Source organism: Rhizobium sp. 10N414, from assembly GCF_056394785.1.
Genome location: NZ_JBFTIN010000038.1, coordinates 1 through 56,007, shown reverse-complemented (window position 1 = coordinate 56,007; position 56,007 = coordinate 1). Strand labels below are relative to the sequence as shown.

54 protein-coding genes, 1 tRNA gene and 2 pseudogenes are annotated in these 56,007 nt (G+C 60.7%); 19 read left to right on the top strand and 38 right to left on the bottom strand.

From position 1 onward, the window contains the following. Nucleotides 1-472: 472 nt before the first annotated feature. The 11 genes and pseudogenes from AC1DE4_RS25705 to AC1DE4_RS25655 form a co-directional block, all read right to left on the bottom strand. Entirely contained in the window at nucleotides 473-1,069 is a 597-nt protein-coding gene (locus tag AC1DE4_RS25705; protein WP_018858634.1) for a BA14K family protein, read from the bottom strand. 392 nt (nucleotides 1,070-1,461) lie between these two features. Further along, nucleotides 1,462-1,706, bottom strand: a pseudogene (locus tag AC1DE4_RS25700) (DUF1236 domain-containing protein); the annotation flags it as partial. A 141-nt stretch (nucleotides 1,707-1,847) separates the two neighbouring features. Then, nucleotides 1,848-2,030: a hypothetical protein gene (locus tag AC1DE4_RS25695; protein WP_082728602.1), complete on the bottom strand. Its 183-nt coding sequence runs from the start codon at nucleotides 2,028-2,030 to the stop codon at nucleotides 1,848-1,850. A 487-nt stretch (nucleotides 2,031-2,517) separates the two neighbouring features. Next, nucleotides 2,518-2,796 (bottom strand): hypothetical protein, encoded by a 279-nt coding sequence (locus AC1DE4_RS25690; protein WP_210258390.1) that lies wholly within the window; start codon nucleotides 2,794-2,796, stop codon nucleotides 2,518-2,520. 191 nt (nucleotides 2,797-2,987) lie between these two features. Further along, a tRNA-Lys gene (locus AC1DE4_RS25685) sits at nucleotides 2,988-3,063 on the bottom strand. 124 nt (nucleotides 3,064-3,187) lie between these two features. Further along, nucleotides 3,188-4,099 carry a PhzF family phenazine biosynthesis protein gene (locus tag AC1DE4_RS25680; protein WP_477883655.1) on the bottom strand — a complete coding sequence of 304 codons (912 nt, stop codon included), beginning with the start codon at nucleotides 4,097-4,099 and terminating at the stop codon, nucleotides 3,188-3,190. 68 nt (nucleotides 4,100-4,167) lie between these two features. Further along, nucleotides 4,168-4,914 (bottom strand): NUDIX hydrolase, encoded by a 747-nt coding sequence (locus AC1DE4_RS25675; RefSeq protein ID WP_018858637.1) that lies wholly within the window; start codon nucleotides 4,912-4,914, stop codon nucleotides 4,168-4,170. Next, nucleotides 4,911-6,020, bottom strand: coding sequence for an endonuclease/exonuclease/phosphatase family protein (locus AC1DE4_RS25670; RefSeq protein WP_018858638.1), 1,110 nt, complete (start codon nucleotides 6,018-6,020; stop codon nucleotides 4,911-4,913). The genes AC1DE4_RS25675 and AC1DE4_RS25670 overlap by 4 nt, the downstream gene beginning before the upstream one ends. 68 nt (nucleotides 6,021-6,088) lie before the next feature. Then, a complete protein-coding gene (locus AC1DE4_RS25665) occupies nucleotides 6,089-7,117 on the bottom strand; it encodes an ABC transporter ATP-binding protein (RefSeq protein WP_477883653.1) in 1,029 nt (342 codons plus the stop codon). Then, entirely contained in the window at nucleotides 7,105-8,799 is a 1,695-nt protein-coding gene (locus AC1DE4_RS25660) for an ABC transporter permease (RefSeq protein WP_477883651.1), read from the bottom strand. Before AC1DE4_RS25660 ends, AC1DE4_RS25665 begins: the two co-directional genes overlap by 13 nt. Before the next feature lie 17 nt (nucleotides 8,800-8,816). After that, nucleotides 8,817-9,794, bottom strand: coding sequence for an ABC transporter substrate-binding protein (locus tag AC1DE4_RS25655; protein WP_477883649.1), 978 nt, complete (start codon nucleotides 9,792-9,794; stop codon nucleotides 8,817-8,819). 163 nt (nucleotides 9,795-9,957) lie between these two features. Here AC1DE4_RS25655 and AC1DE4_RS25650 point away from each other — a divergent pair, with 163 nt between their 5' ends. After that, nucleotides 9,958-11,016: an aldo/keto reductase gene (locus AC1DE4_RS25650; RefSeq protein ID WP_018858642.1), complete on the top strand. Its 1,059-nt coding sequence runs from the start codon at nucleotides 9,958-9,960 to the stop codon at nucleotides 11,014-11,016. 26 nt (nucleotides 11,017-11,042) lie between these two features. Here AC1DE4_RS25650 and AC1DE4_RS25645 read toward each other — a convergent pair whose 3' ends face one another. Continuing rightward, a complete protein-coding gene (locus tag AC1DE4_RS25645) occupies nucleotides 11,043-12,263 on the bottom strand; it encodes an aminotransferase-like domain-containing protein (protein WP_018858643.1) in 1,221 nt (406 codons plus the stop codon). 219 nt (nucleotides 12,264-12,482) lie between these two features. On the opposite strand from AC1DE4_RS25645, the gene AC1DE4_RS25640 reads away from it, so the two are divergent. Then, on the top strand, nucleotides 12,483-13,583 hold the full coding sequence (locus AC1DE4_RS25640; protein ID WP_018858644.1) for a branched-chain amino acid aminotransferase: 1,101 nt from the start codon (nucleotides 12,483-12,485) through the stop codon (nucleotides 13,581-13,583). A 235-nt stretch (nucleotides 13,584-13,818) separates the two neighbouring features. Here the strand turns inward: AC1DE4_RS25640 and AC1DE4_RS25635 are convergent, their stop codons facing one another. Then, entirely contained in the window at nucleotides 13,819-14,268 is a 450-nt protein-coding gene (locus tag AC1DE4_RS25635; protein ID WP_018858645.1) for a YidB family protein, read from the bottom strand. Nucleotides 14,269-14,420: 152 nt separating this feature from the next. On the opposite strand from AC1DE4_RS25635, the gene AC1DE4_RS25630 reads away from it, so the two are divergent. Together AC1DE4_RS25630 and AC1DE4_RS25625 are read left to right on the top strand one after the other, a co-directional pair. Continuing rightward, entirely contained in the window at nucleotides 14,421-14,678 is a 258-nt protein-coding gene (locus AC1DE4_RS25630) for a GlsB/YeaQ/YmgE family stress response membrane protein (protein WP_007534948.1), read from the top strand. Between the two features lie 91 nt (nucleotides 14,679-14,769). Then, on the top strand, nucleotides 14,770-15,357 hold the full coding sequence (locus AC1DE4_RS25625) for a class I SAM-dependent methyltransferase (protein ID WP_018858646.1): 588 nt from the start codon (nucleotides 14,770-14,772) through the stop codon (nucleotides 15,355-15,357). 48 nt (nucleotides 15,358-15,405) lie between these two features. Here AC1DE4_RS25625 and ilvC read toward each other — a convergent pair whose 3' ends face one another. From ilvC to AC1DE4_RS25610, 3 genes are all read right to left on the bottom strand, one after another. Beyond that, a complete protein-coding gene (gene ilvC / locus AC1DE4_RS25620) occupies nucleotides 15,406-16,425 on the bottom strand; it encodes a ketol-acid reductoisomerase (protein WP_169683752.1) in 1,020 nt (339 codons plus the stop codon). A 45-nt stretch (nucleotides 16,426-16,470) separates the two neighbouring features. After that, nucleotides 16,471-17,136: a TetR/AcrR family transcriptional regulator gene (locus tag AC1DE4_RS25615; protein ID WP_026371979.1), complete on the bottom strand. Its 666-nt coding sequence runs from the start codon at nucleotides 17,134-17,136 to the stop codon at nucleotides 16,471-16,473. A 143-nt stretch (nucleotides 17,137-17,279) separates the two neighbouring features. After that, the gene (locus AC1DE4_RS25610; RefSeq protein WP_169683751.1) at nucleotides 17,280-18,185 is read right to left on the bottom strand and encodes an AraC family transcriptional regulator; all 906 of its coding nucleotides are present in this window, start codon (nucleotides 18,183-18,185) and stop codon (nucleotides 17,280-17,282) included. A 189-nt stretch (nucleotides 18,186-18,374) separates the two neighbouring features. Between AC1DE4_RS25610 and AC1DE4_RS25605 the strand changes: the two genes are divergently transcribed. Beyond that, the gene (locus AC1DE4_RS25605) at nucleotides 18,375-19,421 is read left to right on the top strand and encodes an NAD(P)-dependent alcohol dehydrogenase (RefSeq protein WP_169683750.1); all 1,047 of its coding nucleotides are present in this window, start codon (nucleotides 18,375-18,377) and stop codon (nucleotides 19,419-19,421) included. Nucleotides 19,422-19,467: 46 nt separating this feature from the next. On the opposite strand, the gene AC1DE4_RS25600 is transcribed toward AC1DE4_RS25605, so the two are convergent. Both AC1DE4_RS25600 and AC1DE4_RS25595 read right to left on the bottom strand, forming a co-directional pair. Then, nucleotides 19,468-20,739: an NAD(P)/FAD-dependent oxidoreductase gene (locus AC1DE4_RS25600; protein ID WP_169683749.1), complete on the bottom strand. Its 1,272-nt coding sequence runs from the start codon at nucleotides 20,737-20,739 to the stop codon at nucleotides 19,468-19,470. A gap of 129 nt (nucleotides 20,740-20,868) precedes the next feature. Next, nucleotides 20,869-21,333, bottom strand: coding sequence for an Lrp/AsnC family transcriptional regulator (locus tag AC1DE4_RS25595; protein WP_018858652.1), 465 nt, complete (start codon nucleotides 21,331-21,333; stop codon nucleotides 20,869-20,871). Between the two features lie 160 nt (nucleotides 21,334-21,493). Between AC1DE4_RS25595 and AC1DE4_RS25590 the strand changes: the two genes are divergently transcribed. The 4 genes from AC1DE4_RS25590 (at nucleotide 21,494) to AC1DE4_RS25575 (ending at nucleotide 25,172) form a co-directional block, all read left to right on the top strand. After that, nucleotides 21,494-22,213: an aspartate/glutamate racemase family protein gene (locus AC1DE4_RS25590; RefSeq protein ID WP_169683748.1), complete on the top strand. Its 720-nt coding sequence runs from the start codon at nucleotides 21,494-21,496 to the stop codon at nucleotides 22,211-22,213. Between the two features lie 66 nt (nucleotides 22,214-22,279). Further along, a complete protein-coding gene (locus AC1DE4_RS25585) occupies nucleotides 22,280-23,197 on the top strand; it encodes a bifunctional helix-turn-helix transcriptional regulator/GNAT family N-acetyltransferase (protein WP_018858654.1) in 918 nt (305 codons plus the stop codon). Between the two features lie 61 nt (nucleotides 23,198-23,258). Continuing rightward, entirely contained in the window at nucleotides 23,259-23,876 is a 618-nt protein-coding gene (locus AC1DE4_RS25580) for a TetR/AcrR family transcriptional regulator (RefSeq protein ID WP_018858655.1), read from the top strand. 66 nt (nucleotides 23,877-23,942) lie between these two features. After that, on the top strand, nucleotides 23,943-25,172 hold the full coding sequence (locus AC1DE4_RS25575; protein ID WP_477883644.1) for an MFS transporter: 1,230 nt from the start codon (nucleotides 23,943-23,945) through the stop codon (nucleotides 25,170-25,172). Here the strand turns inward: AC1DE4_RS25575 and AC1DE4_RS25570 are convergent. Next, entirely contained in the window at nucleotides 25,158-25,574 is a 417-nt protein-coding gene (locus AC1DE4_RS25570; RefSeq protein ID WP_018858657.1) for a winged helix-turn-helix transcriptional regulator, read from the bottom strand. The two genes, AC1DE4_RS25575 and AC1DE4_RS25570, sit on opposite strands and share 15 nt — an antisense overlap. Before the next feature lie 119 nt (nucleotides 25,575-25,693). Between AC1DE4_RS25570 and AC1DE4_RS25565 the strand changes: the two genes are divergently transcribed. Further along, a complete protein-coding gene (locus tag AC1DE4_RS25565) occupies nucleotides 25,694-26,581 on the top strand; it encodes an SDR family oxidoreductase (RefSeq protein WP_169683747.1) in 888 nt (295 codons plus the stop codon). 54 nt (nucleotides 26,582-26,635) lie between these two features. Here AC1DE4_RS25565 and AC1DE4_RS25560 read toward each other — a convergent pair whose 3' ends face one another. Further along, nucleotides 26,636-27,388 (bottom strand): pyridoxine 5'-phosphate synthase, encoded by a 753-nt coding sequence (locus AC1DE4_RS25560; protein WP_113471416.1) that lies wholly within the window; start codon nucleotides 27,386-27,388, stop codon nucleotides 26,636-26,638. Nucleotides 27,389-27,814: 426 nt separating this feature from the next. Here AC1DE4_RS25560 and AC1DE4_RS25555 point away from each other — a divergent pair, with 426 nt between their 5' ends. Continuing rightward, nucleotides 27,815-28,504 carry a MerR family transcriptional regulator gene (locus tag AC1DE4_RS25555; RefSeq protein ID WP_018858660.1) on the top strand — a complete coding sequence of 230 codons (690 nt, stop codon included), beginning with the start codon at nucleotides 27,815-27,817 and terminating at the stop codon, nucleotides 28,502-28,504. Between the two features lie 17 nt (nucleotides 28,505-28,521). On the opposite strand, the gene AC1DE4_RS25550 is transcribed toward AC1DE4_RS25555, so the two are convergent. Beyond that, the gene (locus AC1DE4_RS25550) at nucleotides 28,522-29,649 is read right to left on the bottom strand and encodes an ATP-dependent DNA helicase (RefSeq protein ID WP_018858661.1); all 1,128 of its coding nucleotides are present in this window, start codon (nucleotides 29,647-29,649) and stop codon (nucleotides 28,522-28,524) included. Between the two features lie 146 nt (nucleotides 29,650-29,795). On the opposite strand from AC1DE4_RS25550, the gene AC1DE4_RS25545 reads away from it, so the two are divergent. Genes AC1DE4_RS25545 through AC1DE4_RS25535 form a run of 3 tightly spaced genes read left to right on the top strand, consistent with a single transcriptional unit; the run spans nucleotide 29,796 to nucleotide 31,481 of the window. Next, on the top strand, nucleotides 29,796-30,176 hold the full coding sequence (locus AC1DE4_RS25545; protein ID WP_018858662.1) for a COG4315 family predicted lipoprotein: 381 nt from the start codon (nucleotides 29,796-29,798) through the stop codon (nucleotides 30,174-30,176). A 10-nt stretch (nucleotides 30,177-30,186) separates the two neighbouring features. After that, nucleotides 30,187-30,702, top strand: a complete 516-nt coding sequence (locus AC1DE4_RS25540) for an RNA polymerase sigma factor (protein WP_113471414.1) — start codon at nucleotides 30,187-30,189, stop codon at nucleotides 30,700-30,702. Then, entirely contained in the window at nucleotides 30,699-31,481 is a 783-nt protein-coding gene (locus tag AC1DE4_RS25535; protein ID WP_018858664.1) for an anti-sigma factor family protein, read from the top strand. Before AC1DE4_RS25540 ends, AC1DE4_RS25535 begins: the two co-directional genes overlap by 4 nt. A gap of 3 nt (nucleotides 31,482-31,484) precedes the next feature. Here the strand turns inward: AC1DE4_RS25535 and AC1DE4_RS25530 are convergent, their stop codons facing one another. From AC1DE4_RS25530 to AC1DE4_RS25515, 4 genes are all read right to left on the bottom strand, one after another. Then, complete coding sequence (locus AC1DE4_RS25530) at nucleotides 31,485-31,856, bottom strand: nitrile hydratase accessory protein (protein ID WP_169683746.1); 372 nt, start codon at nucleotides 31,854-31,856, stop codon at nucleotides 31,485-31,487. After that, a complete protein-coding gene (gene nthB / locus AC1DE4_RS25525; RefSeq protein ID WP_018858666.1) occupies nucleotides 31,843-32,502 on the bottom strand; it encodes a nitrile hydratase subunit beta in 660 nt (219 codons plus the stop codon). Before nthB ends, AC1DE4_RS25530 begins: the two co-directional genes overlap by 14 nt. Further along, on the bottom strand, nucleotides 32,499-33,134 hold the full coding sequence (gene nthA, locus AC1DE4_RS25520; protein WP_026371980.1) for a nitrile hydratase subunit alpha: 636 nt from the start codon (nucleotides 33,132-33,134) through the stop codon (nucleotides 32,499-32,501). Before nthA ends, nthB begins: the two co-directional genes overlap by 4 nt. A 95-nt stretch (nucleotides 33,135-33,229) precedes the next feature. Further along, on the bottom strand, nucleotides 33,230-33,823 hold the full coding sequence (locus tag AC1DE4_RS25515; RefSeq protein WP_018858668.1) for a LysE family translocator: 594 nt from the start codon (nucleotides 33,821-33,823) through the stop codon (nucleotides 33,230-33,232). Nucleotides 33,824-33,984: 161 nt separating this feature from the next. Between AC1DE4_RS25515 and AC1DE4_RS25510 the strand changes: the two genes are divergently transcribed. Next, nucleotides 33,985-34,833 (top strand): aldo/keto reductase, encoded by an 849-nt coding sequence (locus tag AC1DE4_RS25510; protein WP_018858669.1) that lies wholly within the window; start codon nucleotides 33,985-33,987, stop codon nucleotides 34,831-34,833. Between the two features lie 54 nt (nucleotides 34,834-34,887). Here the strand turns inward: AC1DE4_RS25510 and AC1DE4_RS25505 are convergent, their stop codons facing one another. Next, the gene (locus tag AC1DE4_RS25505; protein WP_018858670.1) at nucleotides 34,888-36,012 is read right to left on the bottom strand and encodes an alkene reductase; all 1,125 of its coding nucleotides are present in this window, start codon (nucleotides 36,010-36,012) and stop codon (nucleotides 34,888-34,890) included. A gap of 73 nt (nucleotides 36,013-36,085) precedes the next feature. Between AC1DE4_RS25505 and AC1DE4_RS25500 the strand changes: the two genes are divergently transcribed. Next, nucleotides 36,086-37,075 carry a LysR family transcriptional regulator gene (locus AC1DE4_RS25500; RefSeq protein ID WP_246734702.1) on the top strand — a complete coding sequence of 330 codons (990 nt, stop codon included), beginning with the start codon at nucleotides 36,086-36,088 and terminating at the stop codon, nucleotides 37,073-37,075. Between the two features lie 74 nt (nucleotides 37,076-37,149). Here AC1DE4_RS25500 and ilvN read toward each other — a convergent pair whose 3' ends face one another. Further along, the gene (ilvN, locus tag AC1DE4_RS25495; protein ID WP_018858672.1) at nucleotides 37,150-37,722 is read right to left on the bottom strand and encodes an acetolactate synthase small subunit; all 573 of its coding nucleotides are present in this window, start codon (nucleotides 37,720-37,722) and stop codon (nucleotides 37,150-37,152) included. A 26-nt stretch (nucleotides 37,723-37,748) separates the two neighbouring features. After that, nucleotides 37,749-39,542: an acetolactate synthase 3 large subunit gene (locus tag AC1DE4_RS25490; protein ID WP_477883640.1), complete on the bottom strand. Its 1,794-nt coding sequence runs from the start codon at nucleotides 39,540-39,542 to the stop codon at nucleotides 37,749-37,751. Nucleotides 39,543-39,887: 345 nt separating this feature from the next. On the opposite strand from AC1DE4_RS25490, the gene AC1DE4_RS25485 reads away from it, so the two are divergent. Next, entirely contained in the window at nucleotides 39,888-41,969 is a 2,082-nt protein-coding gene (locus AC1DE4_RS25485; protein ID WP_477883638.1) for an ATP-binding protein, read from the top strand. A 17-nt stretch (nucleotides 41,970-41,986) separates the two neighbouring features. Here AC1DE4_RS25485 and miaA read toward each other — a convergent pair whose 3' ends face one another. Further along, nucleotides 41,987-42,880 carry a tRNA (adenosine(37)-N6)-dimethylallyltransferase MiaA gene (gene miaA, locus AC1DE4_RS25480; protein ID WP_169683758.1) on the bottom strand — a complete coding sequence of 298 codons (894 nt, stop codon included), beginning with the start codon at nucleotides 42,878-42,880 and terminating at the stop codon, nucleotides 41,987-41,989. Between miaA and serB the strand changes: the two genes are divergently transcribed. Next, entirely contained in the window at nucleotides 42,879-43,769 is an 891-nt protein-coding gene (gene serB / locus AC1DE4_RS25475) for a phosphoserine phosphatase SerB (RefSeq protein WP_169683744.1), read from the top strand. The two genes, miaA and serB, sit on opposite strands and share 2 nt — an antisense overlap. Further along, nucleotides 43,766-44,332, top strand: a complete 567-nt coding sequence (locus AC1DE4_RS25470; RefSeq protein ID WP_018858677.1) for a GNAT family N-acetyltransferase — start codon at nucleotides 43,766-43,768, stop codon at nucleotides 44,330-44,332. Before serB ends, AC1DE4_RS25470 begins: the two co-directional genes overlap by 4 nt. A gap of 109 nt (nucleotides 44,333-44,441) precedes the next feature. On the opposite strand, the gene AC1DE4_RS25465 is transcribed toward AC1DE4_RS25470, so the two are convergent. From AC1DE4_RS25465 to AC1DE4_RS25425, 9 genes and pseudogenes are all read right to left on the bottom strand, one after another. After that, the gene (locus AC1DE4_RS25465; RefSeq protein ID WP_018858678.1) at nucleotides 44,442-46,037 is read right to left on the bottom strand and encodes a DegQ family serine endoprotease; all 1,596 of its coding nucleotides are present in this window, start codon (nucleotides 46,035-46,037) and stop codon (nucleotides 44,442-44,444) included. A gap of 189 nt (nucleotides 46,038-46,226) precedes the next feature. Beyond that, entirely contained in the window at nucleotides 46,227-47,156 is a 930-nt protein-coding gene (hflC, locus tag AC1DE4_RS25460) for a protease modulator HflC (RefSeq protein ID WP_018858679.1), read from the bottom strand. A gap of 3 nt (nucleotides 47,157-47,159) precedes the next feature. Continuing rightward, on the bottom strand, nucleotides 47,160-48,251 hold the full coding sequence (gene hflK / locus AC1DE4_RS25455) for an FtsH protease activity modulator HflK (protein WP_477883636.1): 1,092 nt from the start codon (nucleotides 48,249-48,251) through the stop codon (nucleotides 47,160-47,162). A 153-nt stretch (nucleotides 48,252-48,404) separates the two neighbouring features. Continuing rightward, entirely contained in the window at nucleotides 48,405-48,920 is a 516-nt protein-coding gene (locus AC1DE4_RS25450) for a dihydrofolate reductase (RefSeq protein WP_029792761.1), read from the bottom strand. A 324-nt stretch (nucleotides 48,921-49,244) separates the two neighbouring features. Then, entirely contained in the window at nucleotides 49,245-51,326 is a 2,082-nt protein-coding gene (locus tag AC1DE4_RS25445) for an FAD-dependent oxidoreductase (protein WP_018858682.1), read from the bottom strand. Nucleotides 51,327-51,354: 28 nt separating this feature from the next. Beyond that, nucleotides 51,355-52,524, bottom strand: coding sequence for a Gfo/Idh/MocA family protein (locus AC1DE4_RS25440; protein WP_018858683.1), 1,170 nt, complete (start codon nucleotides 52,522-52,524; stop codon nucleotides 51,355-51,357). Nucleotides 52,525-52,619: 95 nt separating this feature from the next. After that, nucleotides 52,620-54,275: a GMC family oxidoreductase gene (locus tag AC1DE4_RS25435; RefSeq protein WP_169683743.1), complete on the bottom strand. Its 1,656-nt coding sequence runs from the start codon at nucleotides 54,273-54,275 to the stop codon at nucleotides 52,620-52,622. 4 nt (nucleotides 54,276-54,279) lie between these two features. Further along, nucleotides 54,280-55,815 carry an FAD-dependent oxidoreductase gene (locus AC1DE4_RS25430; protein ID WP_029792364.1) on the bottom strand — a complete coding sequence of 512 codons (1,536 nt, stop codon included), beginning with the start codon at nucleotides 55,813-55,815 and terminating at the stop codon, nucleotides 54,280-54,282. Nucleotides 55,816-55,837: 22 nt separating this feature from the next. Then, nucleotides 55,838-56,007: pseudogene (locus AC1DE4_RS25425) on the bottom strand (sugar ABC transporter ATP-binding protein); the annotation flags it as partial.

Here is a 56,007-nt window from a genome sequence, read left to right as displayed (position 1 = left end):
CGCCGGTGGTTCGCTTCTGTTCCCAACCATTGTTCGTTTTGTCCACTAAGATCGATCCGCACACCCGCGCGCCACGTCGATCAGCGTGTGCAACTGTTTCTCGTCACGGACTCCCTGGCGATAAAACTCGATGATGATTGAGGCGATCCGATCGGATTCGTCCAGGACGCTTCGATCCCCTGCTCGTTGCGGATGTGATCGAGCACCCGAAGGCAGACTGACAGATCCATGGAACGTAGCGGCTCGTCGCGACGACTGTAGCGCTTATGTGACATGGTGGCTCCCCTTCCTCGACAAGCAGAAAGGAGCCCCGCAACAAGCGGGGCAGATGACAGGGACTTTTGGAAAGGCCAAGGCGGGTGTGCGGATCGCCTTGGAACTGTGTCTAAAACGCGGCGCCACACTGTTGGTTCCCACAGTCTTTTTTTCCGTGTGAAAGGACCGGCGGTGGCTCAAGTTCGCCAGAACAGCGTCATTGGCTGGCAGTCTCGGCACTGGTGTTGCTGGAGAATGGCGAAACACATTCGCGCCTCGGTCGGCCGTACGGCTGGTATGTATTGTCGTTTGCCCGATAGGACGCATAACGCGCAAAGCACCACGCGAGATGGTCTGGGTTTCCACTCACCGATCCAGTGATCTCCATCGATGGGGCGGCGAAGGGCGACACGCAGATGCGGATTTGACCGCTGTAGGAGCGATAGGTGTCACGGGCACGATCATAGGACCGGTATCGCGACGCGCACCATTGTTGATGCTCGTTACGCAGTGACGCCGAGGCGGCGTCCGTCGATGCGTCCTCGGACGCGGAATTTGCTACCACGTCCGCCTTGGGCTTGGGTGCTGCGGATGTAACGGGATAGGCCGCTGACACAAGGGGCGCAATCCGCTCGAACTTCTGACTACGTGCATCAACCCGCTCGGGAGATGCAGTCCAAAGGTTCGGTGTATCCAGATTCGCGAACTGCCGCCCATCAGGCACGGCGAGGATGTACGTGGCGGCCGCAGCCCCGATGAAACAGGCCCCGACAGCCGAGGCAATGCCGAACAGCATCGTTGCAATCGCTCTCATGACAGCTTCCCTACCCTCATGACTGATGCATGCGCCCTCTGCGCTCGATCTGCGGAGCCGCACGACGCCTTAAAATGGCGCCTTGCGGATGCCCCATGGCGAGGCGGCGCAGGCCTGGTCGAGATAATCGCGATCAGCCAAGAAACCCGTGCGAGGGAACTTTGTTCCGCGTCACTATCGTCTTGCCGGCAATACCCGAGCCAAGCGCCGCCGGCGGCGTCTATCCGATCGCCGCTGCCCAACAATCATGGATAGTTTCTTGTGTTCCATGTCTCTTCTCCGTGGACGACAAGGCGCACGCAACGTACGGCATCGAGCCGCAGCGTATGTCCTTGACGTCAAATTTGATTGGAGTTGGTTGAGCGCAGCATAGCCGCGCTCTCGAACCAGGATCAGTTGAGAACCCGGATAGCCTTGCGCGACGAAGGCTCGACGATCACACGCTCGTCGTTCACGACCGCGTAGCAAAATTCGGATTGTCGGGAACAGGTGTTAGGACAATGGTCTCCGGAAGCGGCTGACCGACGACGATCTTTTCCTCGACGACGACCCGTGCCTGCGGAGCCGGGACCTCGCGGACATTGGTGACAAAAGTCTGCGGCGGCTCAAGCATGGCGCCAACTGCCGCACCCGGAATTGGTGATGGAATGGCAGCGGGCGAAGGTCATCTAACCGATGAGGGCGCGCAAACCATTGCTGGAGAGGCGACGGGAGGATCCCGTGCAACGAGGGCGCGCAGCCGTCGGACGGATCGCCCTTCGGCAGGCGCTACCGCCCGTCAGTAACTGCAGGACCGGCCGTCGCTGGGTCTGAAGCCGTCGGAGCAGGCTCGATTCATTGAATCTCCCGGCTCATAGCCTGACGCATTGCCCATCGAGTTCGGGGGCGTCCCGCAGGCCGACAGAAGCGTGGAAAGACTGATCATCGCTCCAGCTGCTACAAATGCCCGAAATCTGCTCATTCATGCTTCTCCTGGCTGCAGCGGTTTACGAGAAAGAGATGTTAGACGAAAGCGGCCCCGCGCTAAACCGCTGTCCCCTGCTTCCATTCAAGCTTCACACAACCCATGCGCCGATCAATGCCTTCGCCTCGAACCGGTGGCTGCCAATTGACACCGTGTCAAGCTGAAAGCTCGTCATCTCAAAGTCGCTGACGCAATTATCGTCCATTTCATCGCTCGCCGAACCAGTCTCTGGTTTGCAACCCACCGACACGATTACGGATTCTGACATTTGCTGATAATCTGGGAGCCGCCACGGTCAGGCCTAGCCGGCCTCGCCCTATGCAACTATCGCGTTCTTTTCCTCGCGATGGTCTGGCCGAAACGGTCATGTTGGGCGTTTTTCAGGACCGGCATGGGTCAAACAGTGAGGATGATTATGAGTATCGTCACAATAATGCGTGGATCTTCGCTCGTCTCATCAGTGCTCGCCTTGGCAATAGTGGCGTCACCGGTGGCGCTTCCCCGTGAAGCGATTGCCCAAACCGACATCAGCATACACATCGGGATCGGTAGCAGCCTCAATAGAGGTCGAGGGATAACCTGTAGTCAGGGTGAACGACTGCTTCGCAATCGCGGCTTCCGCGATGTTCGTCGGGTCGACTGCCGTGGCAGGTTCTTCATCTATCGTGCGTGGCGAGGCAACACCCGCTTCGAGATCGCAATCCGTCGAACTGACGGCCGCATTGTCGACATGCACCGCATTAGCCGCCGGCGATAGCTGCAAACCTCCACGCTGCTCTAATGAGAACTCGCTGCTTTAACGCCGACGGGATGCACGCGCCTGTGTCCAGGCGCGGGGCTTGGATGACGGAAGCCACTTTCGATTTTGTGACAAAGTTTGTGACAGAATTGGCAGAATGGCCAGAACTCCCGCTTGGGAGTTTTTTTCTAACTGCTTACTTTTCTTGAGGTTTTTGGTGGGTGATGTAGGGCTCGAACCTACGACCCGCTGATTAAGAGTCAGCTGCTCTACCAACTGAGCTAATCACCCGTAACCGCCGTGTTGCGCGGTGTGAGGGGGCGTATAAACAGGATCGTTCGGCTTGTCTAGCGCCTGCCTGAAAATTCTTTGGTTAAATGCGAAGATTTTTGCGCATGGCTGAAATGCAATGAAATCAAAGGTCCAGCGTTCCGCTTGCGATGCGCACAGCCTGCCCGCCGATCCGGGCATTTGAGATCGTTCCGCCTTCAACATCCATGTGCAGATGAATGAAGGATGGCCGGCCCATTTCCACGCCCTGCTCGATCGTCATGCCATGGTGCCCGTCCGTCAGACGGTCGAAATAGTGAATGGTGCCGGAGAGCGCGGCGGCAGCCGACCCGGTCGCAGGGTCCTCCACGATCCCCATGCCGCTCGCAAACATCCGCGCATGGAATTTCACCACATGGTTCACGCCGCCCCGGCAGTAGATATAGGCCGAGGCAAGCGCGCCATCCACGAAGGGAACGGTCTCTTCCCAAAGTTGCGGGTCGAACTCCATGTGCTGCGCGGCGCCGACGTCGTGCACCGGCACCATCAGGTACGGCACGCCGGCGCTCCACAACGACGGTACGTGGTTCTCAAAGCCGATCTCGGTCGTCTTCAACGACAAAGCATTGGCGATTCCAAGCTTGTCGAGCGGCATCGTGATCTGCTGCGACTTCCGCGGCAGGTCGAACTCGGCAAAACTCGCCTCGCCTTCCCGCAGGCGAACGGCGCAACGCACCGGTCCGACATTTTCCTCCAGCACCGAAACGAGATCGATGCTCGAGCCGCCATGCGCCTGCTCGGCGAGAGCGATCGCCGTTCCAACGGTCGGATGCCCTGCAAAGGGAAGCTCCCGCCCGGGCGTGAAGATGCGGATTCTCGCCGTGTAAGCGGGATTACCCGACGGCTGCACGAAGACCGTTTCCGAGAGGCTCATTTCCTTGGCGATCGCCTGCATGGCATCATCGCTCAAATCGTCACCATCGAAGATAACGGCGAGCGGATTTCCGGCGAGCTTGCGGTCGGTGAACACGTCATAGACGCTGTAGCTTCGCCCCACATCGGCCTCCTGATGGTCTCGATCCTCGTTTCGCCAACCTGCCCGACCGGACGACCGAGCGCAAGGCGTTAAGCGCCGCGCCGTTCCCGGAAGTACCAGTCGATGACGGGGAGCATCGCAATATTGTAGGGGTGTGCCTTCGGGTCGGCCGAACGTATAGCAACCGCGCCGGCAATCTCCTTGTCGTCGGCAACCAGCATGTGTGCGTGGATCTTCTCTATCATGTCATCGGCGGTCAGGTCGAAGCGGAAGAGACGCAGCACAGTCACCGTGCGCCTGACATGGCTCGCGTAGTAGCGATCGCCGGCCTTGGCCTCGTTGAGGTCAAGCCCCGTCTCCTCCATCACCTCGCGACGCATATTGCCTTCGACGTCGCAACGACCTTCGCTGACGTCCTCGGGTTCGAGGGAACCGGCAGCGAAATAGACCTGGCCGGGATTGGCCGTATGGCTCCCCATGCGGATAGCCACCAGCGCGCCGTCCGAGGTTTCGAGGACCGGATAGGCGAACAGATGGATGCCGCCTTGCCGGCTCGGTTGGCGACGCCACCACATGAATGTAGAAAACGGGATGACATGGCCCTCGCCTGCTATGCCGGCATCGGTTAGAGCCAGCCGCTCCTGAAAGACCATGCGGCCGTCGAACAGCGCCGGGTTTGCAGCCGTTTCCTTCGCCCAGTTCTCCCGGATCGCCTCGTGCTCCGCGACATAAAAGGAATGGTCCCCGGCGAGAACGCGAAGGTCCAGCCCAGCAATCGGAAATACGGTCTGCTCCGGCGGCCAGCCGGCGAAATCCTCGGAGAAATGCAGGTTCATATCAAATCCAGTGTCATGACAACGGGGCAATGGTCGGAGGCCTTTGGCCGGTCCCAGCCGGTGCGAGGATAACGCTCGACCTCCTGGCCGGGCGGGAAGGCCGTGCGGTAAGGCTGTCCATGTCGAACGATCTCCGGCAGGCGTCCGACATTCGTTCTGGCGAGCGCCTTCGAGAGCCAGATGTAGTCGAGCTGACACAGCCATTGCTCTTCGGGTCCACGGGCATGGTAGAGCGTCCAGCGGTCGAGCGGATCACGGCGGCGCACGACATTCTCCAAAAAGCCGTCGCGACTGAAGACGTCGAGCGCGCTGATGCTCTCGACCTGATGCTCGAAGCGGTAGCCCGTTTGGCGGCGCCCGATGACGTCGACGCGCTCCTGATAATCGTTCATGTCACCACATATAACGAACCTCTTGTCATCGGTATGACCGTGAAAGCGGTCCTCGATGATACGGCGAACCGCCAGCGCCTCGGCCCGCCGGATCGGCATGGTGCCGAGCCTGCTGTCGACGCCATTCGTGCGCGGCCCGTCCATCGACTTGAAATGGACCACGTAGAGCGACAGCGCGACACCACCGATCTCGAGCTCCAGTTCCAGGCAGTCGCGCTTGAAGATCTTGTCGTCGATGCGGTTGGTCAGCGCCAATTGGTCGTTGAAAAGCCCCAGATCGCGATAGGTGAGCATTGCATGGCTCTTGATCTGCTTGAGCTCGATCTTCTGCCCGTCACGTGTCTCTTCCCGCATCAGGACTGCGACGTCGATCCCGCGGCTGTCGTTGCCCTCGACGAGATATTTTTGCCGGTAACCGTTGCCGACCATCCTGAAGAGATAGCCGTATTCGAAGGCTTGCAACGCCTCCATGTTGTCGACTTCCTGCAGGCAGAGAATGTCGGCGTCGGCGTCGGCAATCGCGAGCGCCGTCATCTGTCGGGTATCGTCGGTGGAAGCGATCACCCGCGCCTGCTCGAGCTGCTGGTAGACGCCTTCACTGCGCACTTCGAAAAGCTTGATGACCCGGTCTTGGCGCAACTGGTTGCGGAAGCCGGTAAAGTCGAAACGCGTCATGAGGTTTTCGACGTTGAAGGTGGCAATGCGAAGCGACATCGAACATTTCCAATTGGCGTTATGCCATTAGTAGTGGCTAAGCCCCGCTTCGGAAAGACGTTTCGCGATCAGAGACGCCAGGCGGCGCGCGCAACGACCCACACGCTTTCGCCGACCCGCAATCGCTCACGGTTGAATGCGCGAAGCACCTGTCCGTCACCAAGCAGCAACTTCACGGCGTAGCGTTCGCCTTCGTAGAGGATCGACTCGACGCGTGCTGGAACGCCTTCACCAGCAATCAAGACGTCTTCCTGGCGCACCAACACATCCACTCTCGGCTGGTGCCTCGCCTCGTGAGACAGCATGGACTCGAGAGCGCTCCAATCGAGAAGCCTGATGTCACCAACTGGAGATGAAAGCGAGAGGATCGCACCGCGACCGATCAGCCCACCGACCAGCCGGCCCTCTGGCCGGGCGTAGATCTCCGCAGGCGGCGCAGCCTGCAGAAGGCGGCCCTCGGACATGACCGCAACATCAGTCGCAAGGGCCATCGCCTCGCTCTGATCGTGCGTCACATAAACCATGGTCGCTCCGGAGCGCTGGTGGAATTCGCGGAACGTTTCCTCCATCTCTTGCTTCAGGTGCCGGTCGAGATTGGCGAGCGGCTCGTCGAGCAGCACGACATCAGGTGACGAGACAAGGCAGCGGGCCAATGCCACGCGCTGTCGCTGGCCGCCGGAGAGATCGGCGGGACGCCGCTCGGCATGGTCGGCGAGCCTCACCGTCGCCAGTGCCTCGCGGACCTTCTGTCTGTAGGACTCGCCGGAGATGCCGCGCACTTTCAGAGGATAGCCGACATTGTCTGCGACGCTCATATGCGGCCACAGCGCATAGGATTGGAACACCATTGCCATGTTGCACCGTTCCGGTGGTAGCGACCTCGAGGCGTCTGCAAGCAGCCGCTCGCCAAGATGGATAGAGCCGTCGGTTGGCGCCTCGAAACCGGCGATCATGCGCAGAACAGTTGTCTTGCCGCAGCCAGACGGTCCGAGCAGCGCCAGGAAGCCGCCATGCCGCACTTTCAGGGAGAAGTCGGCGACCGCCGCGCGCCCGGTACCGAAGTCCTTGGCAAGATGGTTGAGGATCAGTTCCGCCACGGTACGACTCCTCTCGGCAGGCGTTTTGCCATCAATTCCAGGAGAAGCATCATGAAGACGACCATAAGAACGACGAGCACGGAGAGCGCCGACGCGAGATCGGAACTACCGCTGTCGTCGAGATTGTAGATGGCGACGCCAAGCGTCTGCGTCCCGGYCGACCACAAAAGCGCGGAAATAGTCAGCTCATTGCAAGCGATCAGGAAGACCAGGATCACCGACGCGCCGGCAGCGGGCGCGATCAAGGGCACGATGATGTCGGCGAGCCGCCGGAAGAAGCCCGCTCCCGAAAGCTTTGCCGCCTCCTCCAGTGCCGGATCGAGCTGATGGAACGCACTGACGACAGGCTTCAGGCTAACGGCAAAGAAACTGGAGAGGTAGGCGATCAGAATGATCCAGATCGTTCCGTAGAGCGTCACATGCAGGATCGGAAGCGGTGCGGCAAACACCAGAATGAAGCACACGGCCATGACGATGCCGGGCAGCGAATAGGGAATCTCGATCAGGCTCGAAACGATCCGGCCCAGCAGGTCCTTCCGCCGGGTCAACGCGTAAGCCGTCAGCACGGTCACCAAGAGGAGACATAGCGCCGTCCCCGCCGCGAGAGAGAGCGAATTGGCGAAAGCCGTGCGCGTGACCGCCTGACGGAAGAGAATTTCGTAGAAGGCGCTTGCCGACAGGGTCTTGAAGGTCAACGGCACGCCATAGGCCGGCACGAGTGCACCGGCGAGGAGAGCGAAGAATGGCGCTACCAGCATGAAGAAGATGCAGAGCCAGAGCAGCGGCTGCAAAAGGAGCTTCCAGCGCCCCAACTCGAAGGCCGCGGTCGCGCCCGAAAGCCCGAGGACGCGGTAGTCGCGTCCGCGCAGGGCGCGATCCTGAATGGCAAGCCCGGCAACGGAAATGATCGCGATCAGTGCCGAAAGCACTGCAACGTCGCCGAAAGTACGGCTCGTAAAGGCGGAGAACTTAGTGAAGATAAGTGTCGGAAGCGTGTAGATCGAGGCGGGTATGCCGAGAATGGCGGGAATGCCGAAGTTGCCTGTACAGGATATGAAAGAGATTGCGGCACCGGCAATGATGCCCGGCAACGAAAGCGGCAGGATGATATCGCGGAAGACCCGAAAGCTGCCCGCCCCAGCAAGACGCGCCGCCTCGACACCATCGCGAGGCAACGCCATCAGGCCTGCACGGAGGGCGAGATAAACGAGCGGCGCGTGCTGTACTCCGTAGAGCAGCGAAATGCCCCCGACCGAATAAAGCGGCTGCGGCGATCCAAGCGGAGGCGCAAGGTGCAACGCCTTCAGCAGTGGGCTTGACGGCCCGGACATCTGCACCCAGGCAAGCGCCGTCACCTGCGGCGGGATCATCATCGGCAGGACGAACAGGAAGCTTAGCGCTCCCTTGCCGCTGATATCCGTCAGCGTCAGCAGGAACGCGAAGGCGCAGCCGATGGCAAGCGAGATCAGTGTGCCAAGAATGGCCGTGGCGAGCGTGTAGTAGGTTGCCGACCAAAGGGCAGGATCGCTGAGCACCGCGCCGACGCCGCCCTTTGCGAGCGCCGCAATGCCTGTCATCGCGAGCCGCGCTAGCGGCAGCACGCTAAGTATCAGGACAATGATAACGACAAAAGGAAACAGCCAAGCAGGCTGGCTGTTTCCAGGACGAACATATCCGCGCATCTGCTTTCCGGCGGCGATCAGTTCGAGCCGTAAATGCCGAAAAAGGTCTTGAGGTCCTGATCGGTAGTCTTCAGCGCCTCCGCGGCATTGACTGGCAGCACCTTGATGCTGTCACGAGCCGGGAAGCCTTCCGGCAGCTTCATGCCGTTGCGGGCGGGGATATAGCCGAGCTTGAGGAAGCCTTCCTGCCCCTTTTCAGAGAGCACGTAATCGACGAATTTCTTCGCCGCATCGGCATTCTTCGAACTTGCGAGAATACCGACCGGCTCCGTGACGGCGGAGACGCCTTCCGTCGGGAAGACGAATGCGACCGGCGCGCCCTTGGCCTTTTCGCGGATCGGCATGTAGTCGACGATCATGCCGAAGGCTTTTTCACCCGAGGCAACCGACTTGAGCACAGCACCGTTTCCACCTGCGGCGGTCGCGCCATTGGCGGCAAGATCCTTGTAGAAATCCCAGCCGAGGCTGCTGACGCCGGCCAGCGTCTGCGCATGAATGAGGGCTGCACCCGACGTCAAGGGGCTCGGCATGGTCACGAGACCCTTGGCTTCGGCCTTCGTCAGGTCCTTCCAGCTGGTCGGCTTGAACGCGGCAGAGGTGTTGTAGACGATGCCTGTCGTGATCAGCTTGGTCGAATAGTAGTAGCCGTCACCGTCGTAGAGTGCCGCGTCGTAGCCGGCAGCTTCCGGCGACCTGTAGGCGAGCAGTTTGCCGGCTTTCTTCAGACGCTCGAGCGTCACCGTGTCGGCGATCAGCAGGACGTCGGCGACGGGATTGTCGGCCTCGATCTCCGCCTGCAGCTTCGCCATGATCTTGGGCGTGCCATCGCGCACCCAGTCTACCTTGACGTCCGGATTGGCTGCCATGAAGCCATCCACGGTTGCCTGCGCGTCCTCGTTCGGCTGGCTCGTATAGAGGACGAGATTGGCGGCGGAGGCTGGGATTGCAAGCAAGCTCGCTGCGAGTAGCGCGGCGGCGGAAACGATCGTCTTCATGATTGGTCCTCGGTGGTGGGAGACCCGTTCCTTAGCCATCGCGGATAACATGATTGTGACAGTCGGCTTCGGTACCAAGACGTCGGACATCTGCCCTTGACCCACCTTCCCCGCCCCTATCTTCTACCGCACGTTTTGACTTGTGCATTTTGGAGGAGCGCAAATGGAATACCGGCTTCTTGGCCGTTCTGGCCTGAAGATTTCGACCTTGACGATGGGCACCATGACATTCGGTGGCCAAGGCTGGGCAAAGATGGTTGGCGATCTCGGCGTTACCGAGGCACGCAGGCTTGTCGACCTGTGCATAGACGCCGGCGTCAACCTGATCGACACTGCCGACGTCTACTCGCAGGGTGTTTGCGAGGAAATCCTCGGCGAGATCATCGGCGGGCCGCGCAAGGACGGCGTTCTCATCGCCACCAAGGCGCGCTTTCGCATGGGAGACGGCCCGAACGACACCGGCCTGTCGCGCTATCACTTGATCGGCGCCTGCGAGGCCAGCCTGCGGCGCATGAAGACTGACGTCATCGACCTCTACCAGCTTCACGAGTGGGACGGGCAGACGCCACTGGAGGAAACCATGGAGGCGCTCGATACACTCGTGCGCCAGGGCAAGGTCCGCTATGTCGGCTGCTCCAATTTCTCCGGTTGGCATATCATGAAGGCGCTCGGCGTCAGCGCGAGGGAAAAGCGGGAGCGGTTCGTCAGCCAGCAGATCCACTACACGCTCGAAGCACGCGATGCGGAATATGAACTCCTTCCGATCAGCATCGACCAGGGCCTCGGTGTCCTCGTCTGGAGCCCGCTTGCTGCCGGCCTGCTTTCGGGCAAGCATCGACGCAACCGGGCAGCACCTGAGGGTTCGCGGCAGTTCTCAGGCTGGACCGAGCCGCCGATCCGCGATGAAAACCGCCTCTGGAATATCGTGGAAACGCTGGTGGCGATCGCCGATGAGCGCGGTGTCTCGGCAGCCCAGGTGGCGCTTGCCTGGCTGATCGGCCGCAAGGCGGTCACGTCTGTCATCATCGGAGGGCGCACCGAAGCCCAGTTCAAGGACAATCTCGCCGCGGCCGAGCTGAAGCTGACCGAGCAGGAGCGCAGTCGACTGGACGCGGTCAGCCTGCCGCCCGTGCTCTATCCGTATTGGCACCAGCTGAACACGGCCAGCGACCGGCTGAGTGAGGCGGACCTCGAATTGCTCGGCCCACACCTCAATCGATAGTTGGCTCTGAAGAGGTCGGCGGCTGATCAACCGCCGATTTCACCGGCGATCAACGCACCAAGGCGGCTGATCCCCTCCTCGATCATTTGATCGTTCGCGCAGGAGAAGCTGACGCGGAAGGTGTTCTCACCCGAACCATCGGCGAAGAAGGCCTTACCCGGGACGAAGGCGACGTTGGCCGTTTCCAGCGACTTGGCTAGCAGCTTCGCGCCATCCATGCCATCAGGCAGCGTCACCCAGATGAACATGCCGCCTTCGGGCTTCGTCCAGCTCGTGCCTGCAGGCATGTACTTCTCAAGCGCCGCCAGCATGACATTGCGGCGGTGACTATAAACCGACTTGATCTTGGCGACCTGTGCATCGAAACCGCGTTCCGCGACATGCGCGATCGCCATCTGATTGATCGTCGAGGAGTGCAGGTCAGCCGCCTGTTTCATCAGAACAAGCTTGCGGATAACGGGAGCGTTGGCGACGATGAAGCCAACGCGCAGGCCCGGCGCAAGCGTCTTCGAGAAGCTGCCGCAGTAGATCGTGCGGGTATCGTTGATGTGCCCCTTCTTCGCGATCTCCGTCGCCAGAATCGGCGCGATCGGCGTCCCATCGTAGCGGAGTGATTGATACGCGGCATCTTCGATGACTGCGATATCGAGTTCCTCTGCCAGGGCAAGAACCTTCTCTCGTCCAGCCTGATCGACAGTCTCGCCCGTCGGATTGGCAAAGTCGGCCGAGAGATAGGCGAACTTCACCTTGCCGCCCGCGCTCGCGGCCTGCGCCTTGTAGGAATCAGGCGTGCGGTTGCCGTTCGGCGTCAATTGATCGTAGGCCGGCTCATAGGCATTGAAGGCCTGGAGCGCACCGAGGTAGGTCGGCCAGGTGACCAGCGCCGTGTCATTGGGCGAGAGGAAAAGCTTGCCGAGATAATCCAAGCCCTGCTGCGAGCCAGAAACGATGAAGACGTTATCGAGTTCGCAAGGGATGCCGATGGCGGCCATCTGCTTGACCAGCCATTCGCGGAGCGGCCTATAGCCCTCGCTGACCGAATACTGCAGCGCCGAGTTCACGGCCGAGCTATCGAAGATATCGACGTAGGCCGCCTTGAATTCCTGATCGGGGAAAAGCGCCGGATCCGGAATACCACCGGCAAAGGAAATAATATCTGGGCGGTCAAGAAGCTTCAGAAGCTCGCGAATCTCCGAAGCACGCATACGGGAAGAACGCGTCGCGAATATGCTTTCCCAATTCAGCATGGGCATTTCCTCGTAATTTTTTGTCTTTAGGCGACAGAACCACGCAACAAATAATAAGTCAACATTACTGACCTATTTGTTTGCTACCATGACAATTTTGGGAAGCGAAGGTCACTTCCGTGATCAGAAGCCAGAACTGGCTAAAATCGATCTTTTCAAGACCCACTCCGTGGCAGTAGTGTCGCCGCCACTATCAAATATGCTATGAAGGTGCCAGCAATGCCCGCGTCGTCGAACACTCCTGAAATCAAGATCGAATTCCACACGTCGCCGGTCTCGGACGCCGACCGAATTCAGGCCCTGGAGTCGCCCGGCTTTGGCAAGGTCTTCACGGATCATATGGTTCTGGCTCGGTGGACTCCTGACAAAGGGTGGCACAATGCGAAGGTAACGCCCAGGCGGCCCTTGGAACTCGATCCTGCCAGCGCGGTGTTGCACTACGCGCAGGAAATCTTTGAGGGCATGAAAGCCTACAGGGCGGACGATGGTCGCATTCTGCTCTTCCGGCCTGAAGAGAACGCCCGCCGCTTCGCCCAGTCAGCCATCCGCATGGCGATGCCTCCCGTGCCGGACGAACTTTTCCTGAAGGCGGTGGAAGAACTCGTCCGTGTTGATAAGGACTGGATTCCATCGGGCGACGCCAGCCTGTATCTTCGCCCCTTCATGTTCGCCAACGAGGCATTCCTGGGTGTTCGTCCGGCTCAGGAATATATCTTCTGCATTATCGCTTCTCCGGTCGGCGCCTACTTCAAAGGTGGAGCAAAAGCGGTCTCCCTTTGGGTCGAGACCGAATACACTCGGGCGGCCAACGGCGGCACCGGTGCTGCAAAATGCGGAGGAAACTACGCCGCAAGCCTCATCGCGCAGGCCGAGGCCTCGAAGAGGAATTGCGATCAGGTCGTCTTTCTCGATGCGGCAGAGCACCGCTGGGTCGAGGAACTCGGCGGGATGAACGTATTCTTCGTGATGAACGACGGATCCGTCGTCACGCCACCGCTCGGCGGCACGATCCTGCCGGGCATCACCCGCGCCTCGGTTATCGTTCTCGCCGAAGAAAAGGGCTTGCGCGTCGAGCAGCGCCCCTACTCCTTCGCGGAATGGCAGGCCGATGCCGTCAGTGGCAAGCTCGTGGAAGCCTTCGCTTGCGGCACTGCAGCGGTACTCGCGGGCATCGGCCTGGTGCGACACGCTGGTGGCGAATTCCTGATCGGAGACGGACAGACCGGGAAGCTCACCACCGAGCTGCGCCAGGAGCTGGTCGGCCTGCAGAAGGGCGTGACGAACGATGAGCGTGGCTGGACACGCCGCATCCTGGTCTGAGGTCAGCGGCCGCAAGTAGTCGGCCCAGCAATTCAGAAAACTCGAAAACCGGGCAACGCCCGGGGCAACGCCCGGTTTTTTTGTGGCCGGACCAGAGGAAGAGCGCAGAGAGGCGCGAGGCTTCGGCCGGTCGCAAAATCATCAGGGGCGGCATGGAAAAAACACTCGTTCGCCCCGCTTCCGACCGGGAAACGGGGCGAGTCTTCTGCGATACTGCAGCTCGATCGTACCGCGCTCAGGAACGGAACAAGGAGGCGATCTGCTCTTGTGTCGGCAGTTGGCCTCTGGGTGTCAGCTTGTCGACCACTCCGGGCAGGACTGTCGAAAGTTGATTCAGGAGTTCTTGCTCACTGATTCCCGCCTGGCGTGCGAGATCGCTGATCGTCTTCGACCCAAGCGCATCGTTGAGGCTGCCCGGCGCGATCGGTTTGTTCTGTCCGGGCTGGACCCAGGAATCCACCGTATCGCCCTGCCCGGCCTCCGTCAGCTTGCCGAGAAGACCACCGAGACCGCCGAGCCCACCAAGAAGCCCGCCGTCACCAGCTTGGGGATTAGCCTGCTGAGCGGCTGGATCCGTCTGGCTGCCTCCAGCACCAAGAAGCTTTCCCACTAGTAACGCGCCAAGCGCGACCATGATCGGCTTCGAGATACTTCCGCCCGGAACGGCGTCATCAAAAATACCCATGACATCCTCCTTTTCGGTTGCTTCATTTCATTGAACAACAACTGTAGAATGAAAGAACAAGGTTCTCGCGAACCTTGAATTCCCCGACGAGCTATTTAGCTTAAACGGGAAGATGGTCTGAATATTCAACCAATCAAGGAGGGGAATGGCAGATGTCTGTTATCGGGTGGATTATCCTTGGATTGATCGCAGGATTCATCGGCAGCAAGATTGTGAACAAGTCGGGCGCAGGCATGCTGATGGACATCGTCCTCGGCATCGTCGGAGCGATCGTCGGTGGCGTCATCTTCAGCTTCTTCGGCGCATCCGGCATAACGGGCTTCAATATCTACAGCCTCGTTGTCGCCGTCATCGGCGCGGTCGTGGTTCTTTGGCTGTACCACGCCATCAGCGGGCGCCGTTCCATCTAGCTCGCTCTTTTGTATCGACGGAATGAGCGCTGCCTCAAAGGCGGCGACCTTATGCGTGTAACTCCGGCCTTGGGTCATTGGGCGAACGATCATGGCAGACGAGAGTACATCTTCATTCTATGACGACAACGCGGCCACCTATGCTTCGCGGCAACGCACGCTGCCGGTTCGACGCCTAGACGCTTTTCTGTTGATGCTGCCGCCAGGTGCAGCCATCCTCGATCTGGGATGCGGCGGCGGACAGGACAGCGCCTACATGCTGTCAAAGGGCTTCGATGTCACGCCAACGGACGGATCGCCGGCGATCGCGGAGCAGGCCGAAACCTTTCTTGAGCGTCCCGTCGCGGTGTTGCGCTTCGAGGATCTGGACGAAGAGGAAGCCTTCGACGGCGTCTGGGCCGAGGCCAGCCTGCTGCATGTCCCCCGGGCAGACCTCCCTGATGTGCTGGAACGGATCCGCACGGCGCTGCGGCCCGGCGGCGCCTTTCACGCCACCTTCAAGGCGGGCGAGGCCGAGGGGCACGACGGCTTCGGTCGCTACTACAACTATCCGTCGGCGGAACTGCTTTCGGAAATGCTGAGCAATGGCGGCTGGCACAACATTGTGATCAGCGAAGGCGATGGGACCGGCTACGACGGAAAGCCGACCCGCTGGCTTGCGGTACGGACGCAAAAATAAGGCCGGAGCTTTCGCCCCGGCCCTGCTGACTCAGCAGTGTGAAACCGCTTAGTTGACGGACTTGTCGACCAGCTTGTTCTTGCCGATCCAAGGCATCATGCCGCGCAGCTTCGCGCCGACTTCTTCGATCTGGTGGCTGTCGTTCATGCGGCGGATGCCCTTGAAGCGCGAACCCCCTGCCTTGTACTCCTGCATCCAGTCGGACGTGAACTTGCCGGTCTGGATGTCGTGCAGGACGCGCTTCATTTCAGCCTTGGTTTCAGCCGTGATGATGCGCGGGCCGGTGACGTATTCGCCCCACTCGGCCGTGTTCGAGATCGAGTAGTTCATGTTGGCGATACCGCCTTCATAGATCAGGTCGACGATCAGCTTCACTTCGTGCAGGCACTCGAAGTAGGCCATTTCAGGCGCATAGCCGGCTTCGACCAGCGTTTCGAAACCAGCACGGATCAGTTCGACGAGACCGCCGCAGAGAACGACCTGTTCGCCGAAGAGGTCGGTTTCGCACTCTTCGCGGAAGTTGGTTTCGATGATGCCCGAACGACCGCCGCCAACGCCGCAAGCGTAGGAGAGAGCGAGTTCGAGAGCGTTGCCGGAAGCGTTCTGGTGAACGGCAACGAGGCAGGGAACGCCGCCGCCCTTCTGGTATTCGCCGCGAACCGTATGGCCCGGGCCCTTCGGCGCGATCATGACGACGTCGAGCGACGCCTTCGGCTCGATCAGGCCGAAGTGAACGTTGAGGCCGTGTGCGAAGGCGATTGCAGCGCCGTCACGGATGTTGCCGGCGATTTCGCCCTTGTAGATGTCGGCCTGCAGCTCGTCAGGCGTTGCCATCATGATCAGGTCGCCCCACTTGGCAGCGTCGGCAACGGTCATGACCTTGAAGCCGTCGGCTTCTGCCTTCTTGATGGTTGCCGAGCCAGCCTTGAGAGCGATCGTCACGTTGGCATGGCCGCTGTCCTTGAGGTTCAGCGCGTGCGCACGGCCCTGGGAGCCGTAGCCGACGATGACGACGTTCTTCGACTTGATGAGGTTGAGATCTGCATCACGATCGTAATAGACGCGCATTTGAATTTCCTTCCCTTTGCTTGTCCTGTGACTTGTAAGAGGGGATCAGCCGACGAGCGGCATCTCCGCCAAAACCTTTTCCGTGCCATAGAGGCGCAGGAAGGCGGAAACCGCCCTCTCCGCCTGACGCGCGGTATCCTTGAGACCCGGCTCGCCGAGCAGCATGCGAACATGCAGATCGGAAACGATCAGGCCATAAAGCGTGTGATATGCCTCGTCGGCATCATGGAAGCGCAGCAGCCCAGCGCGCTTGCCGGAATCGATCAGCCCCATGGCGCGGCGATCGATCTGACGGCGACCCCGCTCCAGAAGCAGCTTGCCGAGCTTGGAGCCGTCGCGATGCGACTGGCCGATGGCGAGACGGTTGAGCGCCAGCGAGACATCGCCGGCGAGAACTTCAAGCAAATCCTTTGAGAAGATGACGAGGTGGTCGTGGAGGCTCGCCGACGTCAGCCGCTCGCCATTGCGCTCGAAGGTGCGCACCTTGCTCGCCTGATAGGCGATCATCGCGGACAGCAGGCCGTCGCGGTCGCCGAACCACTTGTACAGGCTTTCCTTGGAGCAGTTCGCCGCGCGCGCAACGCCCGATGTCGTCAGCGCCTTCTCGCCGCCATCGACGAGCAGCTGCAATGCCTGCTCCAGGACGGCGTTTTGGCGCGGCGAAAACTCGCTGGGCTCCAAATTATCGACGGACACGGCCTCACTCCCAATAGTACCGTACGGTACGGTTCGTAGGCTTTATGCTGCAAACCACTGTGCGCGTCAAGCGGCATGGCACGAAAATTTCAGCGTCCTTGCGCGATATCGACGCGACCGTCGCTACGCTCCAACCGCCGCCGCCGACAGCGCATTACTCAGGCGCCGTCAGCGGGCTCGCGCGCCGCCTCGACGTCTCTCACCGGGGACATGCCATAGACGCGGCTGTATTCGCGGCTGAACTGCGACGGGCTCTGATAGCCGACACGATGCCCCGCCGTCCCTGCATCCAGCCGCTCGATCAGCATCAGACGCCGCGCCTCATGCAGCCGCAGCTGCTTCTGGTATTGCACCGGCGTGATCGCGGTGATCGATTTGAAATGGTGATGGAAGGACGACACGCTCATGTTGACCTGCTCCGCGAGGTCCTCGATGCGCAGCGGCTGGGCAAAATTCTGCCGCAACCATGCGATGGCGCGTGCAATGCGGTTGCCGTGACTGTCGGCGACCGCAATATTGATCAGCCGGCCACCGTCCGGGCCGGTAAGAACCCGATATAGAATCTCCTGCTCTATCAGCGGCGCCATCGCCGCGATGTCCTTTGGACTATCGAGCAAACGTAGCAGCCGCACTGCCGCGTCCAAGAGCTCTGGCGTCGCGACATTTACGACGATCCCGCGTCCTCCAACGGGCGCGGTTGGCCGCGGGATTTCGGCGCGGCTCAAGAGATCGAGAACCTTCTCGCTGTTGATGGCGAGCGTCAGGCAGAAATGCGGAACCTCGGGGCTTGCCTCCACCACTCGCCATGTCACCGGCAGGTCGAGCGATGTCAGCAGGTAGTCGCCAGGCCCGTAATTGATGACGTCGGTGCCAAGGCGCAGGCTCTTGGCGCCTTGGATAACAAGGGCGATGCAAGGGCGGTAGCTGCCGTGGCAGGGGGCGCTTGGTGAAGTGCGCCGACTTATCCCCACGCTTTCGATCGCGGTCCTGCACTCCCCGTCGTCGCCAAGATGGCGCGCGGCAATGGAGACGATTTCCTGATAGGGATTGAACGGCAGAGTCATACGAGCGAACCCTTTATGTATCGCCTCGGAGAGATGCGCACTATGTAGGACAGCTTTGCTCCCGCGAGAATAGGCCCGCCTGTCACTTTTGCAGGATCGTGCAAGAAGCTCGGAGTATCGCTCTAACGCATCGACATCGATCCGGTGCATGGTCTGCCATCACCTCAGCAACCCGAAAGGAAGTCTCAGATGGCCATTGCAAAAGGCTATGCTGCCACCGACGCGTCCAAGCCGCTTACGCCCTTCACCTTCGAGCGCCGCGAACCCAATGCCGATGACGTCGTGATCGACATCAAGTTCGCCGGCATCTGCCATTCGGACATCCACACCGTCCGCAACGAATGGAAGAATGCGGTCTATCCGATCGTGCCGGGCCACGAGATCGCCGGCATCGTCTCGGCCGTCGGCTCGGCCGTCACCAGATTCAAGGCCGGCGACCGTGTCGGCGTTGGCTGCTTCGTCGACAGCTGCGTCGGCTGTGCAGCCCGCGACCTCGACCGCGAACAATATATGCCCGGCCTGGTCGGCACCTACAACGACTTCGAAGCCGATGGCAAGACGCGCACTCAAGGCGGTTACTCCGACTCGATCGTCGTCAAGGAAGGTTACGTCATGTCCATTCCGGACAACCTTCCGCTCGACGCCTCGGCCCCGCTGCTCTGCGCCGGCATCACGCTCTACTCGCCGCTGCGTCACTGGAATGCCGGACCAGGCAAGAAGGTCGCAATCGTCGGCATGGGCGGCCTCGGTCACATGGGCGTCAAGCTCGGCGCGGCCATGGGTGCTGACATCACCGTCCTCTCGCAGAGCCTTTCCAAGAAGGAAGACGGCCTCAAGCTCGGTGCCAAGGAATACTATGCGACCAGCGACGAGGAGACGTTCAAGAAGCTTGCCGGTACATTTGACCTGATCATCTGCACGGTCAGCGCCGAGATCGATTGGAACGCTTATCTTGGCCTTCTGAAGGTGGACGGTGCATTTGTGGTCGTCGGCATCCCGGAAAACGCGGTCCCGGTTCATGCATTTTCGCTGGTCCCGGGCCGCAAGAGCATTTCCGGCTCGATGATCGGCTCAATCAAGGAAACCCAGGAAATGCTGGACTTCTGCGGCAAGCACAACATCGTCTCCGAGATCGAGACGATCAACATCCAGCAGGTCAACGAGGCCTATGAACGCGTTCTGAAGAGCGACGTTCGTTACCGCTTCGTCATCGACATCGCCTCGCTGGCAGCTTGATAATGGGAAAGGGCGGCCTTGAGCCAGCGGCCTTGAGCCGCCCTTTCTATGCGCTGCTATCGTCGCGCATCGTTTCCTTCTGGGTGATCAACCGCGCGCTGTGCTGGCCGCTCAGGTAAATCCAGAGCCAACTCCAAGCCACGGCAAAACGCGAACGCGTCCCGATCAGGAAGTAGATGTGGGCGATGCCCCATATCCACCAGGCGATCCAGCCTTTCAGCTTGATCCGACCGAAATCGATGATGGCCGCGCTTCGACCGATCGTCGCAAGACTGCCCTGATGGCGATAGCGGAACGGTGCGGGCGCAGGGTTTCCCGCAAGACGCGCGCGGATGACCTTTGCGACATAAGCGCCTTGTTGTTTGGCCGCAGGCGCGATCCCCGGGACGGGAGCGCCACTTTCCCGAATGACGGAAGCCGTGTCGCCGACAACAAAGACATCCGGATGCTCCGGTGCCGTCAAATCCTTCTCGACGACGACGCGCCCTGCTCGATCGGCCGGAACACCGAGCCACTTGGCTGCGGGCGATGCCTGTACGCCTGCAGCCCAGACGATCGTGCGGCTCGGAATGAACTCCTCGCTCGTCTCGACACCGTCTGCCGTGCACTCCAGGACACGCTCGCCGATATGCAGCTCGACGCCGAGTTCCTGGAGGGCTTTGCTGGCATAATCGGAAAGCTCCTCGGCAAAGGTCGGAAGCACGCACGGCCCCGCCTCGACCAGCACGACCCGTGTCTTGCGCGTATCGATATTGCGGAATTCGCGCGGCAGGGTCTTGCGTGCAAGCTCGGCGATGATCCCGGCAAGCTCGACCCCCGTCGGCCCGGCGCCGACGAGAGTGAAGGTCAACAATGCGTCGCGCACGGCAGGATTGGTCTCGGTCTCCGCCCGCTCGAATGCGAGCAACATGCGCCGGCGGATCGTCGTTGCATCCTCCAGCGTCTTCAGACCGGGGGCCACCGCCTCCCAGTCGTCTCGCCCGAAATAGGCGTGCGTTGCTCCCGTGGCGAGGACGAGCGTGTCATAACGCAACGTAGTGCCGTCGCGTAAAGAAACTTCCTTTACGTCAGTATCGACACCGACGACTTCGCCCAGCAACGTCGTCACGTCTTGGCGGTCGCTATAGAGATGGCGAATGGGCCAGGCGATCTCAGAGGTGGAAAGGATTGTCGTCGCCACCTGGTAAAGGAGCGGTTGGAAGAGATGATGATTGCGCCGGTCAATCAACGTGATCCGGATGCCCGCACCCTTTAGATCGTTGACCAACTGCAGGCCGCCGAAGCCGCCGCCGACAACCACAACATGGTGTTCGCTCATGAGCTGCCTTTCCGTGCCACTTCGCTATAGCCAATGTCGTTGGTCGCGCGCGGCTTTCAATCACTGTTTGGGCATAGCTCGCCTGCTCTAGGCGGTAGTCACGAATGCTCAATTTGGTGTCGGGGTCACTCAGTCTGCATAGGCAACAGGGATCGATGTCCCGCTTTTCAGCAATTCCATCGATATGGACGCGGACACATCGAAGAGTTCGATCTTGCGGACGATCTGCTTATAGATCACGTCGTAGTGCTCGACGCGTGGGAGCACGATCTTCAGAATATAGTCGTGGTTGCCGGTAAGCCGATGCGCCTCGACGATCTCCGGTATGCTGCTGATCGCCCGGCGAAACGCCTCGATCCACTCGTCGGCATGGTGTGCCGTCTTGATCAGCGCAAATACCGTCGTCGGCACGCCCATTTTCTCGCGGTCAAGCACCACGATCCGCCGCGCGATATGGCCGCTCTCCTCCAGCCGCTGGATGCGGCGAGAACAGGCAGAGACCGATAGTGCGACCCTTTCAGCAAGCTCCGTCACCGAAATGCCCGCATCGGTCTGCAAATATTCTAGGATTCGTCGATCGCGGTCATCAAGCATGGTGCCTCGGAAATTTCACGGCTGCAGTTTGCGCAGTTTGGAGATTATACGCAAAAATGCAGCGCCAATGAAGAGTTTGAGACAAAGAAAGCAAACCATTTGCGCGAGGTTCGATGCATGATCTCGCCACTACGAAATTCCAGACGGGAGCATAACAAAAATGCAGACAATCGGACTAATTGGCGGAATGAGCTTCGAAAGCTCGGCGGTCTACTATCGCCTGATCAATGAAATGGTACGCGAGCGCCGCGGCGGGCTCACGTCGGCTGACCTCCTGATGCATTCCATCAATTTCGACGAGATCGTCTCCATGCAGAAGGCGGGTGACTGGGACTCTGCAGCAAGCCGGCTCGGCGACGTGGCTCTGCACCTGCAGATTGCCGGCGCCCGCTGCATGCTGATCTGCACGAACACGATGCATCTGATTGCCGATCAGGTCGCCTCCCGCATCTCCGTGCCGCTGATCCACATCATCGACGAGACCGCGAAGTCTCTGAAGGCAGCCGGGCGCAAGCGCCCGCTCCTGCTCGCCACACGATACACCATGGAACACGGTTTCTATGCCAATCGCATGAAGAGCCTGGGCGTTGACGTCGTGGTTCCCGAAGCCGCCGACCGCACGTCCGTCCATGACATCATCTTCAATGAGCTCTGCGCCGGCAAGGTGCTCGACAGCTCGCGCGACAAGCTCATGCAGATCATCGAACGCGAGCGCGCCAAGGGCGCGGACAGTATCATTCTCGGCTGCACGGAAATCTGCCTGATCCTTGACCCGAAGCATCTGCCGCTGCCGGGCTTCGACACAACCGAGATCCATGCTCGCGCCGCCGTCGAGTTCGCACTTGGCGACGAACAAGCACGCGTGATCGCGGCTGCTTGAGTCAACAAATTAGTTGACTCAGTCAAATAAAAGCAGGACAAAATCTCCTATCAGGAGGTTTTGTCCATGTCTGACCCTGGCTTGATCGACGCTGCCCGCGACTTCAATCGTTTCTACACGAGCTTCCTGGGGGTCCTGAACCGGGCCTACCTCGACACCGATTTCACGCTGACGGACGCGCGCGTCCTCTTCGAGATCGGCTCGCGCAAGGGCGTCACCGCGGTCGCGTTGGCACGCGACCTGCAACTCGACCCCGCCTATCTCAGCAGAATTCTCAAACGCTTCCGCTCCAATGGCCTGATTGAAACAACGGCCGATCCCGACGACCTGCGCAGTCAAATCATCAACGTCACCACCAAGGGACACGATCAATTCGAGGAACTGGGCCGTCGCTCCAACACTCAGATAGCAGAGCGCTTCGCTAACCTCGTCGACGGCGAACCGCAAAGCGTCGTAGCCGCGATGAGTGCCATTCGGGGGCTATTGGATCCCGAGGCCGCGCGCCCACCCTTGATCATCCGCGCACACCGGCCCGGCGACATCGGCTGGATCGTCCAAAGCCAGGGCAAGGCTTACGCCGGGGAATACGGCTGGGACATGCGCTTCGAGGGCCTCGTTGCAGAGGTCGCCGGCAAGTTCCTGGCGAATTTCGATCCGTCGAAGGAGTATTGCTGGATTGCCGAGCGTGGAGGCATCAACGTCGGCTCGATCCTTGTCACCAATGGTGGCGATGGCGTTGCGAAGCTTCGCCTGCTCTATGTGGACAAGGCGGCGCGCGGCCTCGGACTCGGCAAGATGCTGGTCGACGAATGCATTCGCTTTGCCAGGGCAAAGCAGTATCGACAGATATCGCTATGGACGAACGACATCCTGCATGCCGCGCGCGGCATATATTTGAAGGCCGGTTTCCGCCTTGTCTCCGAGGGGAGACACCGGATGTTCGGCCCTGAGGAAAACGGCCAAACCTGGGTTCTTGATCTCTGATTTGCTGCGTCGCAAAAGTTTCCCTTGATTTGGAAACGATCATTTCCTAATTAAGTCGACCATGACCACGGCGACCCTCACTGAAACGATCAGGACACGCGGCAGACCGCGCGAATTCGATCGCGACGCAGCGCTCGACAGGGCGCTCCAGGTATTTTCCGAGCGCGGCTATCATGCCGCGTCGATCAGCGAGCTTACCGAAGCCATGGGCCTTGCCTCCGGCAGCGTCTACAAGGCGTTCAAGGACAAGCGCGGCATATTCCTCGCAGCCTTCGACCGATACCGCGCTGTTCGTCGCGGCCTTCTGGACGCACGCATGGCGAAGGCCGCAACCGGCCGTGAGAAGATCCGCGAAGTCTTGGCCCACTATGCGCTCTCCTCGCATGGTGCCTCCGGTCGGTGCGGCTGTCTTGTCGTCAGCAGTGCGAACGACCTGGCGCTTTTCGACGAAGAGGCCGCAGACCGTGTCGCGGCTGCGTTTGCAGCCAACGAGGCGCTGATCCGCGATCTCCTCCGCCTCGGCCAAAGCGACGGCTCGATCGCCGCGAACGTTGACGTCGCCGCCACCGCCCGTACCCTGCTTTGCGTGACCAATGGAATGCGAGTGGTTGGCAAAACGGGGCGTAGCGAGGAAGAAATGGTCGCTGTCGCCGAGATTGCAATGAAACTTCTTGCGTAAATCGGGTTGCGACCGACCCGCCTCACGCGCAACCTTTTTGATGATCCGATAGCCCCGGAGCCTAATATGAGCCTTTCGACCACCACGCGGGAAACCGTCGCGCCGCAGACGATCTCGCCTTTAATGACGTTTCTTTTTGCGGCCGCCTGCGGACTGGTCGCGGCCAATCTCTATTACGGCCAGCCGCTTGCCGGCCCGATCAGCGCATCCCTCGGATTCACTCCGGCGGCAACCGGCTTGATCGTCACCCTGACGCAAATCGGCTACGGCCTCGGCCTTCTGCTGATCGTTCCGCTCGGCGACCTCCTGGAAAACCGCAGACTTGTGCTGACGCTGATCGCCATCTCTGCGGTTGCTTTGGTCGGCGCGGCACTGTCCTCGACACCGATGATGTTTCTACTAGCGTCGCTCTGCATCGGCCTTGCATCCGTTGCCGTCCAGGTACTTGTTCCCTTTGCCGCCCACATGGCGCCGGACGCTACGCGCGGCCGCGTCGTCGGCAACGTCATGAGCGGCCTGCTCTGTGGCATCATGCTGGCGCGGCCCTTCGCCAGCTTCGTTGCCGAAGCAACCTCCTGGCACATGGTCTACTTCGTGACCGCGGCGCTCATGATCGCGCTCGTTGTCATCCTGAGAGCCAACCTTCCGGTCCGTGTTCCCCACACCAGACTGAGCTACGGCAGACTGCTCGCCTCGATGGCGGATCTTGCCCTCCATTCGCGCATTCTTCAGCGTCGCGCGCTCTACCAGGCCGGGATGTTCGGTGCGTTCAGCCTATTCTGGACCACGACGCCCCTGCTGCTCGCAGGCCCTGAGTTCGGGCTGACGCAGAATGGCATCGCCCTGTTCGCGCTGGCTGGCGCGGCTGGTGCCATTGCGTCGCCAATTGCCGGGCGGCTCGCCGATCGCGGACTGACGAAGGCTGCCTCGACGCTAGCGATGCTGCTTGGAATGTCGGCCTTTCTCATCAGCCAGTTCGCAACCGATGGGTCGCTGACGGCGCTGCTTTTGCTGACCGCTGCAGCAATACTGCTTGATTTCGGCGTAACCACCAATCTGGTCTGCGGCCAGCGAGCCGTCTACGCGATCAGCGCCGAGCATCGCGGCCGCCTGAACGGTCTCTACATGGCGACGTTCTTTACGGGCGGTGCGATCGGATCCGCCGTGGGCGGCTGGGCCTACGCGACCGGCGGCTGGACGATGACCGCGTGGATCGGCTTCTGCTTCCCAGCCTTTGCGTTCCTTCTGTTCCTGACGGAAGGCCGCGGCCGGCAGGCAGTCTCAGAGGCTGGCTGAATCGAATCGGAGCCGGGCGGCGCGAACCGCGTCATGGTTTGCCTCCGCCCAGTTCAGTAGCAAGGCGAGCGTGCTGTAAAGCGAGCGGCCGAGATCAGTCATCCGGTACTCGACGCTCGGCGGTTTCGTCGGAAACACTTCCCGCTCGATGTAACCGTCACGCTGCAGATCCCTTAGGGTCTGTGTCAGCATGCGCTGCGAGATATCCGGAATCATCCGCCGTAATTCGCCGAAGCGATACGGACGTTGCGACAGCGCCTCGAGCATCAGTGTCGACCACTTGCCGCCAATCTGCTGCATCATGTCCCGGACCGGGCAATTGTTGAAGTCGAGGTTGCTGAGATCGACGTCTCGACGAATGCCGGGGGCCTTGTTCTTCAGGTTGACGACGGCGCCACTCATTCTTGGTTCCCTTTTGGTAACGTAGAGCCAAAAAACTGCCTTCTTTACAGCGCGCAGTCAATTCCTAATCTAGAGCTTCTCTCTTTTTGAGACCAACAGCAAACCTAGAGGAAAGACACATGAGCGAGACCATTCTCATCACGGGTGCGGCCGGCCAACTCGGCCAGCGGATCATCCATCACCTGCTTGAGACCGAAAAGGTTCCAGCGGCAAATATCATCGCCGCGACGCGCGATCCGGCCAAACTCGCGGACCTTGCCACAAAGGGTGTCATCACCCGCAAGGCCGATTTCGACGACGCCGCCTCGCTCGAATCTGCCTTCAAGGGCGTCGATCGGTTGCTGATCATCAGCACCGACGCACTCGCCGTCCCCGGCCTACGTCTCAAGCAGCACAAAGCGGCAGTGGACGCGGCAGCCAAGGCAGGCGTGAAGCACATCGCCTACACCTCGATGCCCTCGCCCGATAAATCTCTGGTGACCTTTGCACCCGATCATCTTGGCACCGAGAATGCCATGAAGGCCACTGACATCCCCTACACGATCTTTCGGAATGCCTGGTACATGGACAACTATCTCCATGGCATGCCGCACAATCTCCAGTCGGGAAACTGGTACACGAGCAGCGACGGCGGCAAGGTTGCGAACATCTCGCGCGAAGACTGCGCGCGGGCAATCGCAGCGTCCCTTGCCTCCGGCAGCGATGAAAGCGCGACCTATACGCTGACCGGAGCCGAATCGCTGAGCGCCGACCAGATCGCCGCGGTCCTCTCCGATGCGGTTGGAAGGCCGTTGAAGGCCGTCAGCGTCACGGATGAGCAGCTTGGCCAAGGCATTCGCGGCGCGGGTCTTCCCGATTTCGTCGCGGACATGCTGGTCTCAGCCGACGCCAACATCCGCGCCGGCAACTTTGATCTGGTAACGGCGGATTACGAGACGCTGACTGGCAACAAGCCTCAAACGCTCAAGGGCTTCTTCGTCGCACACAAGACCGCCCTCACGGCCTGAGTCGGTCGATAAAGCCCGCTTCGCACCACCGGAGCGGGCTCACTCATGCAGTTCTCAGATCTTCTGGCCGCATGCGCGGCAGAACCGCCGAACCGTTTCGGCCATGCCGAATTCCAGCGCGTCCGCCGTCAGCCCGTGCCCGATGGACACTTCCGCGAGTTTCGGAATGCGCTTTAAGAGCGGTGGCAAATTCGCAACCGTCAGATCGTGCCCCGCATTGACGCCCAAGCCGATCGCCAGCGCCGCGTCCGCTGTCTCACCTAGCGCCTCGAGGATTGGCCCTACCCGTTCAGGCGCATCGTAGCAGCCGCCATATGGCCCCGTATAAAGCTCGATCCGGTCAGCACCGACCGCCTTGGCAATCGCGACGGCCTCGGCGTCCCCATCGCCATCGGCAAACAGCGATACGCGCGTGCCCATCTTCTTCAGCCGCGCAATGACATCAGTCAGGAAATCGCGGTGCTTGCGGAAATCCCAGCCATGATCAGAGGTCGCCTGTGAGGGGTCGTCCGGAACCAGCGTGACCTGCTCGGGTGCCACCCCAACGCAGAGATCGAGAAACTCCTCGGTGGGATAGCCCTCGATATTGAATTCGGCGTTTGGAAATTCGTCATCGATCAGATTGCGGATGATGGGCAGGTCCGAGAAACGGATGTGTCTTTGGTCGGGTCGCGGATGGACCGTCAATCCGCTCGCGCCGGATTGCAGCGCAATCCGCCCCAACCCCTCTACACTGGGCCATGGAAGATCGCGGCGGTTGCGCAGCATCGCGACGGCATTGAGATTGACGGAAAGCGTAGTCTGCATGGCGGGATTCCACTGAAGCGAAGGATGATCGTTTCTAAGCCAACGAGTCGGCATCGGCCAACGAGATTCGTACATGGATGCATGTGAATCTGTGATGACGCGAGCGTTTGGTCCGTCAACGCGGCGGCTGAATGTAGATCTGGTTTGTTCTTCGCGCTTTAAACGATCAAGCGTTTCTCCAGCGCTGATTTCTCGCGAGAAACGCGTCACCTGGGGCAGCTTTCCCGCCGGATTGCGCTGTAAATTAAAAGTCACTAAATTTGATACTAACAAAATACGTCAATCACGAGTAACGTAAGCTCGCGATATCGAAGCAAACACCGCCAGTTGCTTTGATGCCTGAACAGGAACGATCAAGAAGGAACCCCACTCAACCGCACCCTTTTTGCAATTTGCAGACGCACAATGAGCACAACGGGAGGGACCATGGCAGAAGGTTACAAGCAGGATTTCACGTCAGACCTCGCGACACAAACACGAGCGCGGCACCGTTTTCTTCCTTCTGCGGCGCTCCGCCCCGCAGATTTGCCCCGCGGGCGAGTTCCGATCGCCGACATGGCCAATGCCTTTGGCGTCACCCACCGCACACTCCACTTCTATGAGGAAAAAGGGCTCATTTCGGCCAGCCGAATCGGCCTGATGCGCGTCTATGAACCGGGCGACGTGATGCGCATGGCTGTCATCAACGCCTGCCGCGAGGCTGGAATGGCGGTTGCTGTGATCCAGGATTTGATGAGCGACCTCATAGAAGCCGACTCGCAGGAGGCTGCCGAGGCTCTGTTTCGTGACGCGCTCGTGACCCGCAAACGCGAACTCAGCGCGGAAATGTCCACATTGCATCGGCAGATGCAGCAGGTGAGCGACCTGCTCGACCGCGAGGCAGCCGAGGAGCAGCTTCTCAACGATAATCAGAGCGGCTCGATGCTCACGGATCAGGAGTTGCGGTGCCTGGCGCTGATGGCGGCAGGGCTTTCCACGCAGCGTATTGCGCGCACCCTCGACCTTCGAAATGACGATGCACAGTCACTTGAGGCCGGCATCATCCAGAAATTCCACGCCAACAATCGTTTTCAAGCCATAGCCAAGGCCGTCATGCTCGGCGTCGTCCAGGTCTGACGCCCCCGGAAAATCGCCTAGCGCACAATCGTCAGGGTTTCCGCCGCGCGCGTGATCGCTGTATAGAGCCACCGTTCGCGTGTATCGCGGAATGCCCAGCTTTCATCGAACAACACGACGTTGTTCCACTGCGAACCCTGCGCCTTGTGCACCGTCAGTGCATAGCCGTAGTCGAATTCGTCGTAGCGCTTGCGCGTGTTCCAGGGAATCTCACCCTCGACATCCTCGAAAGCCTGCTTCAGCAGTTTGATCTTCGCCGCGCCGCGATCCATGTCGTCATCCTCGGGCCGGACCAGCAGGTTGATGCCAGGCTTCGTCGTCTCCTTGGACGACGTCATCACCTGCCAAAGTGAGCCGTTGAGCAAGCCCTTTGCCGGATCGTTGCGCAGGCAGACAAGCTTGTCGCCCGTTTGCGGATATTCGGTCGCAAAACCCTTCAGCTCGCGAAGACGCTGATTGTATCGGCGTCGCGTGCGATTCGTGCCGACGAGCACCTGATCGGCATCGAGGACCAGCGACTGGTTCACCTCGCCCTTCGAGATGACCCGCGCGGTACCGTAGTCTCCGTAGCTGACTTCGTTGCCCTCACGCACCTGCATTGCAAGCTGGATGATCGGATTATCGCGCGCCTGGCGGTGAATGTCCGTCAGCAGATAGTCCGGTTCCTGATTGGTGAAGAAGCCGCCGCCCGACACCGGAGGCAGCTGCCCCGGATCTCCAAGCACCAGGATCGGTGTGCCGAAGCTCATCAGGTCGCGGCCCAAAGCCTCGTCCACCATCGAGCACTCGTCGACCACGATCAGCGCAGCCTTGGCGACTGGGCTCTGACGGTTGATGGAAAACATCGGCGCAATGGAAGTTTTGCCCGTCTCCTCGTCCTCGACAGCCTCCTCGCCGCGCGGACGATAGATCAGCGAATGGATGGTCTTCGCGTTGCTGGCGCCGCGCGACCGCAGCACCTGGGCCGCCTTGCCCGTAAACGCGGCAAACAGTACGTCACCATCCACATACTCCGCGAAATGCCGCGCAAGCGTCGTCTTGCCCGTACCGGCATAGCCGAACAGACGGAAAAGCGGTGTCCGCCCTTCCTTCAGCCATTGGGAAACGGCCCTGAGGGCTTCATCTTGTTGCGGAGCAAATTGCATCGTGGATCGACTTGGCAGGATTCGCCTGACATAGGCAACCCTGAAATCCGCGCAAGCGGGCAATCGAAAGGGAATAAAATCGGCATCGATGGTGTCTCATGTCAGGCAACGCAATCAAGCGTGCCCTACACGTGAGGAGAGAGCCCATGAAATCCGCAAAGATGCTGATCGCCTTTGCCATTGCATCCGCCGCCGCAACGTCCGCATTTGCGGCCCCGCCCGTCAAGGCCGTAAAGTCCACCAAGGGCGAGGTTCTTGCCGGCGAAAACGGCATGACCCTCTATACCTTCAAGAAGGATAAGATGGGTGTCTCCAATTGCTACGACGATTGCGCCAAGAACTGGCCGCCGCTGAAGGCCGCTAGCGACGCGAAGCCGGAGGGTGCATATTCGATTGTCGAACGGAAAGACGGCAGCAAGCAGTGGGCCAAGGACGGCATGCCGCTTTATTTCTGGGTGAAGGACAAGAAGATGGGCGATATCACCGGTGACGGTGTCGGCGGCAATTGGGATCTCGTCAAACAGTGAGCGAAGCGACGTGAAGGCACCAGGTCACGACACGTTCGAGGGCCAGATCCTGGCCCTCCTTCCCTCGCTCAGGCGTTACTCGCGGAGCCTCACCCGCTCCGATGCAGACGGGGAAGACTTGCTGCAGGATTGCCTCGAGAAGGTGCTCGCCCGTCACGGACAATGGCGGGGGCTGAACCTGCGCGGCTGGGTGCTGACGATCATGACGAACCTCTATCGCAACAGCCGTCGCCAGACGGGTCGCGCGCCGTTCGTGGAACTCGATGGCGCCGAGGACATCGTATCCGTCGATCCCGCTCCCGATCCGCTCGAGCGATCGCGGCTGGAGGATGCATTAAATAGCCTTTCGGAAGAAAACCGCGCTGTGCTGATGTTGATTGTCATCGAAGGCTATACCTATCAGGAGGTTGCGACCGCACTCGACATCCCGATCGGCACGGTTATGTCGCGCCTGTCACGCGCACGCCAACGGATGGGAGAGCGCATGAAGGCAGACAATGTCATTACGCTTCGGAGACCGAAATGAACGAGATCAACCAGACCGTGACCGAAGCGGATCTTCACGCCTTTGCCGACGGGCAGCTTCCCGAGCAGGCCCGCGCACGCATCGAGGCGTGGCTCACTGACAATCCGGGCGATGCAGCCAGAGTGGCGGAATGGTCCGCGCAAAATGCCGAGATCCGATCGCTTTTCGCGGACTATGAAAAATCCACGGACGCCGACATAGCGCTCGTCACTGGCCGGACACGCCCAGCAAACTGGCCGAAGCGCCTGGCGGCGGTGGCTGCGATCATAGCGGCTTTCGGCCTGGGAGCCTTGAGCGGCCACTACGGCCCAGCACTGTTTCAAAAACCGGATCTGCAACTGACGGAACTCGAAACCCTGCCCAACGAAGCCCGCAACGCCTTCCTGGTTTATGCCGGTGAAGTCCGCCATCCCGTCGAGGTCTTTGCCAATGAGGAAGCCCATCTGGCGACCTGGCTCGGCAAGCGGCTTGCCATTCAAAACTTGCGGGTTCCGAACCTGCAGGAACTCGGCTTCAAGCTGGTCGGCGGGCGACTGTTGCCCGTCGAGGGCAGGCCGGGTGCAATGTTCATGTACGAGGATCCGGCCGGCGAACGACTGACGGTCCTCGTCGGGCGCAAGGCTGATAACAGGTCGACCAGTTTCCGCTTCGCGTCATCGGGCAATGTCGAAACCTTCTACTGGATCGACGGCGAACTCGGCTACGCCGTTACCGGCGAGATTCCGCGCGATGTGCTGAGAAAAGTCGCCGAGGAATGCTACAGGCAGTTTCCGTCGTAAGCCTCAGCGCAGCGGGTCGTTGGCAAGCTCGATCGGCTTGCCGTGCGGCGTCGCCTCCGCCGCCCGCTGCCAACTCTTCTGCAGATCGAGGATCATGTCGGCGTCAGCGACGCCGAGTTTGACGAGAATTGCCGAAAGCGCCGCCACCCAGCAATCGAAATAGTCGCGGCCGTCTTCGGCGCGGCCGGGCTGGTGCAATTCCCGTGATAGCGTCTCAGCCCATTCGTTCCACGTAAACAGGCCCCGTTCGTGCAGATGCACTGTTATCGCGAAGGCTTCCGCAGCCCATGGCTCAGGAAAGACCGGCTCTCCATCGGGCGATTTCGGCAGCTGCGGCGATTGCGCCAGCGGCGACCGCGTCTCACACTGGCTCAAGATAGCTCTCCCAGGCATCGATCGAGATGCAGAGCGTCGGATCCGCTCCCTCACCCCAGATTTCGCCGCCGTCGAACAAGACCGTATAGACCCATTGAGGGTTCTCGCCCTTCCCATGGGCGTTGTCGTCGGGGAAGACGAAGGAGCCTTGAACAGCTTCTACCACGCCCAATTTTGAGCGTGCATAGCGCGGCAGCCGCGTATGTGTCGTCGGATTGAAATTCCTGGTTCGAACACTGTCCCCCACGGAGAAGCGTGGCGGCGTCGCCACCGGTCGGTCGCAGGGACCACCCTTGGCGAGCACGCCTGCCACCATGTCGGCCTTCAGGACACGCTTCGGCGTCGCGCCATCCATTTGCTTGTGACCGGCGTTGATCTCCTCGGCCGTCACAAAGCCATGGCGCCGCAGCAGCACCTCCAGCGCCCGCGTCCAGATCTCGTAGTAGCTCGCGCCAAGATAACTCGCCGGTGGAATGCTTTCGCGCGTATGCCGGCTCTCGTCGATATTCCAGGCGCCAAAGGCGCCGCTGGAAAGCGTAAGGCCGAGCGCACGCTTCTCCCACTCCGCATGGAAATACGGCTCGTCCCTTTCGGGCGCGACAGGGCCGAAACCCATCTGACCGCCAAGGTCGTGCGGGCCGTTCATGCCGCATCTCCTGGCGCGGCAGCCAATCCCGTTCCGATCATCGCATCGCGACTGACGAGATCTGCAAGCTGCTCCTCGCTCCATCCATCCGTGCCCGCCGGCCGCTCCGGAATGACCAGATAGCGGAGCTCCGCCGTCGAATCCCATACGCGGATCTTCTTATCCTCGGGCAAGGTCACGCCGAATTCGGCCAGCACCCCGCGCGGATCGATAACTGCCCGCGAACGGTAGGCGGGGGCCTTGTACCACACGGGCGGCAGGCCGAGGACCGACCAGGGGTAACAGGAGCAAAGCGTACAGACGACGAGATTATGCGTCTCGTCCGTGTTGAACACCGCGCGCATGTGCTCGCCCTGACGCCCGGCATAGCCAAGGCTCGCGATCGCCGCCGTCGCGCCGCGCCGCAGCCACTCCGCGAATTCAGGATCGTTCCATGCCCTGGCGACGACACGCGCACCGTTTCGTGGGCCGACCTTGGTCTCGTAGGTCTCGACGATCGCATCGATCGCCGCCGGATCGATCAGTCCCTTCTCCGTCAGAACCGTCTCCAGCGCCCTCACCCGCGCCTGCATGTCGGTATAGCGGTTGTCATGGTCATGGTCGTGGTCGTGATGGTGATCGTCGTCGTGCACGAGATAATCCTCCGCCAATGGGCGGCTTATCTTTAAGCGCTTGTAGCCGGAGCGCCAAGCCCCACTCAGGATGTCGTCGAAGCCTGCCGCAAGCTCTATTTCAGCATCGGCCAAAGGCTGAGCACCAACAACACGGCCATGGTGATGTTGAACCATTTGAGCCGGACGGGATCCGACAACCAATCACGCAGAGCCGAGCCGAACCCCGCCCAGGTCGACACGCTCGGCAGATTGACCAGCGCGAAAGCGAAGCCAACGATCAAAACACTCGCAAAGTAGATATTCGGGATCGTGTAAGTCGCCATCGCGGTAACAGCCATGACCCATGCCTTCGGGTTGACCCACTGGAAGGCTGCCGCCGACAGGAACGACATCGGGCTGACACCGCTCTTGCCTTCGTCTAGCGACCGTGAAGTCGCAATCTTCCAGGCGATCCACGCAAGATAGGCGCCACCGGCAAATTTCAGCGTCAGATAGAGAGCCGGCACCGCATGCAGCAGCGCCCCAAGCCCGAATCCGACGCCGATCAGCAGCGAGAAGAACCCTGCCCCGATCCCCAGCATATGCGGAACGGTGCGCCGGAAACCGAAATTCACGCCCGATGCGAAGAGCATCATGTTGTTGGGGCCAGGCGTTATCGATGTGGTAAAGGCAAACAGGACGAGTGCCAGAAATGTATCCAGCGGCATGAGACCTCCCGGAGGCCCGCGGTTGGTCCGGCGGGACTTTTCGATTTAGGTCAATCTAACTGACCTAAATCCACCGCTCCATGCTATCATTGTCATGGTGACACGATTGGTTGAAAGATTGGCGCGCCTCCCAATCTTCTTCGAAAACCGGAACGACCATCATGCGAGACGACGCCATCCCAACCATCAGCTTTCCCAATGGTGCAGAGGTTCCAGCCATCGGCCAGGGCACCTGGAACATGGGAGAGAGATCTTCCGAGGCCAGGAGCGAGATCGAAAGCCTGCGCGCAGGCCTCGATCTCGGGATGACGCTGATCGATACCGCGGAAATGTATGCCGACGGCGGCGCGGAGAAGATCGTTGGCGAGGCGATCCGGGGCAGACGGGATGAGGTGTTTCTCGTCAGCAAGGTGTATCCTTGGAACGCCACCCGGACGGGAACGATCGCAGCCTGCGAACGTAGCCTATCGCGTCTCGGCACGGATCGGATCGATCTCTATCTGCTTCACTGGCGCGGCGACCATCCGCTCGCTGCTACCGTCCAGGCTTTCGAGGAACTGAAAGCATCCGGCAAGATCGGCGCCTGGGGTGTTTCCAACTTCGATGCTGACGACATGGAGGAACTGCGGACCGTTCCCGCCGGAGGGAACGTCGCAGCCAACCAGGTTCTCTACAACCTGTCACGCCGAGGCGTTGAATATGATCTGCTGCCCTGGTGTCAGGAACGTCGGATCCCGATCATGGCCTATTCACCGATCGAACAGGGGCGCATTCTGCATCATCCGGAACTGATCCGCGTCGCCAAGGCCTATCAGGCAACGCCGGCGCAGGTGGCACTTGCCTTCCTGCTGGAACGCGACGGCGTGATCGTCATCCCGAAAACGTCGAACGCTGCCCGCGCCGCCGAAAACCGGGACGCAGTCTCGCTCGACATTACCGACGAGGACTGGGCGGCGCTCGATGCCGCTTTCCCGCCTCCGGCAAGAAAAAGGCCGCTGGAGATGCTCTGATCTCCAGCGGATTTTGATGGCGCGGGTTGGCACTAGTGCCGGCAAGGGCCGCGATCAGGCGGCTTTTATGTCGGGGCTACCCCCATATACCGGATAATCAGTGTACCCTTCGGCGCCACCGCCGTAGTACGTCTCACGGTTCGGCGTCGCCAACGGCAGGTCCCGCCGCAATCGCTCGACCAGATCGGGATTTGCGATGAACGGCTGGCCGAAAGCAGCGAGATCAATAAGGCCGTCCTGCAGGAACTGCTCTGCACGGCGCTTGTCGAGAGAACCGGCAAGAATAAGCGTGCCCGAATAGCTCTCGCGGAACTTGCGCAGAAAATCCCTCGAAAGAGCCGGAGCGCTGGCAAGCCCCTGATCCTTCAGATGCACATAGGCAAGTTTGCGTTCAGCAAGCGCAGTCGCAAGATGCAGGTAGGTTTCCTCGATCAAAGGATGGTGCGGCATGTCGAACAGCTTGCCGAACGGCGAAAGCCGGATACCGACCTTCTCGGCACCAATCCGCGCCACCACCGCGTCGACAATCTCCAGCACGAAGCGCGTCCTGTCTTCGACGTTGCCTGCGCCATATCGGTCGGTGCGGTCGTTGATCAGAGTATTGAGAAACTGCTCCAGGAGATAACCGTTGGCACCGTGGATCTCGACGCCGTCAAATCCGGCGGCAACGGCATTGGCCGCAGCATTCGCAAAGTCGTTTACGACCCTTGCGACCTCGTCAGTCCCAAGCGGTCGCGGCACGCTGGCTTCAACGAAACCGGCAACACCTTCGTCGTTGAACGCGTAGGCCGTGCTCTTATCGTCGCGCGCCGGCTTGGCGCTGGAACTGACCGGCTGGCCGCCAGCCGGCTGAAGAGAGGTATGCGACATGCGGCCGACGTGCCAGATCTGCGCAAAGATCTTCCCGCCTTCCTCGTGCACGGCCTTCGTCACGCCCTGCCAGCCGCGAACCTGATCGTCCGACCAGATGCCGGGGATAAAGGCGAAACCCGTTCCCTCTTGCGAGATCGGCGTTCCCTCGGAAACGATCAGACCGGCGCCGGCGCGCTGGCGATAATACTGGGCGGTCTGCTCGTCGGCGATACCGTCCTTCGCCCTGGCCCGGGTCATCGGAGCCATGACGACACGGTTACGAAGCTTCTGGCCGCGAAGGTCGTAGACTTCAAAGAGAGACTTCATGAGCGCAATTCCTCAATTCGGTTGATTATCATCGACCAAACAGATATCTCTGCCGCATTCAGAAATCCAACAGATGGAAATCATGATGTCGATCGATCACGCTCATATATTGAAGTTCGACCTGAACCTGCTGGTTGCCTTTGATGCCCTGATGAGCGAGCGCAACGTCACGCGGGCGGCGCAGCGTATCGGCACATCCCAATCCGCCTTGAGCCACAATCTCGGCCGCCTGCGCGCGCTTCTATCGGATGAACTGTTTGTTCGCTCGGCGCGTGGGATCGAACCAACGCCACGGGCGCAGGAACTCGCGGAGACCGTCAGCGGCATCCTGTGCACGATCCAGTCCCGCCTGATCGAGCCGGAGCAATTCGACCCGGCAACGGACGAGCGAACCTTCACGCTCGGAATGACCGACTATCTCGAAAGCCTGTTGATGCCGCCGCTTCTCGCTTCCGTTCGCGAGCAGGCGCCACATGTCAATTTCGTGATACGGTCGCTCGACCAGGATTATCCCGCGGATCTACTGGACAGCGGCGAGATCGACCTCGCGATCGGCAAGGTGGAAACCGGCAACGAACTCCATAAACGCCGCAAGCTCTGGTCCGAGCGTTATGTCATCCTCAGCAATCCCGAGACAACCGGCCGCTCCGGCATGATCGACCTCGAGACTTTTCTCGCGACCCCGCAGGCCGTGATCGTCAGCAAGGACGGCCGCTGCCGCCTTGTGGACGAAGTGCTAGCTGAGCGTGGATTGAAACGACGCGCAGCAGTGACGACGCCGCACCTCTTCACGCTGCCGATCCTGGTTCGGGATACGCACGTACTTGCCGCCGTGCCAGCAAGCTTCGCCCGTGCCTGGGCGCCGGTGTTCGGCCTCGCCATCAGCCCAGGACCGGTGGACATCCCGCCCTATGACATCTCGCTTGGATGGCACACCTCGTCCGACCGCAACGCCGGGCACGTCTGGCTACGCCAACAGGTCCTTGCGGCGCTCGAGCCTGTCCGCGCCAAGGTCCTTCAGGCGAATGCAGGATCCGATATCGCCTTGGTCGCCGCCGAATAGATCGCTCGGATTGTCACCGGATTGCCGGAATGGGAGAAGTACCGGGCGCCCTGGCGTCCGGTACTTGTATTGGCTTACATCCCCTGCTGGCCGCGGTTCATCGCGGCAATACCGGTGCGGCAAACCTCGATGAGGCCGAGCGGCTTCATGATCGAGACGAACTGGTCGATCTTCGAGGACTTGCCGGTGATCTCCAGGATGAAGTGATCGACCGTGGCATCGACCACTTTCGCATGGAAGGCATCCGCGAGCCGGAGCGTCTCGGCCCGGGTCTCGCCCGTACCGATGACCTTGACGAGCGCCACTTCGCGCTCGATCGGACGCTCCTGGCCGAGTTCGCGGGCGCGTACCGTCAGATCGACCACCCGATGAACAGGAACGATGCGCTCAAGTTGAGCCTTGATCTGTTCGAGGACATGGGGCGTGCCGCGCGTCACGATGGTAATACGCGACAGATGCGCCTGGTGCTCGGTTTCGGAGACGGTCAGGCTCTCGATGTTGTAGCCGCGGCCAGAGAACAGGCCGATGACGCGGGCAAGGACGCCCGGCTCGTTGTCGACGAGGACCGAAAGCGTATGGCTTTCGACCGCCGCCGTCTCGGGCGAGATGAAGTAGGCAGAGCCCGTCGGCTGAAGGTGTGCGTTCATGGTCTTGGGTTTCCTCTACCTTGATATCAAACGAGCTGACGGCCCTTGGCGTCGATCGCATTGGCGACCGCCTCGTCCGTGGCTTCGTCCGGCAGCAGCATTTCGTTGTGAGCCTTTCCCGACGGGATCATCGGGAAGCAATTGGCGAGATTGGCGACACGGCAATCGAAAATGACCGGCTTCTTCACGTCGATCATTTCCTGGATTGCGCCGTCCAGATCGTCAGGCTTGTCGCAACGCAGGCCAACGGCGCCGTAGGCTTCGGCGAGCTTGACGAAGTCGGGCATCGCTTCCGTATAGGAGTTCGACAAGCGATTGCCGTGCAGCAACTGCTGCCACTGGCGAACCATGCCCATGTACTGGTTGTTCATGATGAAGATCTTGATCGGCGCTTCGTACTGGATCGCCGTCGACATTTCCTGGATGCACATCTGGATCGAGGCGTCGCCGGCAATGTCGATGACGAGGCTTTCCGGATGCGCGATCTGCACGCCGAGCGCTGCCGGCAGGCCGTAGCCCATGGTGCCGAGGCCGCCCGAAGTCATCCAGCGGTTCGGCTTCTCGAATCCATAGAACTGCGCTGCCCACATCTGGTGTTGGCCGACTTCGGTCGTGATGTAGGTGTCGCGATCCTTGGTCAGCGCATAGAGGCGCTCCAGCGCATATTGCGGCATGATGACATCGTTGTTCTTGGTATAGGCGAAGGAGTTGCGCGCCCGCCAGCGCGTGATATCGGCCCACCAATCGGCGATCTGGCTCTTCTCCGGCTTCTTCGGCAGAGCCCGCCACAAGCGGACCATGTCTTCCAGAACGCTTCCAACATCGCCGCGAATGCCAAGATCGACGCGAACGTTCTTGTTGATAGAGGACGGGTCGATGTCGATATGGATCTTCTTCGAGTTCGGTGAGAAGGCAGTGATGCGGCCGGTAATGCGGTCGTCGAAGCGGGCGCCGATACAGACCATAACGTCGCAGTCATGCATCGCCATGTTCGCCTCGTAGGAGCCGTGCATGCCGAGCATCTTCAGCCAGTTCTTGCCTGATGCCRGATAGGCGCCGAGGCCCATCAGCGTCGAGGTGATCGGGAAATCCGTCAGCTCGACCAACTCGCGCAGAAGCTTGGTCGCCTCGGGGCCGGAGTTGATGACGCCGCCGCCGGTGTAGATGATCGGACGCCGTGCACTCGCCATCATCTCGACCGCCGCATGGATCTGGTTGAGATCACCCTGGATCTTCGGCTGGTAGCTCTTCTGGATCGCATGGGCCGCAGGCGGCGTATAAGTACCGGTGGCAAACTGGACGTCCTTCGGAATGTCGACGAGAACGGGACCCGGGCGGCCCGACTGCGCGATGCGGAAGGCTTCGTGAATGATCGCCGCGAGATCGTTGACGTCCTTGACCAGCCAGTTGTGCTTGGTGCAAGGGCGCGTGATGCCGACCGTATCGGCCTCCTGGAAGGCATCCGAACCGATCAGCGAGGTCGGAACCTGGCCGGTGAGGCAGACGAGCGGGATCGAATCCATCAAGGCGTCCTGCAGCGGCGTGACGGCATTCGTCGCACCCGGACCGGAAGTAACAAGCAAGACACCGACCTTGCCGGTTGAGCGGGCATAGCCTTCGGCCGCATGGCCGGCGCCCTGCTCATGGCGGACGAGAATGTGCTTGATCTCGTCCTGCTGGAAGATCTCGTCGTAGATCGGCAGCACTGCGCCACCCGGATAGCCGAAGATATGCTCGACGCCGTTGTCCTTCAGCGCCTGGAGGACGATCTCCGCTCCCGTCATCCGATTGCCTGCTGCCTGATTGTCCGTGCCCGTCATGTTTCTTTTCCGTTTTGACTGCTGGGATTTGAGTTCTGTGGTCCGGAAGCCCGAATTTCGGGCATAAAAAAAGGCCCCTGAGGGAGCCTGTCATCTAGCGCATGGGTGGCTATCGCCGGATGGTTACACCATCCTGCCCATGCGCTTTCCCACCACGATAAGAGCTACTGCGATTTTCATGGGGCGAAGTGATAGACAGAAAATTTCGCATCGTCAACGCATGCCGCAATAAAAAATCGAGCCCGATCGCACCAGCCGAACGTGTGCCGGAATGATCACCTATCGCAAAAAGACTTTCTTAAACGTTCGCTCATATCCTCCTTTACTATCGCAGGGAGTAGCCCTTTGCTGAACAAGGACTTGCACACGTCAGGCAAGGCAGGCGAGCATGACCGCCGCGATGACCAGACCCCGGGCAACCGGTTTCTCGGCCGCGTTGTTGCGTGCAGCGGGTCTCGCGCAACCATCGCCGCCGTCGCCGAAGCTGGGGGCACGGAGCTTGCCGAACTGTGGTCGGTCGGAAAGCTGATTTCGATCAGCGTTGGCCGAAATCGTGTGGTCGCCATCGTCTACTCCATGAACACCGACAGTCACAGCTGGGGTGAAGGAAAAGACAACCACTTCCAGATCGAGACCGAGTTGCTCGGCGAAGTTCGCGTCGACGAGGACGGTCGCGAGCAGTTCTCGACCGGCATTTCGCGCTATCCCTATCTTGGCGCCATCGCCCACCGCATTCGCGCGAGCGACCTGATGCGGATCTACGATGCCGGCAGCGGAACGACGGCGGTCATCGGCAAGCTCACTCAGGACGAGAGCATCGATGCCGCGATTCATATTCCTTCGATGCTGTCCAAGCACTTCGCCATTGTCGGATCGACCGGCGTCGGCAAGTCGACGGCCGTCTCTCTGCTCCTGCACAAGGCAATCGAGGCAGACCCGAAGCTCCGTGTCCTGATCTTGGACCCGCACAACGAATTCGCGGCCGCTTTCCCAAAACATTCGGTGGTTATCGACACCGACACGCTCGATCTGCCCTTCTGGCTGATGAAACTGGAAGAGTTCGCGGAAGTCGTCTTCCGGGGTCGAACACCCATCCCCGAGGAAGTCGATATTCTGCGCGACTTGTTGCCGGAGGCCAAGCGCGGCTTTCGCGGCAGCGACAACTCGATCGTGCGGCGCACCACCGAGAAAAGCTCGATTACCGCTGATACACCTGTTCCCTATCGCATGGCCGATCTGCTTGCGCTGATCGACGAGCGCATCGGCAGGCTCGAGGGTCGCGACGAAAAGCCTCTACTCAGATCGCTGAAGATGCGCATCGTCGCCGCCATCAACGATCCGCGCTACCACTTCATGTTCTCAAGCAATACGATCAGCGACACCATCATGGAGACGGTGGCGGAAATATTCCGTATCCCCGGCGATAGCAGGCCGATCTGCACCTTCCAGCTATCGGGCATCCCGTCTGAAGTCGTGAACTCGGTTGCCTCGGTCCTCTGCCGTATGGCCTTCGAAATCGCGCTGTGGAGCGACGGCGCCATCCACATGCTCGTCGTCTGCGAAGAGGCACACCGTTACATTCCGTCCGACCCGAATCTCGGCTTCTTCCCGACAAGACAGGCCATCGCCCGCATCGCCAAGGAAGGCCGCAAGTACGGCGTATCGCTCGGGATCATCACGCAGCGCCCCGGCGAACTCGACCAGACGATCCTGTCGCAGTGCTCGACCCTCTTTGCGATGCGCCTTGCCAATGACCGGGACCAGGAGATCATTCGCTCGGCCATCCCGAATTCGTCGATCTCGACGACCAGTTTCATCTCCTCGATCGGAAACGGCGAAGCGATCGCCTTCGGCGAGGCCATCAGCGTGCCGATGCGCATGCGCTTCTCGCGCGTCGATGTGCAGTACCTGCCCAAGGCGAACGGCGCCAGCGTCAAGGTCAGCGAGGAGGATCCTGATAACGTCGACCTGCGCAAGATCGTGACACGCATGCGTGCCGTCGCCGGTCCCGACATCTCGGCATTCCAGCAAAGCTATTCGGCCGCCATCTCTCCCAGCGGTACCTACGAAGACGAAGACAGCTTTGGTGACGACTTCGACGAATTGGTAGCGGCCCCTTCCTACCCGTCGGCCAACATAGCGACAACACCGCCACTGGCCCCGATCGAACCCTATCGCCGCGATATGCTGCCGGGGGCGGGCTCTGCGCGCGAGGCTGCGGCCGCCGCGTCGCCCGCACCACTCGCAGCATCGGAAACATCTATCGACAGCCGCCTCGAAGCCCTGAGGCGCGAAATGCTCGGAGAGCCTTCCTCCGGACCAGGTGACAGACCAACTGCCACGGGCGGCATCCGCCGGGAACCTGGCGTGTCTCTTCGTGACAGCATCCTGAAAAAGCCGCTCAGCAGCCTGAACAACAAGGAATAGCCGACCTCCGAGCGGTTCTACGGGAGGCGCTCCCAGCTTTCGTCCATCTGGTTGCGAAACCAGGTCATCTGTCGCTTGGCGTATTGCCGCGTCGCCGCAGCCCCCCGCTCCAGCACTTCGTCGCGGCTAAGCTCGCCTCTCAACATCGCCGCAATCTGCGAAACGCCGATGGCCTTCATGACCGGCATATCGGGCGGCAGCGAAAGCGAAAGCAGGGTCTTCACCTCGTCCTCAGCCCCCTGCTCCAACATCTTCTCGAACCGACCGTTGATCCGCTGGTGAAGGATGGCCCGATCAGGTGCGACGACGATCTTGCGAGAAGTCGAAGGATCGACGATCACAGGGCCGGTCTGCGCCTGGAAATCGGCAATCGATCGACCCGTCGCCTCGAGGACCTCCAGCGCTCTTACGATCCGCTGCCCATCCTGTGGGCGCAGACTTTCGGCGACCAATGGATCGCGCTCCCGCAGCTGCCGATAGAGTTCGTCGCGTCCTTCCTCCTGCAAGCGCGAACGAAGGCGGTTTCGCACCTCCTCCGGTATTGCAGGCATATCCGAAAGCCCACCGGTCAGCGCCTTGAAGTAGAGGCCCGTTCCGCCCACGAAGATTGGTTTGCGCCCGTCGGCATGAAGGCGCGGCAAAAGCTCGGTGACATCCCGCAGCCAAGCGCCCGTCGAATAGGCCAGCTTCGCCGGGACGTGACCGTAGAGGTAATGCGGCACGCCTTGCATATCCTCGTCCGAGGGTCGCGCGGTCAGCACGCAAAGCGTGTCGTAGACCTGCATGCTGTCGGCGTTGATGACGACGCCATTATGCTGTTTCGCAAACTCGACGGCCAAGGCGGACTTGCCGCTGGCGGTCGGCCCGGTTATCAGGATCGCGTTCACTGCGCTTAGAAGGTTTTCCATCATGGCTCTCGTTGCCACGCTTGTTGCCAATCCGTCAAATCCTGTTCTCACGCCTGTCATTGCCGAGCAGGCATCCGACGCCGTGAATGCTTCCGGCCTATACTGGCTTGCCGATGGCGTTGCCTGCGATATCACGCTGAGAGATGGGACGGACGTGGAAGCCGCCCGCGCCAACATTCTCGCCGTCATCGGCAGCGCTGCGATCGACCTTGTCATCCAGGACGCAGAGACGCGCCGCAAGAGACTGCTGATCGCCGATATGGACTCCACCATGATCGGCCAGGAATGCATCGACGAACTCGCCGCCGAAGTCGGCCTGAAGGAAAGGGTCGCCGCGATTACCGCTCGAGCCATGAATGGTGAGATTGCCTTCGAGCCTGCCCTTCGCGAGCGTGTCGCCCTCTTGAAGGGATTGCCGATATCGGTCGTGGATGAAGTCATTGCCAAGCGCATCACACTGACCCCAGGTGGCCGCGGACTGATCGCCACCATGAAATCCAAGGGGCATTATACGGCGCTGGTCTCCGGCGGCTTTACCGTCTTCACCGGTCCCATCGCAAAGACGCTCGGCTTCGATGAAAACCGGGCGAACGTTCTTCTGGAAGACAACGGCGTTCTCACCGGCTACGTCGCCGAACCTATCCTCGGCAAGCAAGCCAAGGTCGATGCGCTGAACGACATTTCAGAAAAGCTGGGAATTTCACCGAAGGACGCCCTTGCCGTCGGCGACGGTGCAAACGATCTCGGCATGCTTCAACTCGCCGGATCCGGCGTCGCGCTGCACGCCAAGCCGACCGTCGCCGCACAGGCGAAAATACAGATCAATCACGGCGACCTTAGCGCTCTCCTCTATATCCAGGGCTACCGCAAGACCGATTTCGTAACGCCATGACAGTGATCCTAACGACCGATCGCCTGCTTCTGCGCAATTGGACTGACGAGGATCGGCCGCTTTTCCACGAGATCAATTCCGATCCCGAGGTGATGGAATTCTTCGCCGTCCGTCGCGACCGCACCGAGGCAGATTCGATGCTGGATACGATCCGCGATGCCATCGCCGAAACAGGTCTTGGCTTCTATGCAGCGGCTCTGAAGGAAACCAACGAGCCGATCGGCTTTTGCGGCCTCTGGCGACCCGAACTCGAGCCTTTCCTGCCGGCAGGCACCATCGAGGTGGGCTGGCGTCTAGCGAAGAGACATTGGGGCAAGGGCTATGCGACGGAAGCGGGAGCGGCAGCCCTTCGGCGTGGCTTCACCGAGTTCGATCCTCCCGAAATCGTCTCTTTCGCGGTGGCGGACAATCATCGCTCCACCGCCGTCATGCGCCGACTTGGCCTGCATCACGAACCCGCCCGCGATTTCGACCATCCAAGGGTTCCCGACACGCATCCGCAGCTGAAACGCCACGTTCTTTATGCAATCAGCCGTGAGCAATGGAAGCGTGGAATCGGCTGACGCCAATTGTCGTGCGCGACGGAAACCCCGGAAAGACCCGGCGCCGACTGTGATCATCGGCGAAGGCACCACTCAGCAGTTTGTGAAAAGATGGCCGCGCTGCGTCCTGCTATTCCATCGGCACTGCGACGAAGCGCAAGTCACCGTTCGACGACGCGATCATCATCTGTGCGTTGCGCCGGCCTTCCTGCTTAAGCGACTGCACTTTCGCGGCAACCGCCTCGGGCGAGCGCATGAACTCCTGCGCCACCTCAACGATTACATCGCCGGGTTTCAGGCCCTTCTCCGCCGCCAGCGAGCCGGGCGCGACCTCGGCAACCAGCACCCCGTCAACGCTTTCCGCGATCCCGAAGGTCTTGCGCGTCTCGGCGCTGAGCTGCGAAAGCGAGAGGCCGAGCACGTTCTTGGGGTTCGTTGCATCAGGCGTTGCCTGATCCGCCTTGCCCTTGGCATCCGGCATCGGCTGGCTCTGCTGATCATCGGGCTCATCCATATCCTGGTTCTCATCAGGATCCGGATTGATGATGCCACCCTTGTTCGGATCGGCATCGTTGGAGGCAGCCTGATCGCTGTCCTCAAGCCGACCGAGCTTCACCTTCACGGTCTGCTCCTTGCCATCGCGAAGAACGACGACGTCGACTTCCTTACCGACAGGGCTTTCCGCCACGACGCGCGGCAGATCACGCATCTCGTTGACCGGTTTACCGTCGAATTTCAGGATGACATCGCCCGCCTTGATCGAACCGTCATCGACCGGCCCGCCCTTGATGACGCCGGCAACCAGCGCACCCTTGGCGCTCGAGAGACCGAGGCTATCGGCAACATCGTCGGTCACCGGCTGGATGCGCACACCGAGCCAGCCGCGGCGGGTCTCGCCGAATTCGCGCAACTGCTCGACGACGCCAGCAGCCAATTCCGACGGCACCGAGAAGCCGATACCGATCGATCCGCCGCTCGGAGAAATGATCGCCGTGTTGATGCCGATGACCTCGCCCTTCATGTTGAAGAGCGGACCGCCGGAATTGCCCTTGTTGATCGCCGCATCCGTCTGGATGAAATTGTCGTAGGGGCCGGCGTTGATGTTGCGTCCACGCCCCGAAATAATACCCACGGTTACCGATCCGCCGAAGCCGAACGGATTGCCGATCGCCATGACCCAGTCGCCGATCCGCATCACGCTGGAATCGCCGAACTTGACGGCCGTCAGCGGTGCCTTCGGCTCAACCTTGAGAACCGAAAGGTCAGTCTTCGTATCGGTCCCGATCAGCTTCGCCTTCAGCTTGGTGCCGTCGGCGAAATTGACCTCGATGTCGTCTGCTCCCTCGATCACGTGGTTGTTCGTGACGATGTAGCCTTGCGGATCGATGACGAAGCCGGAACCCAGCGAATTGACGTTGTGGTTGCCGCCCTTGTTGCCCTTCTGCTTGTTGAAGAAGTCGTTGAAGAACTCCTGGAACGGTGAACCGTCGGGCGCGCGCGGCGCCGGGCCGACGCCCTCATCGTCCTTGACATTCTGCGATGTCGAAATGTTCACGACGGCATTGAGAAGCCCTTCGGCGAGATCGGCAACGGATGCCGGACCGTTCAGCGGCGGTGTGGTGCCCTGAGCTTGCACCGAGCCGGTGAAACCAACATTAACCAGAAGTGCGGCGCCGGCCAGGAGAGCGAGCGATCGTCTGAAGGTCGGGCGGGTCGTCGGGGCCATCAAGCATCCTCATTTCAAATAAAACGCACTCTGAGCACCAGCATACGGCGGAATGATGGAGGGCGAAATCACCTTTTCGCGAAATCCCGTGCAATCTATTCGCGGCGCCGCCGCCATCCAATCGCAACATAAAAAAGGGCCGGCAAAACTGCCGGCCCGCACTTGGTTTTCCAGGTTCCGATGCCCCGATCAGTTCGTCGGTGCAGTCGGCATCGCCGGCGGTGGCGCGTTTCTTGGCGCACCGCTTGCGTCGTTGAAGAAGCGGAAGAACTGCGAGTTCGGAGAGATCACCAGCGTGGTGTCCTGCGACGTCAGTGCCGTGGAATAAGCGGCCATAGAACGATAGAACTCGAAGAATGCCGGATCCTTGCTGAAGGCATCCGCAAACAACCTGTTGCGCTCGGCGTCACCTTGACCGCGGAGGATCTCGGAATCGCGCTGCGCCTCGGCAGTGATCTCAACGACCTGCCTGTCTGCGATAGCCCGGCGACGCTGGCCCTCTTCCGTACCCTGCGCGCGCAGGAGTTCAGCTTCGGCAAGGCGCTCGGCGCGCATGCGGTCATAGGTCTTCGGCGCAACTTCGCGCGTCAGATCCGTACGGCGGATGCGAACGTCCTGAATGTTGAGGCCCAGGTCCTCGGCATCGCGATGCAGATCGTCGCGCACCTCGAGCATCATTGCCACGCGCTCTTCCGACAGCGCGGCATCGAAGTCGCGCAGACCGTAGACACGGCGAAGTGAGGAATCGAGCTGCGTGCGAAGGCGCGCCTCCGCGGCCTCGCGATCGCCCGACACGGTTTCGCGAAACTTGCGCACGTCCCTGATGTCATAGACCACGAAAGCATCGACATCGAAGGTCGCACCACCGCGAACCTGGACACGAATGTTGTCAAGGTCGAAGCGAAGGGCCTGCCTTTCGACGATCTGGACGCGATCGGCATCCATGAAGGCGAATGGCAGCTTGAAGTATATGCCCGGCTCGGTCTTCACCGACTGGATCTGACCGAAGCGGACCACGATTGCCTGCTCGCGCGCGTTCACAACGAAGACCGACGAATAGAGCGCGATCAAGACGACGGCGAGAAGGCCTAGGATGAGAGGAAGCCTGTTCGATGTCATGGCTCAACCTCCCTGCTGTGCCGGTTTGCCGATCTCGTTGAGCGGCAGATAGGGCACAACCCCCTGCTTCTCATCGATCACGACCTTCTTGGAGTTCTTCAGAACCTGCTCCATCGTTTCGAGGAAAAGGCGTGTCCGGGTTACGTCCGGCGCCTTCGCGTACTGTTCGTTAATGAACGAGAAGCGCTGGGCCTCACCTTCGGCCTCCTTGACGACGCGGTCCTTGTAGGCCGCTGCCGCTTCGCGGATCTGGGCCGCGTCACCGCGCGCCTGACCGAGCTTCTGGTTGGCGTATTGATTGGCCTCTTCGACGAGCCGCTGCTTGTCCTGGTCGGCGCGCTGCACTTCTTCGAAGGCATCGGCAACTTCGCGTGGCGGCGCCACGTCCTGGATCGTCACGGCACCGATGGAGATACCAGCCCGGTAACGGTCCATCGTCCCCTGGACGATGTTGGCGACTTCGGTCTCGATCGGCTGACGATTGTCACGGAACGCGTCCTGGGCCGGACGGCGACCAACGACTTCGCGCATGGCGCTCTCAGCGACCTGCTGGAGGGTCTCGGCCGGATTCTCGACGTTGAAGAGATAGGCCTTCGGATCGCTAACCGTGAAGAACACGGAGAACTGGACGTTCAGGATGTTCTGGTCGCCGGAAAGCATCAGCCCGCTTGACGAAGAGGCGGACGTCGATGCCGCGCCGATGTTCTGCTGCTGCATCGTCACCTTGACGATCTCGACGGTCTCCATCGGCCACAGGTGGAAGTGCAGGCCAGGCGTGGAAATATCTTCCTTGGGACGACCGAAACGCAATTCGACGCCGCGCTCGTCCGGCTGGACGATGTAGATGCACTGGAAGAGCCAGAACACCACAAGAATCGCCGCCGCAATGACGAGGACGCCACCGTTCAACCCGCCGGGCACTATGTTACGAAGCTGATCCTGGCCGCGCCTGATGATGTCTTCGAGATCAGGCGGCCCGCCCTTGCCACCGCCGCCACCGCGCGGGCGATTAGGCCCTTGCCCCCATGGTCCCTGATTGTTACCGCCGCCACCGCCCCAAGGGCCGCCGCCGCCATTCTGATTGCTCCAGGGCATCAAAACCTCGTTATTCGTTAAACTCACGACCGCCTACTCCACGGGGGCGGCGGACGTAGGCAGTCGTGACCGTTATAGGTATCGCCGCATCTGCTTTCAACGCAGCATGAGGAACTTGGCAATATTTATTGGAAAATAGTTGGTTTTCAGCGCTTAGCGCCTGTCGTAGACCACGAATTTCGTGGGATAGCTATCCTTGTCGCCTGCCGGCACCTCAATCGTCTCCGTCGCCCTCCAAAGCGTGGGGTCAATCGTGGGAAACGACGTGTCACCGTCAACGGATGTTTCGACATGCGTCACGCACAATCGATCGGCGAGATCGAGCGCCTGCGTATAGATCTGCCCACCGCCGATGATGCAGATTTCGTCCTCGCCGCTCCGTTTCGCAATGTCCTCGGCAAGACCGATGGCTTCGGTCAGGGATCGGGCCATACGCACATCCGGATGGTCTATTGCAGCGGCCTGTCGGGAGATCACGACATTGGCCCGCCCCGGCAACGGTTTTCCGATCGATTCATAAGTCTTCCGGCCCATGATGACGGACTTACCGAGCGTTAGAGCCTTGAACCGCTTGAGATCCGTGGATAGCCGCCATGGCATGTCCCCGTCCCGCCCGATGATGCCGTTCTCGGAAACGGCAACCACGATGGTCTTTCGAATTTCTGACATCAAGCTCTCCGATCAGGCCACGATCGACGCATTGGCGCCGGCGCCGGCTTCGTGGCCGGGCGCACCGTCTGCGCCATTATTTTTTCTGGGTACTCGGTACACTTGATTGAGCCTTCGTTCGGAGGTGTCGGGATCGATTCGATAGTGTCATAAAATCGTTGGCGTGGTCTAAACTTTCCTCCGGATATCCCGAGGAAGTTAGGATGGCATCGTATCGATTGTGATCGGTCTCGCCATTGCTCACATCAATGTTCCAGTCACCTAGGCGGCTGTTCGGACGCAATAGCCTGATCGCAGCCTGTGCCATCAAACGCCGGGCTCTCCTCAAACCGTGTCGAGGTCGTAGATGCGGCCCGTCAGCCATGCCGGCCAGTCGCGCTCGAAGAACGACTTGGCACCCTCGTCGAACTTGCGGTTTGGGCGAGTGGCTATCCGCATCGCGTCGCCTTCCAGTCGGACGACGATCTGCTCCTCGCGATGGGCGTCGCGCTCTTTCCGGAAGCGAAACTCCTCCAGCGGGCCGGCATTGGAAAGCGGAAGCGACTCTCCCGTAGTATCGCATATCGCGCGCGCACCACGGCTCCCGCCGCCGTTTCGAATGAAATAATCCAACGCGGCCAACACGGCTTCCGAGGCGAGCGCCATCTGCCGCCATTGAAGTGCCCGCCCTGCCTCGGCAGCGCGCTCGTAGGCAATGCCCTTGGCCCGAATTTCGGCATTGAGCCGCCGCGCCTCGACCAAGGCCGAGGCCACGCTTTCGCCGTCGCAGATCAGGCCAGCCTTGTCGCTCATCCGCGCCTGAACTTCCGTACGGATTGCCTTTGCGGCCAGCGGCCTGTCGCCCTTCAGCATCCCCAGCAGCTCGAAGATGCCGGCGCCTGCGACAACCCGCAGGTCGCTCGAGAGAGCCTTCTTAGCCCTGCCACTTGCGCCGATATGCTCGGCAACGCGCGTCCCAAAGACCTGCCCCGCATTCAAGGCCGCGCCTCCTGGTCTCGTCACTCCGTGCGTACCCGCCGCCTCGCCGACCGCGTAGCACCCCGCGAGACTGCTGCGCCCCCAGGTGTCAACCATGATGCCGCCATTCATGTGCTGGTTGTTGACGGCAAACTCCAGCGGGGCTGCAGCAATATCGACCTTGTAGCGGCGATAAAGTTCGATCGCGAGCGGGTTCATATGGCGAAGACGATGGATCGGCAGATCCTGGGTCGCCGCCGCATTCCCAAGATAGCGCTTCACAACGTCATCGAGGCGCTCGAGATCGAAAGGCAGGTCGCCTGGCACCGGGAGCGGGTTCCGATTGAAGTCCATGAACACGCGCCGACCGGCCGCAGTTTCGCGATAGATCGCGAGGTCGACGAGGCTCGAACCGAAGTCGAGCATCCTCGTGGAGTGGAACGGCCACTGGTATCCCTTGCGGAAGACGTTCGACGCCAGTTCCTGCGTGGTCCGGTAGTATTCGGCGAGGAAGTGATGCTCTGTGCCCTCGGCATCGACGGAATAGATGTGCGGTATGGCCTGGACGTACGTCCCAGACAGGTTCCAGGGAAAGCCTTCCCGGCGCGTTCCAATGCCGAACTGGCTCTCGGTCAGGTTCACCAGGTCGACGCCTGCCTCGAGCGCCAGCCCAAGCGAACCGAAACAGCCGTTCGGATAGACGCTGTCGCGGTAGAGCTCGCCCGGTCCGCCCGCGGCAAGGACGATCACCTCCGTGGCGAACAACGCGACGCCGAGCGGATTGGTCTCGGTCCGGTCGTTTGCCCGAACGGCGAGAACGCCGACCACCCGCCGGCTTCCCTGCTCGCCTTCCGTCAGGATCTTGACGGCGGTCGTATGGTTATAGAACGGGATGTCGAGCCGGATGGCTTCCTCGGCCAGAACCTTGACCATGAGCCTCGAGGTGCGCGGACCGCAGCTCGTTGCCCTTCCCACTTCGTCGTGGTCGGTTTGATAGCGGAGGGTGCCACCGAGCGGCTCCTGCGGCAGCGGCAGTCCAAGGAACTGCAGGGACGCCATCATTCGGCCCGATCCGACGGCCTCGACATAGGCCGTGTCCTCGTCCATCGCGCCGCCGGCCCGGATCGCCCGTGCCATCGCCTTGTAATTGTCGCCCTGATCCGCGGTATTCGCCGTATGGAGCGTCTGCTTGTCCGATCCGGAACAGGCTGAGGTCCCACCCCATGCACTTTGGCTCATGATTGCGACGTCGTCTCCACGGCGATTGAGCTCCACGGCGGCCCGCAGTCCCGCTGCCCCCGATCCAACGACGACGCATCCCGCCCTGTAGACAGGCACGTCGATACCCGCGAGCCGAATGGTCTCCGAGGGTGCGGCTTCCTGCGCCAACCGAGGCATGTCGACGTCAGTCAGGGCGTCGAGGATGTGCTGCGGGACATCGATGGTCATTGGACTGGTCCTTGGGATCTTCGTGCGATCAAACAAGCGGGATGTCGACCCAGCGCCTCAGGCGCGAAGACTCCATGCACGCGTCGACGATCTGGCAGATGTGATGGCCGTCCTCGAACGTCGGCCACATGGGAGTCTTGGTAGTAATCGATTTCACCACCTCGGCGGCTTCGATGATCTTGCTCTCGTTGTAGCCGAGTGCGAAGTTCGGAAGCGGCAGGAATGCCCTGAAGGTTGAGTTTTCCGGGCCTACGTCGATTTCGCGAAATCCGCTCCGGCCGGTGCGGTCGTCGTTCGTGTAGAAGCGGAGCCGATTCACCTCATCATAGGTGTAGGCGATGCTGCCCTTGGTTCCGTAGATTTCGTAGGTCTGCATGAACTTGCGGCCAGTGGCGACACGACTGAAGTCGACGATACCGGCTGCGCCATTCTCGAAGCGGCAAAGGAGGTTCGTGGCATCGGGATTGGTGATGTCAGCCCACGTCTCGTCGCCCTTGAGCTTGACCTGTTCGCCGTAGGCAAGCCCCTCGACAACAGGGCGTTTGGGAGTGACGATCAGGTTGTCGGCAATCAGCGAGCTGACGCGGCCGACGAGAAACTCCATGAAGCTGAAGATGTGCGACCCGGTGTCGCCGACGATGCCCGTCGGAGCAAGCTTTCCGTCGGCGCGCCACATGAAGGGCGTCATGGGATCGCCATACATGTCTACATGCTGGCAGCCCTTGAACATCTTGATCTCGCCGATCTCGCCCGCCTCGATGATCTCCTTGGCGAGGTCATGGACTGGGTTACGAGGAAACGCATGGCCAACGCGGGTGATGACGCCCTTTTCCCTGGCGATGTCGGCAAGTTCGCGAGCCTCAGCGGCGGTGTTTGCCAACGGCTTCTCGCAGTAGACGTGCTTGCCTGCGATCAGGGCGGCTTTGGCCACCTCGTAGTGCAGGCTGTCGGGCAGGCAGATGTCGATGAGATCGACGTCCGGGTCGGTTACCGCCTGCTTCCAGTCCTGCAGGATCTTGGCGCCGGGAGCTCGTCTGGCAAGATCTTCCGCAGCCTTCGGATTGGCCTCGACGATGGCGACCACGCGCGCGGTCCCGCCGGACACCCCCAGGAAATGAGGAAACGTCTGGTAGGCCATGGTATGAACCTTGCCCATCCAGCCGGAGCCGCCCAGCACGGCTACCCTGACTTCGGCCATTATGAAAACTCCCCTGAAAGCCGGTCCGTTCATGACCGGTCACTGCTGTTTCAACTGTTCCGCATTGTCGCGCAGGCGTGACGTGTTTTGCCGTCCTACCGAACGCCGGCCCGAGCCCTCGGACGCGTATCGTTGCGCTCGTACGAGAAGATCGTCGATGGAAGCGGTGGCAGGCCGCGGATGAGATCCGATCCCTTTTCGCCAACCATGATGGTCGGAGCGTTGGTGTTGCACGAGGGAATCCTTGGCATGACCGAGGAATCGCAGACGCGCAGCCCCTCGAGACCATGGACCCTGAGATCGAGGCCGACGACGGCGTCCGGGCCTGTCCCCATCTTGCAAGTGCCGACGGGATGGTGGTCGGTCTTGGCATTCGCGCAGCCATACTCGATGAGCTGCTCATCGGTCATGATCTTCGGACCGGGAAGACGTTCAGCCAGAACGTAGGGCTTGAGCGCCGCCTGCTGCATGATCTCGCGAGCGATCTTCAGGCCCTCGAGCGACATCTTCTTGTCGCGCGGGTCCGACCAGTAGTTCGGATCGATCAGCGGTGCCGCTGCGGGATCGGACGAAGACAGGCGGACCGTGCCGCGCGATCTCGGGTGGAGATACGCGGAGTTGAGCGTGACGCCCGCGTTCCTCAGGCGCTCGACCCCAGCCTCGATGCCGGATCCCAGGCCGAGGTGGAACTGGATGTCGGGCGAACGGGCGTCCGGATCGGCGTACCAGAAACCGCCAGTTTCGAAGAGAGATGAAGCCACCGGCCCCGTGCGGAAGAGCACGTACTCCATCCCGGCCCACAGGGTGCGGTGCAGCTTCGCGACGCCGTCATATGTGTGGTCTCCGGTGCATTCGGAGATGACGAAGAGATCGAGGTGATCCTGCAGGTTGCCGCCAACGCCCGGAAGATCATGGAGCACCTTTACACCTACGGCACGCAGGTGGTCGGCAGGACCAACGCCCGACTGAAGAAGCAGCTTCGGCGAACCGATCGCGCCCGAGGAAACAAGCACTTCACGCTCGGCGCGAATGACCTCCGGACCGTTTCCGCTTGCTATCTCGACGCCGACGGCACGATTGCCTTCCAGGACGATGCGCGAGACGCGCGCGCCGGTGCGCACCTTTAGGTTCTTGCGATTCTTGATCGGCGAGATGTAGGCCATGGATGCCGAGGAGCGGCGATGGTCGCGCTGCGTAACCTGGTAGAAGCCGATACCCGCCTGCTGGCGGCCGTTGAAGTCGGGGTTGTAGGGAATACCAAGCTCCTGCCCCGCGCGGATATACGCGTCGCAAATGGGCAGAGGTGCGGCCGGCATGGATACGCCGAGCGGACCACCATAGGAATGATAGTCGTCCGAGAAGCGCTGATTGTCTTCAGCGCGCTTGAAGTAAGGGAGTATCGCGCGATAGTCCCAGCCTTCGCAACCGTCTTCGCTTGCCCAGAGATCATAGTCGGCCGCATTGCCGCGGGTGTAGAGCTGGGCGTTGATCGACGAACCGCCGCCGATCACCTTCGCCTGCGTGTAGCGCAGCACCCTGCCGTTCATGTGTTTCTGCGGAACCGTCTCCCAGCCCCAACTGGCGACGCCCTTCGTCATCTTCGCGAAGCCCGCCGGCATGTGGAACAGCGGGTTCCAATCGCCGCCGCCGGCTTCAAGCAGCAGCACCTTGACGTTCGGGTCTTCGCTCAGCCGGTTTGCAAGCACGCATCCGGCCGGACCAGCTCCCGTGATGATGTAGTCGAAACGCATTTTGCTAATCCTGTTGGATGCGAGAGAACAATGGGCCGACTTGCAAATCCTGCGATGCGATATGGTCGGCCACGCGCAGCGCCTGGCTCGCCACCGTGAGTGCGGGATTTACCGCAGCCGACGTCGGCAGGAAGCTGGCGTCCACGACGAAGAGGTTCCGGTGATCATAGGCGCGGCAGTATGGGTCGAGCGGCGCGTTCGCCGGGTCATTCCCGATCCTGACGGTGCCGCACTGGTGCGACGGCGTGCGCTTGTCGAAGGGCTTTGAAAGGACGATCGGGAATCCAATCGACTTGAGTACCGCCTTCAGCTTCGCGACAAGCGCGAGATGCGCGTCCCAATTCGTTCGCTGCCACTGCAGCACGATGCGGTCGCCGTCGACCATCACACGGCTTTCCGGGTTCGGCACGTCCTCGCTCATCGCATAGAAGTCGATCGCGTGGCTTGTCATGGTGTGCAACAGCCATTCCGGAGCCCAGGGCAGCGACCCCTTCAGTACCTTCGCCGAAATCCTGCCCAGCAACTGCACGTTCCCCAACGGCGGGCCGCCGCTTCCATCGGACAGATAGAAATCGTTGAATCCGAACGTCTTCTGGTAAATCGACGTGTTTCGGTAGGTGGGCGAAACCGCGATCACGGCCGAGGAATTATGATTCATGAAGTTCCGCCCGACCTGATCGGAGGAATTCGCGAGCCCATTCTTGTGACGCGCATCGGCCGAGCGCAACAGCAGGACAGCGGACTGAACGGCGCCCGCCGAGAGAATGACGAGCTTCGGAGCAACGGTAAGGTCCTCACCGTTCTTGCGGTAATAGACGCGCTCGATCCTGCCATTCTCGCCCGCCTCGAGCTTCGTGACCTTCGCGTTCGTCTCAAGGCGGACGTTCGGATACTCCAGAGCCTTGAGGAGGGCAGCCGTCTCGGCGTCCATCTTTCCATCGCGGGAATTGGGATGCGCGTCCCAGGGCGTTCTCGCCTTCGACAGCCAGGCGTCGATATCCACTCCCAATGGCAGCGAGAACGGATGCAGGCCCTTGGCCTTCAGCCGCGCCCTGACATCGGCAATCGGCGGTTCGTCGGGAACCGGTGGGTAAGCGTAGTTGCCCGAGTGAACGGGCTCTGTCGGGTCATCTCCCAGATTTCCCCGAACCTCGTACAGACTTTCCGCGCGGCTGTACCAAGGTTCCAAAACCTCGTAGGGAAACGGCCACGCGGGCGACACCCCTTCCCCATGTTGCATCTCCTCGAAATCCTCCCGGCGATAGCGCGAGAGCACGGCGCCGTAGAATTTCGAGTTGCCGCCGACATTGTAGTAGTTGCCCGGATTGAAGCCGGTGCCGTCGGCTTCGTACCAGGTTTCCTTCGGCCGAAAATGGCCGCACTGAAAGATCGCGCGTTGATCCCGGTTCTCAGGACGATCGGCGATGAAATCACCCGCTTCGAGGACCAGGATATCGGCGCCAGTCGCCGCCAGTCCGGCGGCGACCGTGGAGCCGCCCACGCCCGAGCCGATGATGACGATATCAGGAGAGCTGTTCATGTTTGGAATCCTGGCTCCTGGTTTAAGCGATKCGGGTTTGGCTTTGCGGATCGAAGAACACGGCCTTGTCGAGGTTGAAGGCGAGGCGGGCGTGCTGGCCGGCCTGGATGCGGGCGTCGGCCCTGAGCCGCGCCACGACCTCCTTGCCGCCGAGCTTGGTGACCGCGAAGGTGTCGGATCCGTGTCGGATCC

Bases quoted from the DNA above. Each gene is read 5' to 3' on its own strand.
- AC1DE4_RS25705 (WP_018858634.1), bottom strand. From the start codon at position 1,069: ATGAGAGCGATTGCAACGATGCTGTTCGGCATTGCCTCGGCTGTCGGG.
- AC1DE4_RS25695 (WP_082728602.1), bottom strand. From the start codon at position 2,030: ATGAGCAGATTTCGGGCATTTGTAGCAGCTGGAGCGATGATCAGTCTT.
- AC1DE4_RS25675 (WP_018858637.1), bottom strand. From the start codon at position 4,914: ATGAACCTGCATTTCTCCGAGGATTTCGCCGGCTGGCCGCCGGAGCAG.
- AC1DE4_RS25670 (WP_018858638.1), bottom strand. From the start codon at position 6,020: ATGTCGCTTCGCATTGCCACCTTCAACGTCGAAAACCTCATGACGCGT.
- AC1DE4_RS25655 (WP_477883649.1), bottom strand. From the start codon at position 9,794: ATGAAGACGATCGTTTCCGCCGCCGCGCTACTCGCAGCGAGCTTGCTT.
- AC1DE4_RS25650 (WP_018858642.1), top strand. From the start codon at position 9,958: ATGGAATACCGGCTTCTTGGCCGTTCTGGCCTGAAGATTTCGACCTTG.
- AC1DE4_RS25645 (WP_018858643.1), bottom strand. From the start codon at position 12,263: ATGCTGAATTGGGAAAGCATATTCGCGACGCGTTCTTCCCGTATGCGT.
- AC1DE4_RS25640 (WP_018858644.1), top strand. From the start codon at position 12,483: ATGCCCGCGTCGTCGAACACTCCTGAAATCAAGATCGAATTCCACACG.
- AC1DE4_RS25635 (WP_018858645.1), bottom strand. From the start codon at position 14,268: ATGGGTATTTTTGATGACGCCGTTCCGGGCGGAAGTATCTCGAAGCCG.
- AC1DE4_RS25630 (WP_007534948.1), top strand. From the start codon at position 14,421: ATGTCTGTTATCGGGTGGATTATCCTTGGATTGATCGCAGGATTCATC.
- AC1DE4_RS25625 (WP_018858646.1), top strand. From the start codon at position 14,770: ATGGCAGACGAGAGTACATCTTCATTCTATGACGACAACGCGGCCACC.
- ilvC (WP_169683752.1), bottom strand. From the start codon at position 16,425: ATGCGCGTCTATTACGATCGTGATGCAGATCTCAACCTCATCAAGTCG.
- AC1DE4_RS25610 (WP_169683751.1), bottom strand. From the start codon at position 18,185: ATGACTCTGCCGTTCAATCCCTATCAGGAAATCGTCTCCATTGCCGCG.
- AC1DE4_RS25605 (WP_169683750.1), top strand. From the start codon at position 18,375: ATGGCCATTGCAAAAGGCTATGCTGCCACCGACGCGTCCAAGCCGCTT.
- AC1DE4_RS25600 (WP_169683749.1), bottom strand. From the start codon at position 20,739: ATGAGCGAACACCATGTTGTGGTTGTCGGCGGCGGCTTCGGCGGCCTG.
- AC1DE4_RS25595 (WP_018858652.1), bottom strand. From the start codon at position 21,333: ATGCTTGATGACCGCGATCGACGAATCCTAGAATATTTGCAGACCGAT.
- AC1DE4_RS25590 (WP_169683748.1), top strand. From the start codon at position 21,494: ATGCAGACAATCGGACTAATTGGCGGAATGAGCTTCGAAAGCTCGGCG.
- AC1DE4_RS25585 (WP_018858654.1), top strand. From the start codon at position 22,280: ATGTCTGACCCTGGCTTGATCGACGCTGCCCGCGACTTCAATCGTTTC.
- AC1DE4_RS25580 (WP_018858655.1), top strand. From the start codon at position 23,259: ATGACCACGGCGACCCTCACTGAAACGATCAGGACACGCGGCAGACCG.
- AC1DE4_RS25575 (WP_477883644.1), top strand. From the start codon at position 23,943: ATGAGCCTTTCGACCACCACGCGGGAAACCGTCGCGCCGCAGACGATC.
- AC1DE4_RS25570 (WP_018858657.1), bottom strand. From the start codon at position 25,574: ATGAGTGGCGCCGTCGTCAACCTGAAGAACAAGGCCCCCGGCATTCGT.
- AC1DE4_RS25565 (WP_169683747.1), top strand. From the start codon at position 25,694: ATGAGCGAGACCATTCTCATCACGGGTGCGGCCGGCCAACTCGGCCAG.
- AC1DE4_RS25560 (WP_113471416.1), bottom strand. From the start codon at position 27,388: ATGCAGACTACGCTTTCCGTCAATCTCAATGCCGTCGCGATGCTGCGC.
- AC1DE4_RS25555 (WP_018858660.1), top strand. From the start codon at position 27,815: ATGGCAGAAGGTTACAAGCAGGATTTCACGTCAGACCTCGCGACACAA.
- AC1DE4_RS25550 (WP_018858661.1), bottom strand. From the start codon at position 29,649: ATGCAATTTGCTCCGCAACAAGATGAAGCCCTCAGGGCCGTTTCCCAA.
- AC1DE4_RS25545 (WP_018858662.1), top strand. From the start codon at position 29,796: ATGAAATCCGCAAAGATGCTGATCGCCTTTGCCATTGCATCCGCCGCC.
- AC1DE4_RS25535 (WP_018858664.1), top strand. From the start codon at position 30,699: ATGAACGAGATCAACCAGACCGTGACCGAAGCGGATCTTCACGCCTTT.
- nthB (WP_018858666.1), bottom strand. From the start codon at position 32,502: ATGAACGGCCCGCACGACCTTGGCGGTCAGATGGGTTTCGGCCCTGTC.
- AC1DE4_RS25515 (WP_018858668.1), bottom strand. From the start codon at position 33,823: ATGCCGCTGGATACATTTCTGGCACTCGTCCTGTTTGCCTTTACCACA.
- AC1DE4_RS25510 (WP_018858669.1), top strand. From the start codon at position 33,985: ATGCGAGACGACGCCATCCCAACCATCAGCTTTCCCAATGGTGCAGAG.
- AC1DE4_RS25505 (WP_018858670.1), bottom strand. From the start codon at position 36,012: ATGAAGTCTCTCTTTGAAGTCTACGACCTTCGCGGCCAGAAGCTTCGT.
- AC1DE4_RS25500 (WP_246734702.1), top strand. From the start codon at position 36,086: ATGGAAATCATGATGTCGATCGATCACGCTCATATATTGAAGTTCGAC.
- ilvN (WP_018858672.1), bottom strand. From the start codon at position 37,722: ATGAACGCACACCTTCAGCCGACGGGCTCTGCCTACTTCATCTCGCCC.
- serB (WP_169683744.1), top strand. From the start codon at position 42,879: ATGGCTCTCGTTGCCACGCTTGTTGCCAATCCGTCAAATCCTGTTCTC.
- miaA (WP_169683758.1), bottom strand. From the start codon at position 42,880: ATGATGGAAAACCTTCTAAGCGCAGTGAACGCGATCCTGATAACCGGG.
- AC1DE4_RS25470 (WP_018858677.1), top strand. From the start codon at position 43,766: ATGACAGTGATCCTAACGACCGATCGCCTGCTTCTGCGCAATTGGACT.
- AC1DE4_RS25465 (WP_018858678.1), bottom strand. From the start codon at position 46,037: ATGGCCCCGACGACCCGCCCGACCTTCAGACGATCGCTCGCTCTCCTG.
- hflC (WP_018858679.1), bottom strand. From the start codon at position 47,156: ATGACATCGAACAGGCTTCCTCTCATCCTAGGCCTTCTCGCCGTCGTC.
- hflK (WP_477883636.1), bottom strand. From the start codon at position 48,251: ATGCCCTGGAGCAATCAGAATGGCGGCGGCGGCCCTTGGGGCGGTGGC.
- AC1DE4_RS25450 (WP_029792761.1), bottom strand. From the start codon at position 48,920: ATGTCAGAAATTCGAAAGACCATCGTGGTTGCCGTTTCCGAGAACGGC.
- AC1DE4_RS25445 (WP_018858682.1), bottom strand. From the start codon at position 51,326: ATGACCATCGATGTCCCGCAGCACATCCTCGACGCCCTGACTGACGTC.
- AC1DE4_RS25440 (WP_018858683.1), bottom strand. From the start codon at position 52,524: ATGGCCGAAGTCAGGGTAGCCGTGCTGGGCGGCTCCGGCTGGATGGGC.
- AC1DE4_RS25435 (WP_169683743.1), bottom strand. From the start codon at position 54,275: ATGCGTTTCGACTACATCATCACGGGAGCTGGTCCGGCCGGATGCGTG.
- AC1DE4_RS25430 (WP_029792364.1), bottom strand. From the start codon at position 55,815: ATGAACAGCTCTCCTGATATCGTCATCATCGGCTCGGGCGTGGGCGGC.